This window comes from Prosthecobacter dejongeii, assembly GCF_014203045.1.
In the GTDB taxonomy this organism is placed as follows: Bacteria; Verrucomicrobiota; Verrucomicrobiia; order Verrucomicrobiales; family Verrucomicrobiaceae; genus Prosthecobacter; species Prosthecobacter dejongeii.
Genome location: NZ_JACHIF010000005.1, coordinates 346,029 through 403,699, shown reverse-complemented (window position 1 = coordinate 403,699; position 57,671 = coordinate 346,029). Strand labels below are relative to the sequence as shown.

The 57,671-nt window shown below is 62.3% G+C and carries 21 protein-coding genes (1 of these 21 only partly in view); 5 read left to right on the top strand and 16 right to left on the bottom strand.

Going from position 1 to position 57,671, the window contains the following annotated elements:
- Positions 1-2,743: the 3' portion of a beta strand repeat-containing protein gene (locus tag HNQ64_RS24170; protein ID WP_184209682.1), read on the top strand. The gene continues 2,480 nt to the left of window position 1, outside the view; 2,743 of the gene's 5,223 nt are visible here — the last part of the coding sequence; the start codon falls outside the window, past its left edge; it ends in the stop codon at positions 2,741-2,743.
- 2,001 nt (positions 2,744-4,744) lie between these two features.
- Here HNQ64_RS24170 and HNQ64_RS14190 read toward each other — a convergent pair.
- The gene (locus HNQ64_RS14190; RefSeq protein WP_184209680.1) at positions 4,745-6,010 is read right to left on the bottom strand and encodes a PHP domain-containing protein; all 1,266 of its coding nucleotides are present in this window, start codon (positions 6,008-6,010) and stop codon (positions 4,745-4,747) included.
- Between the two features lie 49 nt (positions 6,011-6,059).
- On the opposite strand from HNQ64_RS14190, the gene HNQ64_RS14185 reads away from it, so the two are divergent.
- Positions 6,060-7,844: a prenyltransferase/squalene oxidase repeat-containing protein gene (locus HNQ64_RS14185; RefSeq protein WP_184209678.1), complete on the top strand. Its 1,785-nt coding sequence runs from the start codon at positions 6,060-6,062 to the stop codon at positions 7,842-7,844.
- Complete coding sequence (locus HNQ64_RS14180; protein WP_184209676.1) at positions 7,841-8,929, top strand: SMP-30/gluconolactonase/LRE family protein; 1,089 nt, start codon at positions 7,841-7,843, stop codon at positions 8,927-8,929. The genes HNQ64_RS14185 and HNQ64_RS14180 overlap by 4 nt, the downstream gene beginning before the upstream one ends.
- 1,204 nt (positions 8,930-10,133) lie before the next feature.
- Here HNQ64_RS14180 and guaA read toward each other — a convergent pair.
- The 11 genes from guaA to HNQ64_RS14125 all read right to left on the bottom strand — a co-directional run bounded on the left by guaA (position 10,134) and on the right by HNQ64_RS14125 (position 44,194).
- Positions 10,134-11,654, bottom strand: a complete 1,521-nt coding sequence (gene guaA / locus HNQ64_RS14175; protein WP_184209674.1) for a glutamine-hydrolyzing GMP synthase — start codon at positions 11,652-11,654, stop codon at positions 10,134-10,136.
- Positions 11,655-11,738: 84 nt separating this feature from the next.
- Positions 11,739-13,199, bottom strand: a complete 1,461-nt coding sequence (guaB, locus tag HNQ64_RS14170; protein ID WP_184209672.1) for an IMP dehydrogenase — start codon at positions 13,197-13,199, stop codon at positions 11,739-11,741.
- Positions 13,200-13,259: 60 nt separating this feature from the next.
- Entirely contained in the window at positions 13,260-13,961 is a 702-nt protein-coding gene (gene vccD / locus HNQ64_RS14165; RefSeq protein ID WP_184209670.1) for a Verru_Chthon cassette protein D, read from the bottom strand.
- A 32-nt stretch (positions 13,962-13,993) separates the two neighbouring features.
- Complete coding sequence (gene vccC / locus HNQ64_RS14160) at positions 13,994-15,094, bottom strand: Verru_Chthon cassette protein C (RefSeq protein WP_184209668.1); 1,101 nt, start codon at positions 15,092-15,094, stop codon at positions 13,994-13,996.
- Positions 15,095-15,125: 31 nt separating this feature from the next.
- Positions 15,126-20,375, bottom strand: coding sequence for a Verru_Chthon cassette protein A (vccA, locus tag HNQ64_RS14155; RefSeq protein WP_184209666.1), 5,250 nt, complete (start codon positions 20,373-20,375; stop codon positions 15,126-15,128).
- 161 nt (positions 20,376-20,536) lie between these two features.
- Positions 20,537-38,542, bottom strand: coding sequence for an autotransporter-associated beta strand repeat-containing protein (locus HNQ64_RS14150; RefSeq protein ID WP_184209664.1), 18,006 nt, complete (start codon positions 38,540-38,542; stop codon positions 20,537-20,539).
- A 74-nt stretch (positions 38,543-38,616) separates the two neighbouring features.
- Positions 38,617-39,141: a Verru_Chthon cassette protein B gene (gene vccB / locus HNQ64_RS14145; RefSeq protein ID WP_184209662.1), complete on the bottom strand. Its 525-nt coding sequence runs from the start codon at positions 39,139-39,141 to the stop codon at positions 38,617-38,619.
- A gap of 1,786 nt (positions 39,142-40,927) precedes the next feature.
- Positions 40,928-41,155, bottom strand: a complete 228-nt coding sequence (gene rpsU, locus HNQ64_RS14140; RefSeq protein ID WP_184209660.1) for a 30S ribosomal protein S21 — start codon at positions 41,153-41,155, stop codon at positions 40,928-40,930.
- A 248-nt stretch (positions 41,156-41,403) separates the two neighbouring features.
- Positions 41,404-42,060, bottom strand: coding sequence for a DNA-3-methyladenine glycosylase (locus HNQ64_RS14135; RefSeq protein ID WP_184209659.1), 657 nt, complete (start codon positions 42,058-42,060; stop codon positions 41,404-41,406).
- A 2-nt stretch (positions 42,061-42,062) separates the two neighbouring features.
- Positions 42,063-42,821: a Nif3-like dinuclear metal center hexameric protein gene (locus HNQ64_RS14130; protein WP_184209657.1), complete on the bottom strand. Its 759-nt coding sequence runs from the start codon at positions 42,819-42,821 to the stop codon at positions 42,063-42,065.
- Positions 42,822-43,279: 458 nt separating this feature from the next.
- Positions 43,280-44,194 carry a hypothetical protein gene (locus tag HNQ64_RS14125; protein WP_184209655.1) on the bottom strand — a complete coding sequence of 305 codons (915 nt, stop codon included), beginning with the start codon at positions 44,192-44,194 and terminating at the stop codon, positions 43,280-43,282.
- 261 nt (positions 44,195-44,455) lie between these two features.
- Here HNQ64_RS14125 and HNQ64_RS14120 point away from each other — a divergent pair, with 261 nt between their 5' ends.
- Positions 44,456-47,869, top strand: a complete 3,414-nt coding sequence (locus tag HNQ64_RS14120; RefSeq protein WP_184209653.1) for a DUF7133 domain-containing protein — start codon at positions 44,456-44,458, stop codon at positions 47,867-47,869.
- Positions 47,870-48,687: 818 nt separating this feature from the next.
- Here the strand turns inward: HNQ64_RS14120 and HNQ64_RS14115 are convergent.
- The 4 genes from HNQ64_RS14115 to HNQ64_RS14100 are packed head-to-tail and all read right to left on the bottom strand — an operon-like array spanning position 48,688 to position 54,593.
- Positions 48,688-50,802, bottom strand: a complete 2,115-nt coding sequence (locus tag HNQ64_RS14115) for a BamA/OMP85 family outer membrane protein (RefSeq protein WP_184209651.1) — start codon at positions 50,800-50,802, stop codon at positions 48,688-48,690.
- Position 50,803: 1 nt separating this feature from the next.
- Positions 50,804-51,811 carry an ABC transporter ATP-binding protein gene (locus tag HNQ64_RS14110; protein ID WP_221305456.1) on the bottom strand — a complete coding sequence of 336 codons (1,008 nt, stop codon included), beginning with the start codon at positions 51,809-51,811 and terminating at the stop codon, positions 50,804-50,806.
- Between the two features lie 2 nt (positions 51,812-51,813).
- Positions 51,814-53,580: a hypothetical protein gene (locus HNQ64_RS14105; RefSeq protein ID WP_184209649.1), complete on the bottom strand. Its 1,767-nt coding sequence runs from the start codon at positions 53,578-53,580 to the stop codon at positions 51,814-51,816.
- Positions 53,577-54,593, bottom strand: coding sequence for an AAA family ATPase (locus HNQ64_RS14100; RefSeq protein ID WP_184209647.1), 1,017 nt, complete (start codon positions 54,591-54,593; stop codon positions 53,577-53,579). The genes HNQ64_RS14105 and HNQ64_RS14100 overlap by 4 nt, the downstream gene beginning before the upstream one ends.
- Positions 54,594-55,289: 696 nt before the next feature.
- Here HNQ64_RS14100 and HNQ64_RS14095 point away from each other — a divergent pair.
- Positions 55,290-57,092: a M3 family oligoendopeptidase gene (locus HNQ64_RS14095; protein ID WP_184209645.1), complete on the top strand. Its 1,803-nt coding sequence runs from the start codon at positions 55,290-55,292 to the stop codon at positions 57,090-57,092.
- The last annotated feature ends 579 nt before the right edge of the window (positions 57,093-57,671 follow it).

Sequence of the window (57,671 nt, the reverse complement as noted above, 5' to 3'; positions counted from 1 at the left end):
CGTGTTTGACCTCCGCGCAGGCAGCCTCACCAGCACCGGCGCAGGCGGTTCCCTGGGCCAGTCTGGCGGCGGAGTTCTAACCAAAAGCACGACCGCCACCGTCACCGTGAATAGCGGCGTCACTTTCAACAACAACCTCACCCTCCAGATCCGCGAAGGCACCCTGGCCATGCCCTTCAGCAGCGTGCCCACCACCGGCACCGTCACCAATGGCACCGGCACACCCCTGGCCGGGTTGGAATTTGGCAGCGCCAGCACCGAGGGCACCTGGCAGATCCAGGGCCCCGGCACCGCCACCTCCACCCGCGCCCTCACCGTGGCCGCAGGCGGCGGCCGGATCGAGGTGACCCAGGCCAGCGGCACCCTCACTCTCAGCGGCGCATTGACCGGCACCGGCCCCCTGGTGAAAACCGGCGCAGGCACGCTGAACCTCACCGGCAGCCTCAGCAGCACTGGCCTGCTCACCGCCAGTGAAGGCACCCTGCGGGTGAAGCCCGGCACCCTCCCCGGCGGCCTCACCGTCGGCAGTGCTGCCACCCTCGCCGTGCAGGGAGATGCCACCGCCGCCAGCCTCAGCACCCCCACCTTAAACCTGGGCGGCAATACCGCGCTGCTGCTGGAGCTGAATACCGCCACACTCCCCGCCGTGCCGCTGGTGAATGTCACCACCACCGGCGGCCTCAGCCACGCGGGCAGCACCACCCTGCGCCTCAGCAACAGCCTGCCCTTTGCCACCGGCCTCTACACCCTGCTGGACTACGCAGGCAGCGCCATCACCAGCGGCTTCACCCTCCAGATGGAAGGCCGCAGCACCGGCAGCCTCGTCTATAACACCGCCAGCACCAGCCTGCAGGCAAACATCGTCCAGGGTGAAGAAGTGCGCTGGACCGGCAGCACCAGCGCCGTGTGGGACGTGGGCAGCGCTGTCAATGTGGGCGGCAGCCAAAACTGGCAGACCCGCACCAGCCTGGCTGCGACCAATTTTGTCCAGGCGGATTTCATCCACTTCGAAGACGGGGCCAGCCAGTCTAACGTACAGCTCGACAGCGCCGTGCGGCCCAGTGCCATCACCATCAATGCCAGCACGAACTACACCTTCAGTGGCAGTGGCAAGATCACCGGCAACACCGGCCTAACCAAAAGCGGCACCGGCACCCTCACCCTCACCACGGATAACGACTACACCGGCCTCACCACCATCGCCGCCGGGCAGGTGCGCCTGGGCACAGGTGGCAGCACGGGCAGCCTCACTGGCCCCGTCACCCTCAGCGGTGGCAGCCTCGTCTTGGATCGCAGCACCGCCTTCACCCACAGCAGCGCCATCGCCATCAATGCCGACACCAGCGCCGTGGCCGAGCCCCCCGCCGCCCTCCGCATCACCGGCAGTGGCGATGTCACCCTCTCCGGCATCCTCAGCGGGGCCGCCCTCCGCCCTCTGGAAATGAGTGGCACCGGCACCCTCTACCTGCGCGCGGCCAATACCTACACCGGCACCACCCTCATCAGCAGCGGCACCGTCTCCATCAGCGGCACCACCGGCCTGGGCGCAGCCACCGCCGATGTCCTCATCAATGGCGGCACCCTCCAGCTCACGGCGAACACCCTCGGCAGCGTGTCCAACACCGCCCGCAGCATCACCGTCGGCGCAGCAGGAGCCACCTTTGATTTCCAGGTCGCGCAGAGCTTCAGCGGCAACGGTTTTTCCGGCACGGGCAACGTCATCAAAACCGGCGCTGGCCGCTGGGGCGTGGGCTCGAACGGCAGCACCTTCTCCGGCGAAATCTTGATCCAGGAAGGCTCCCTGCTCATGACCTCCGCGCAGCTCAACAGCGCCCGCCATCTCACCGTCGCCAGCGGGGCCCAGTTCATCATTGACGACGACGCCGCAGGCACCTGGTCCCTGGCCACCGGCGGCCTCTTCACCTTCAGCGGCGACGGCGGCGGCGAGGGTGCCCTGCGCCAAATCAACAGCAACGGCCCCACCAGCGGCAACGTCTTCACCACCACCTTCAGTCGCGACCTCGTGCTCGCCAGCCCCAGCGTCCTCATCAGCACCGAGACCGCCACCGGCACCCTTTTGACCACCGCCGCAGTGACTGGCCCCGGCACCTTGGTGAAGCAAGGCCCCGGCACGTTGCGCCTCGGCGCAGGTGGCACCTACACCGGCGGCACAGACATCCGCGCAGGCACCCTGCTCGTGACCAACACCAGCGGCAGCGCCACCGGCACCGGCCCCCTCACCCTGCGCAGCGGCAGCACCCTCCAGGGCACCGGCAGCATCGCCAGCGCCACCACCCTCCAGGCCGGGGCCGTGCTGCAAGCCGGCACCGCCACCGCCCGTGGCACCCTCACCTTCACCGGCGAAACCCTCCTGCAAACCGGCAGCCGCACTGACTTCCGCCTCACTGCCAACGGCAGCAACGACCTCCTCATCTTCAACAGCCTCACCCTCGAAACCGGCGCCAGCCTCCGCCTCCTCCTCAGCTACACCCCCGCCGCGGGCGATACCTTCAACCTCATCGACTGGACCAGCCTCGGCAGCGGCAGCGACACCGACTGGACCAACAACCTCGACCTCAGCGCCGCCCTCCTCGGCGGCCAGCTCGCCTGGGACCTCAGCCAGTTCAACAGCCAAGGCATCCTGAGCGTCATCACCCTCGTGCCCGAGCCCTCCCGCGCCCTCCTTCTCCTCCTCGGCCTCAGCCCCCTCCTCCTGCGCCGCCGCCGCTCGCAAAAAGCCTAACCTCTCACAGACCACCCCGCCCCCTGGCCCCTCCCCCCGCCCCGGAGGGCCGCAGACATTCGCCTCGCCGCTTCGCACCTGTCCGCACCGTCCGCCAGTAGAGTATTCATCACTCTCCGAGTGATGCCGTCCGCCCCAGCACGCATCGTCCGCCAGTACAGTATCCATCACTCTCCGAGTGATGCGTCCGCCCCAGCACGCATCGTCCGCCAGTACAGTATCCATCACTCTCCGAGTGATGCGTCCGCCCCAGCACGCATCGTCCGCCAGAACAGTATCCATCACTCTCCGAGTGATGCGTCCGCCCCAAAGCGCCCGCCGTCCATCATGGAGCGAACATGCGCCTGTCCCGCGATTGCGGGATCTCGCGTGCCGACTTCTGCGTCCTCGCGTCCGCGACTGCGGGATCACACCCCCGTCCGCCCCCCCTTGCACCCTCCCCCCGCCCCGGAGGGGCGAAAGAACAATAGCCGGGGGTGCAGCGAGGCACGAGCGAAACCCCCGGATGGACGGAATAACCAACGATGTGGCAAGAGGTGCGCCCTGGAGGGGCGCGAGAAGCGCACTCGCACCAAGACGTCCACCCCTCACCTCCACACGCCCCCGCACACCCCCGTGCCGGAGCGCGAATATCCTATTCGCCTAACTCCCCCCAGCGCGCGCGGACACCTCCCCACCCCCGTTCGCCCCACCTCCCCGCACGCATCCAAGGCTCGTTCGGAAGAAGGCGGCGGACCATCCTACCTGGGGCGAACGCATCACTCGGAGAGTGATGAATACGGTACTGCCGCAGACGACCTCACACCACTATCCGTCCCCCCCACCCCACTGCGCATGGGGACCCTGCGCCCTACCTTGCCCCCGTTCGCCCTCCCCCCGCCCCGGAGGGGCGAAAGCCAATAACCGGGGGTGAAGGTGCGCAGCACCGATAACCCCCGGACCCTCGCCTAACCAACAACGCGTCACCACCCGCCGCGCCCTGGAGGGGCGCGAGAAACCTCCGTTCGCTCCAACCACCCACACTTCCTGTTAGGCCCCTTCCCAGACTATCCCGCGTGCGGGACGGAATGACCATGAACGGAGCCCCCGACCAGCAAACGTCTTCTTGCCCCCATTCGCTCCATCCCCCGATGCCGGAGGCATCGCAGCCGATAGCCAGGGGTAAAGTGAGTCCCGCCTGCGGGACGAACGCACCCCTGGTGGTGCAAAGACGTCATCCCACCCAAGGTCGCATCCTGGAAGGATGCCAGCAGCGTGCGCACGGTCTAACATCCGCGGGGTAAATCGGAGGTGCAATCGCCCCTTCTCGCGCCCCTCCAGGGCGCACCTCTTGCCACATCGTTGGTTATCCCACCCATCCGGGGGTTCCCGCTCGCCAAGCCTCGCTCCACCCCCGGCTAATAGCTCGCGCCCCTCCGGGGCGGGGGAGAACACCCCCGTCCGCAAGTACAGTATCCATCACTCTCCGAATGATGCGTCTGCCCCAAAGCGCCCGCCGTCCGCCATGGAGCGCACATGCGCCTGTCCCGCGATTGCGGGATCTCGCGTGCCGACTTCTGCGTCCTCACGTCCCGCGCCTGCGGGATCACACCCCCGTCCGCCCCCCTTGCACCTCCCCCCGCCCTGGAAGGGCGAAAGCCAACAGCCGGGGGTGAAGGTGCGCAGCACCGAGAACCCCCGGACCCTCGCCTAACCAACAACGCGTCACCGCCCGCCGCGCCCTGGAGGGGCGCGAGAAGCGTCCCCCCACTCTCACGCCCAGCCCTCTACTCCTACGCCCCCGCACACCCCCGTGCCGGAGCGCGAATATCCTATTCGCCTGACTCCCCCAACGCGCACGGACACCTCCCCCACCCCCGTTAGCCCCACCTCCCCGCACGCATCCAAGGCTCGTTCGGAAGAAGGCGGCGGACCATCCTGTCTGGGGCGAACGCATCACTCGGAGAGTGATGAATACGGTACTGCCCCACCCTTTCCACTTTCCCCATTTCCCCATCCCCCCTACCACCCCACCGGCTGCGTCCAGGCCTTCTGAAGCTGCCCGGGCGTCGCCGGATTCTTCATCCCTTGATCTGAGATCACGATGGCGCGCACGTACAGCTCCTCGCCCGTCATCTGGTAGCTGCTTTCCAGGCCATCGCTGCTGGCCAGCAGCTTGCCCACATCCTCACTGTGCTTCAGGCGCACCGGGTAGTTATCATCCGCAGGCGCAGGCACCTCCACCACCGCGCGATCGTAATTCTTCAACGTGCCGCGAAATTCCGTCCGGTACTTCACCCCCGGCTCGCCCTGGATCTTCACCGTCAGCTTGCGCGTGGTTTTGTCAAAGGTCACGTCCTTCAGCGTCACCCCGCAGGAGGCATAGAAATCACCCCGGTGCAGGGCCTCCACCAGCGCATCGCCCTCCAGCTTCTCCGCCTTCACCATCACCCAGCCGCGGCCAGAGGTGGCCGTGCCGCCGTGGTAGTGGTGGCTGTCATCCGTGCCCAGCGCATACAGCGGCGCCGCCTTCAGCTCCACCAGGCGGATGGTATTGGCGATGTCCCAGATGCGCTCGGTCGAGGTATCTGCACGCGCCGGGTCCCCCTCCGGGTAGGTGGAAGGGTGGCCGTTATAGACCTCGAAAAATTTATCCTCGATCACGTGGGCGATGTCCTCCGCACTCACCGCCCAGCGGAAGTTCGGGTGGTTCAGGTGCGACATGATGGGCTTGCCCTTTTTCAGCCCCTGCGCCGCGATGGCCTGCAAATTCGTGCGCATCGTCTCGCGGATGGAAACCAGGTCCTTCACCGGTTGGATCGCCTCCGTCAGGTTGATCGCATTGATGTGGATGGGGGAATTGCCAAAGCCCGCGCTCACCTCCTCCGCCTGCACCAGCAGGAATTTTCCCGGCTCCTCCAGCTTCCCGCGATACTCCTCCAGCGTCTTCAGCTTCACCTCCACCCCGCCCTTCGGCGCAGGCCGCGTCACCAGCCAGTCCGCGCCGTAGCGCTCGCTGCATTTCTCCATCACCTTCCGCCCCAGCGTGATCTTTTTCTTCTCGATGGTGGACTCCGCCACCCACTTGTCCCCCTCCGCCAGCGTGTTGTGGTCAGACATGCAGAGAAAGTCATACCCCTGGTCCTTATACCAGGCCGAAATCATCTCCGGAAAGTCATTGCCATCGCTCCACAGAGAATGCGTGTGCGTGTTCCCCTTGAACCAGCGCGGTTCAGCAGCAGGGGCAGTGACGGCGAGAAAAAGAAACGGCAGCAGGGCAAATCTCATGGTGGTTCTCCCTTGAACGCAGCGTATCGGCACGAACAATCAGTCGCCTATGTTAAATTCCGTTCACCTCGCCCTCACCCAGACGGAGGCCCACCTGCTGGCGCTGCGTCAGCCCACGGGCCACTGGGAGGGGCAGCTTTCCAGCAGCGCACTCTCCACCGCCACCGCCGTGGTGGCCCTGCGCGGGGTGGATGCCGTGGCGCATGCAGACCTCATCGCCGCCGGGGTGCAGTGGCTCATCACCCATCAAAATGCCGATGGCGGCTGGGGAGATACCACCGTCAGCAAGAGCAATCTCTCCACCACCCTCCTGTGCTACAGCGCCCTGCACGCCGCCGCCGCCAGTGGCACCGCCGCCCAGGCCGCCCTGGCCCAGGCCGCAGCGTGGATCACCACCCAGGTCGGCTCGCTGAAACCGGAGGCCATCGCCCAGGCCGTCATCCGCCGGTATGGCAAAGACAAAACCTTCTCCGTCCCCATCCTCATGCTCTGCACCATCGGCGGCACCCTGGGGGACAAAGCCTGGCGCCGCGTCCTACCCCTGCCCTTTGAGCTGGCCGCCTTGCCACGCTCTTGGTTCGGCGCCGTGGGCCTGCCCGTCGTCAGCTACGCCCTCCCGGCCTTGATCGCCATCGGCCACGCCCGGTTTAAAAATGCCCCCCCCGCCTGGTGGAATCCCCTCCGCTGGCTGCGTGCCGCCCTGTGGCCCCGCATCCGGCCCATGCTCCAGACCCTGCAGCCCAGCAGCGGCGGCTACCTGGAGGCCACACCCCTCACCAGCTTTGTCACCATGGCCCTGGCTGCTGCCGGGGAGAAAGATCACCCCTGCATCCCTGGTGCCATCGCCTTTTTAAAACGCTCTATGCGGGCGGATGGCAGTTGGCCCATTGATACCAATCTCGCCACCTGGGGCACCACCCTCGCCAGCAAAGCCCTGGGCCACACGGACGAACGCGTGCGCCACTGGCTGCAAGGCCAGCAGTATCAAACGATGCACCCCTTTACCAACGCCGCCCCCGGTGGCTGGGCGTGGACGGACCTGCCCGGCGGCGTGCCCGATGCCGACGACACCGCCGGCGCCCTCATCGCCATGAAACTCACCCCTGGGGAAGGCACCGGCGGCCCCGCCCAGGCCGGCATCACCTGGCTGCTGGACCTGCAAAATCGCGATGGCGGCATGCCCACCTTCTGCCGGGGCTGGGGCACCCTGCCGTTCGACCGCAGCACGCCCGAGCTCACCGCCCACGCCCTGCTCGCCTGGTGGCTGTGGGAAAAAGACCTCCCCCCCGCCCAGCGCCAGCGCGTGGCCCACGCCACCCGCCAGGCCCTGAAATACCTGCGCCGCACCCAGCGCGCCGACGGCTCCTGGATCCCCCTGTGGTTCGGCAATGAGCACACCCCCGACGAAGAAAACCCCGTCTATGGCACCGCCCAGGTCGTCGCCTACCTCAGCAGTACCGAAGCCCTCGCCGCGCAAGCCAGCGACCTCATCGAAAGCGGCCGTCGCTACCTTTTGACCCGCCAGAAAACCGACGGCAGTTGGGGGGGAGATCTCCACGCCCCCTCCTCCATTGAGGAGACCTCCGTCGCCCTGCACGCCCTCCTCCTCCAGCCCGGTCCCCAGCCCCAGGACTACGCCACCCGCGCCACCCTCTGGCTCGTGGCCACCACCCAGCACGGCACCCACTTTCCCACCGCCCCCATCGGCCTCTACTTTGCCCGCCTCTGGTATCACGAGCAGCTCTACCCCATCATCTGGACCCTCCAGGCACTTCGCCGAGTGAAAGCCGTCTTGCCCACCGTTTCAGAACCCGGTACAACCACGCCCACATGACCACCAGCCGCCGCACGTTTCTCACCAGCCTCGCCTCCACCGCCGCCGCCGCCACCACCCTCGCCCGCGACTGGACCGGCCAGACCCCCGAGCGCTACCCCGACCCCGACGTCATCGCCCTCGAGCCCGCCTTTGCCAAATACATCCAGGGAAACTCCCCCCTCCGCCGCCTGCACACCGGCATGCTCTGGGCCGAAGGCCCCGCCTGGAACGGCAGCGGCAACTACCTCGTCTGGAGTGACATCCCCAACAACGCCCAGATGCGCTACCTGCCCGAAGACGGCCACGTCAGCACCATGCGCAACAACGCCGGCAACAGCAACGGCAACACCTTCGACCTCCAAGGCCGCCAGATCTCCTGCGAGCACGCCCACCGCCGCGTCACCCGCTACGAGCTCAACGGCCAAGTCACCGTCCTCGCCTCCGAATACGAAGGCAAACCCCTCAACGCCCCCAACGACGTCGTCGTCCACCCCGATGGCAGCATCTGGTTCACCGATCCCGGCTACGGCAGCATGGGCGACTACGAAGGCAACCAGGGCGAGCTCCACCACAAAGAAGCCGTTTACCGCATCGCGCCCGATGGCAAACTCACCCGCGTCACCGATGCCGAGTCCAAGCCTAACGGATTATGCTTCAGCCCCGACTACAAAAAACTCTACGTCGTGGATACCGGCCCCGCCAAAAACATCCGCGTGTATGACGTCGTGGACGGCATCAAACTCGACGGCGGCCAAGAATTCGCCTCCATGAAAATGGACCCACCCGCCACAGCCGAGCCCAGCCGACGAGCCCCCACGCCAAAGTCCATCCTCGAAAGCATCCTCCGCACCGGTCAAGGCGGCTCCGACGGCATCCGCTGCGACGTGGACGGCAACCTCTGGGCCACCGCCGGCTGGGCAGGCGACGGCTACGACGGCGTCCACATCTTCACCCCCGTCGGCCAACGCATCGGCCTCATCAAACTGCCCGAAACCGGCAGCAACCTCTGCTTTGGCGGCCCCAAGCGCAACCGCCTCTTCATCACCGCCAGCCAGTCCCTCTACAGCCTCCACGTCAACACCCGCGGCGCCCACCACTGCTAACCCCCCTCATCCGCAGTACAGCATCCATCCCTCTCCCAGTGATGCCGTCCGCCCCAAAACGCACTGTCCGCCATGGAGCGCACGCATCTTGCGTGCTGAGTTCTGCGTCCTCGCGGAACTCCCATCTCACACCCACGTTCGCCCCCCTTGCACACTCCCCCGCCCCAGAGGGGCGAAAGAACAATAGCCGGGGGTGAAGGTGCGCAGCACCGATAACCCCCGGACCCCCGCCTAACCAACAACGCGTCCACCAAGGATGCGCCCTGGAGGGGCGCGAGAAACCCCCGCTCACCCCCACCCCCCACACTTCCTGTTAGGCCCTTTCCCAAACCATCCCGCGTGCGGGACGGAACGACCATGCACGCAGCCCCCAACCCTCAAACGTCTTCTTGCCCCATTCGCTCCATCCCCCGATGCCGGAGGCATCGCAGCCGATAGCCAGGGGTAAAGTGAGTCCCGCGTGCGGGACGAACGCACCCCTGGTGAGGTCAAAAACACATCTTCACTCAAAGTCGCATCCTGGAAGGATGCCAGCGGCGTGACCAACTCCACCGACCTCGAAAGGGTGCAATCGGCCCTTTCTCGCGCCCCTCCAGGGCGCACCTATTGCCACATCGTTGGTTATTCCGTCCATCCGGGGCGGGGGAGAACACCCCCGTCCGCAAGTACAGTATCCATCACTCTCCGAGTGATGCCGTCCGCCCCAAAACGCACCGTCCGCCATGGAGCGCACGCATCTTGCGTGCTGAGTTCTGCGTCCTCGCGGAACTCCCATCTCACACCCACGTTCGCCCCCTTGCACCGCCCCCCGCCCCGGAGGGGCGAAAGCTCATAGCCGGGGGTGAAAGTGCGCAGCACCGAGAACCCCCGGACCCCCGCCTAACCAAATACGCGTCACCAAGGGCGCGCCCTGGAGGGGCGCGAGAAACGCACTCGGACCGAGCCGCACACCCCCGACCGGAGCGCGAATATCCTATTCGCCTCACTCCCCCAGCACGCACGGACACCTCCCCCACACCCGTTCGCCTCACCTCCCCCCACTTCCAGCGCACGTTCGGAAGAGGCAGCGAACCATCCTGTCTGGGGCGAACGCATCCCTCTCCGAGTGATTCATCCTGCACCGCCGCAGACGACCTCACACCCCCCTTCTCCGCTCCCCACCAAAGAAAAAGGGCACCCGCAGGTGCCCCATCCCACCCCCACATCACTCCCACTCGATGCTCGCCGGTGGCTTCGTGCTGATGTCATACAGCACGCGGTTCACACCCTTCACGCTGTTGAGGATCTTGTTAGACGTGTTGCGCAGCACCTCATACGGCAGCTCCACCCAGTCCGCCGTCATCGCGTCTTCGCTGATGACCGCGCGCAGAGAGATGGCCTGCTCATAGCTGCGTTCATCCCCCTTCACGCCCACCGTTTTCACCGGCAGCAGCGCCGCGTAGGCCTGCCACACGTGCTGGTACCAGCCACTGCGATGCAGCTCCGCGATGAAGATCGCATCGGCCTGCTGCGTGGAAAGGATGCGCTCCGGCGTGATCTCACCCGGGATACGCACCGCCAGGCCAGGGCCGGGGAAAGGATGCCGCCACAGGGCGCGATGTGGGATGCCCAGGCTGGCGCCCAGCGCACGCACTTCGTCCTTAAACAGCTCGGCCAGAGGCTCCAGCACCTTGCCCTGCGACTTCAGTTCCATGATGCGGTCCACCCGGTTGTGGTGGGTCTTGATCTTGCTGGCGATGGAGCCGCTCGTCGCGCTCTCGATCACGTCGGGGTACAGCGTCCCCTGGGCCAGCAGCTCCACATCATCCGCCAGCTTCCAGAACTCCTCCACAAACAGCGTGCCGATGATGCGGCGCTTCTGCTCAGGGTCCGTCACGCCCTTCAGCGCGCCCAGAAAGACTTCGCTCGCATCAATCTGCTCGATGGGCACACCCACCTCTTCAAACAGCACCTTCACCTCAGCAGCCTCATTCAGGCGCATCAGCCCGGTATCAATGAAGATGCAGCGCACCTTCACCCCGGCACGCGCCAGCAGCACCGCCAGCACCGTGCTATCCACCCCGCCAGACACCCCACAGATGACTTCGCGGTCACCCACGTCCGTCTTGATCTGGGCGATCATCTGGTCCTTGAACTCTTGGATGTCGAACTTCGCCAGCTTCGCGCCGCTTTCCGTGAGGAAGTTTTTCAAAATGGCCGTGCCCTCATGCGAGTGCGTCACCTCCGGGTGAAACTGGATGCCCCAGCAGCGGTCACTCCACTTCAGCGCCACCGGCACCGCATCTTCATTCGTGGCGATGACCTGCGTGGTCGCCGCCAGATTCGCGCAGGTATCGCTGTGGCTCATCCACACCTGAGATTCAGGCGAGATGCCTTTGAAAAGATCCGCATGCTCCGTCACCACCAGCTTCGCCGGGCCATACTCGCGCGTGACCCCCGGCTTCACCGTGCCGCCGTGTTTGATGTTCAGGAGCTGCATGCCGTAGCACACACCCAGCACCGGCACGCCAAAGGCCAGCAGCTTTTCAAAGTCCACGTCCGGCGCATCCACCTCCGAAGTACTGCGCGGCCCACCGGAAAGGATGATGGCCCCGGGGTTCTTCAGATTCACCAGTTCCGCAGGCGGGTACAGGTGGGAAACGAAGCCCAGCTCGCGAACGCGGCGGACGATGAGCTGAGAGTACTGAGAACCGTAATCGAGTACGGCAACTTCGTGGTCGGTCATGGAATGTAAGTCAGAAAAAGAGAGTCAAAAAACGCGGCCACCGGAGCAGCCGCCACAGGTCACAGAGCGGAGGGGGGAGAGGAATTAAGACGGCTCGTAATTCACCGGCTCTTCCGTGATCACCACGTCATGCGGGTGGCTTTCCTTCAGCCCGCCCGCCGTGATGCGGACAAAGCGCGCCTTCGCCCGCAGCTCATCCAGATTATCCGCCCCCACATAGCCCATGCCAGAGCGCAGCCCGCCCATGAGCTGGAACACCACATCGGCCAAAGGCCCCTTGAACGGCACGCGGGCCTCCACGCCCTCAGGCACCAGTTTGCCAGAGCTATTCTGCCCGTAGCGGTCCCCTGCGCCCTTGCGCATAGCCTTCAGGCTGCCCATGCCCCGGTATTCCTTAAAGGTGCGGCCCTGCCACTTCACCATATTGCCCGGGCTTTCCGCCGTGCCCGCCAGGAGGGAGCCCAGCATCACACAGTCCGCCCCGCCAGCCAGCGCCTTCACAATATCGCCCGAGTAACGGATGCCGCCATCGGCGATCACCGTCACGCCGCGCGGGCGGCACACCTCAGCCACCTCCTGCACCGCCGTGAACTGCGCCATGCCCACGCCCGAAATGATGCGCGTGGTGCAGATGGACCCTGGGCCCACGCCCACCTTGATGGCGGAGGCACCCGCCTCCACCAGGTGCAGCGCCCCGTCCTGGGTCACCACATTCCCCGCCACGATCGGGATGCCGCCGCCCACACGCTCCCGCAGCCGGCGGATCACGTCCGCCACCCGCGTCGTATGGCCCGTGGCCGCATCGATGAACAGCGCATCCGCGCCCGCCGCCACCAGGGCCGCGCCACGGTCTGCACAGTCCTCACCCACACCCACCGCCGCGCCCACGCGCAGTTGGCCATTCGCATCCTTCGCCGCACTGGTAAACATCTGGCGCTTCACCACGTCCTGCTTGGTGATCAGCCCGGCCAGTTTGCCCTTCGCATCCACCAGCGGCAGTTTTTCAATCCGGTGCGTGTACAGGATCTTCAGCGCCTCATCAAAGGTCGTCGTCGGCGTGCCCGTCGCCAGGCGGTCGCGCGGCGTCATGATCGTCGAAACCGGCGTGTTTTCGTCCTCGATGTACCAGAGGTCACGGCTCGTCACCATGCCCACCAGCGTGCCATCCGGCTCCACCACGGGGAATCCACTCACCCCTTTTTCATGCATCAGGCGCTGCAGCGCACCCAGCGTCGTCTCCGGGCGCACCGTGTGCGGCGTCTGGATGACGGTGTTTTCAGAGCGCTTCACCTTCGCCACCTGCTCCGCCTGGTAATCGATCGGGATATTGCGGTGGATGACCCCCAGGCCACCCTCACGCGCCAGGGCGATCGCCAACTCCGCCTCCGTCACCGTATCCATCGCCGAGGATAGAACCGGGATGTTCAGCTGGATGCTGCTGCCAAAAACCGTGCCCAGATTTACCTCTCCAGGCAGGACCTGGCTCAGTCCAGGCAGGACCAATACGTCATCAAAACTCAGTGCAAGGGAAGGAATATCGCCCATGTGCCATCTAAGCGGCACTCAGCCAAGAGTCACGCAGAAAGTGCTGCCAAACCGCACAAATCATGGACGATACACGCGCGTGCGCCCCGTGTAGGAGTCAATCTGCACACAGTAATAGTTATCCGGCGCCTGGGAATTGTCCGCATCCCGCGATTCCACGATGATCATGAAACTCTGGTCATAGTTCGGGATCGTGTAGGCACGTGCCATTTCATTCGCGTCCGAGTCCGCATTCGCCACCTGCGAAAGCACCCGCATGCTGCCATCCGGGTAAAAACGCAGCGCCGCATAGTACACATCCCCACCCTCGATGTTCCCCGGCGGGGTGAAGAGATACTGCCCCGTCTGGTTCTGGATCTGCGGCACCTGCGTATCCAGCAGGGGTGACAGCTCCTCCTTCGAGGAAATGATGATGCCTGAGTCCAGGAAATACGGGTCTGAAAGCGCCTTTTGCACCCCATTCGGCAGGCTCTGCACCACCTGGTAAGCATAAAAGGAATTGTCCGCTGGCCGGTCCGCCGTGCTATCCACATACCGATAAAACCGCAGCTCCACCTCAGAGCTCAGCGCCACCGCACTCTGCTGCGCCAGGCTGATGCGGTTCACCAGACCATCCCCCGCCGAATTCAGGCGCGTGGAACGGACCACATCAATCAAAGCCGGAGCCGCCAGGGCAATGAGCAAAGCGATAATACCGACGACCGTGAGCATCTCCACCAGGGTAAATGCGGCCGCAGGGCGACGACGAAGAGCGGTTCTCATAACAAAAGGAACTTCAAAAAAAGACAGACAAATTAGTTATTCGACTTCGCACCGCGCAAAGCCACCGTGGCCGAAAAAATGCGGAATTTCACGTTCTGGGCAGACAAAGCATTGGAGATGTTTTGCATCGTCAGATTCAGGTTTTCCGCGCCACCCGTATCCAATTGACCATTGATGATGTCACCCAGCGGTGGCGTGGCCGGATCTCCCACCTGGCTCAGGCGGTCTGCCGTGCGTTCGTCAATCGCCACCAAAATCACCCGCACCATCGGCGGCAGACGGTGCAGATTCCCCTGGTTTTGATTCGTCGCCCCAGGGACATTGGCCGAATCAAAGTCAAACGTGGACTGCAGTTCCACCTGCCCACCCTGCACGGGCGTCTCCAACTGCGGGGCCACGATCAAGGCCACAATGTTATCCGCGATCGGCCGTGTCAGCCCACGGTCCGTCGGCTGCTCCTCATTTTCCAGGGGCACCCCCGCTGCCGCAAACCAATCGTCCGTCGGCGGCCCCTGCACCGCTGCCGCAGCAGGATAGATCAGATTTTTCTCCGCAGGAGGAGAAAACTCCATCAACCGATAGCGATATTTCGGCGTGATGGCAGGCAGCACCGCCGGGGTAAAAAACGCGTCGGAGGTGTATTGCACAAAGTAACCCCGGCCACAGAGCAGACGATCCAGCCCCACATAGTTCGGATCATGCGCCACCCCCAGAGGAGCCTGGAAAAACACCGCATGCCCAGGCGTATTTCCCCCACCACCGCCCACCTGCAGCAGATCCTCCGCACGCTTGGAAACAAAACGCAGATCGGATTTACGAATGTAATTCTGCGGCGCCGTCGTCGTCACCGCCGCCACCCCATCCTGCAAATAGGACGTATCGTAATCAATGTACGAATTCAAAGTCGCCTGACTCAGGTTACGCGTGATGATGTCAAAGGCCGTACGGGCCTCACGGAACTGGCTCACCCGGGCATTGGATTGCGTCCAGGTACTCTGCACCGTCCCGATCACCTGCGCACTCACCAGCAGCAGGATGATCAAGACCGTCATCGAAACCAAGACCTCCACCAGGGTGAAGGCAGCCCCTCTCCGCAGAGAAGAGGCTGAAACGGAGGAATATCGAAAGCTCATGGCCAAAAGTGGGGGGCAACAAACGGTTGAATTAAGGAGCGAAGCGCTTGGACTCAAGCACACGGAAGCGATAGTAATTTTCCAGCGGCTTCAGGGCGAAAGGATTCACCGAGGATGCATAGTCCACACTGATCCCCGCTGCCGTCAGGTCAGCCTGGTCAATGTAACGCTCCAGCAAGAAGGAACCGCGGAACTCACCGCTCGGCAGGTCCAGCTTCGGATCAAACACATTCGCCGCCACGGAGCGCCGTGCCTTGCGGATGGCCTGGGCCCGCACATGCACCCGGAAGGTGTTCGAGCGGGTGGTGAACTTCGCATACAAATTCGCATACGGACGCTCACGGGTATTGTCCCCCGTCGCGCAATGTTCAGACCAGAAATTGGCCATCGCCGTCGCACGAGAGGTAGGGTTTGCCACGGCTGAAGCCAGCACATTCTTGGCGGCAGGGCCGGAGGCATCCCCAGGGATGAGGTGCACCTCACACAACTGCGAAGCCGTGCGGAAGAGACCTGCTTTGAACCCGCTGGAAAGCGTGTTGGAGAAGTTAAACCGCTCTTCAAACTGACGCAGCGTCCCCTGCACCGTCTGGTTCAGGTCGTTGTCCGCCCACCAACTGCGGGCTCCATTCTTGAAGGAATCAATCACGATGGAGCGGTGCCAGTACTTGTTCTGCGCCTCACTGCGGAAGGTCGGCGGGCTATCGCCGTTCGTCGTCCATTGAGTCAGCACGCCTTTAGACTCCTCATACTCAGGGTTCGGAATGGCCGCAATCATCTCTCCCTTCATCGCCGCATGCAGCGCCGTCGCACGGCGGATGTGCGTGAATGGCAGCATCTGGTAGTTCAGGTTGATCTTACCCGCCGTGGAGAGCGGCTCACTGATCGCATACGGCTCCACCACCGGCATCCAGAACAGGTCCAGAAGATAATGGTCAGGCGGTGAGCTAGCCCCAGGGTGGGTAGAATTCGCCGCTTGGTTAGCCCCCGTGCGCCCTGTGTCATACTGCACATACGGGCGGAACAGCAGGTTCGTCCAGGCACCTTCACCATTGGTTCCCCAGATTTTGCTCGGCAGGGAGCCCATCACCGCCGGAGATGGCAGCATGCGGTTAGGCGAGAAGAAACTCCCCGAGCCGCTGGCAAAGCGGGCCCCTGTTCCGTTGGAACGGAAGTAGGTCGCACGCCACTTCTTCGGCGCTGGCCAGCCAGTAAATGTAAAGTCACCCACAGCGTAGTTACCTTCATCCACTTTGCCGATGTAGGCACCCACACGGCCACCTGGATCACCGTCATCAAAGTCATAGTACTTCTGGAAGGCCCCCACAGCCACCGTTGAGTGCGGCACATCCGGCGTGCGGCCTGCACCGGCGCCATTCGTTCCATCCAGCCTCACATTCTTCGGCAGGATGCGTACATACTGATTCGTATCGTTCGTGTTGATCGGGTTGCCACGGTCAAATCCAGGCTCTGTCCCCGCCGTGTAGGAAGAGAAATTGTGCGCGGTGTAGGCATTGGTCTCGTTCCACAGCGGGTGCACCACCCACTCCGTCTCTTCCACCGTCTTTTTCGCCGCGATGAGACGTGGGTCTCCATAGGCAGGCACCATCGTGCGCACCACATCCGAGCCATAGTGCCATGGGCGGTTGTAGTTCTGCAACTCGGACGAATTCGGATCAGAGACTTTCAGTCGATTGATCGCATTGTTCGGGTCTGACACAGGGCCATAGGCAATGCGCGCCAGCGGATTGGAGCGGATCAAGTCATTGTCCTGCAGTTCCACACCGGCATAGTTAGCCGGGTCTTTGGTGTAGATCAGAGCTCGCGCACCGGGCACACTCTGGTTCTTCAGGTTGTCGCCGATGTTGGGGTTATAGGCACGGGTCTCTGTATCCACCTGAGAACCGCCCGCCCCATCCCAACGGTAGAAACGACCACGGATTGAGGCCAAAGCCTTCGTATCCATGTTTGTTGGCGCGCCACCGGCATCATAACGGCCGATGCAACCATCGCGGTTAAAGGACCACCAGCGTGGGGCCTGGATGGCCGGGTGGTTATAGGTCGAGCCGTCTGCGCGCTGGTAGTTCACCAGGTAAGAACCCTGGGTGATCAGGTCGGGCGTCGGGGCAGAGCCGCCGGCCAACTTGAATTTGATGACCTGCACGGGCTCTTCGGTGGTGGAGGCCAGCACATGGTGGTCATAAATCTTCAGCGTGATGGTAGCAGACTGGAAGCTCATCACATCGGTGTGTTGCACCGTGAAGAACGAGGACACCAAGTCCATGTTCACCAAGCCCGAGTGGACTTGAGAAGTAGCCGCCGCATCATAACCCAAATCTTCTGGCATCGGGCTACGTGGGCCCACACGGCGACCAATGGAGACGTTGCGGAAGCTGGCAAAACCACCCACTTCAGGGCTACCATCAATGTCATACAGCGGGCGCTCACTGCGGATCGCCACCGGAGAGGTGGTGGAAAACACGGCGTTCCCTGCCACTTCGATGCTGCTGATGTCCGAGGCGGAAATGACCACCGTGTAGTCAGGATTGATCTCTGTGTAAGCCAGAGAAGGGCAGAAGAACTCCAGGTGCAGCATGGCCTGCACACGCTTTTGGGTCGGTGTCAGCGGCGTATCAGGGTCCAGTGTCCAGTTCCAGTTGCGCCAGTCATAACCTGGATGGCGCTGGTAAAAGCGGCCATAGCCCGGGCTCTCATTGGTCCCAGGAATGGCCGTGGTACCATACAGACCAGCCTGGTTAGGATTGCTCACTGGCGGGTAGTTCGAGTAATAGCGGTCCTTGATCGCAGCCGGGTTGTCACTGTTGATGCCGCCGCCGCCATCTTTCCAGTGCACCTCTCCAATATTGATGAGGCGGGCATTGCCACCTTCAAAACCCACTGGCAGACGGTAGGCGATCCGGAAGCCATCATTGTCCGCCTCATCCACTTTCAGAGCCGTGCGACCACCGCTGATGACGGGCTGGGCACCCTGGGTTGCTGCCACATAGTTCGCTGGGGCGATGTTCGGGATGCGGAAGTTCCCTTTCGGAGCCTGTGGGTCAGCCGATGGCACCGGTACTGGGATGCGCCAACTGTACATGTCTGGCTGGCCATCCGCCGTGCAGATGAGTTGCAGCCCGACCTCGCTCAGGGAGATGAAACGGCCAAACCCACGCAGGGAGTCCCCGGTGGAACTGCTCTTCCAGGTCGGGTGCTCCGCCGGTGTCACCTGGCCGTGACCAGGCAGGAAGCGGTCCGCAAATGGATTCGAGCTGTTCCCCGCATCACGCACCACCCCTGGGGTGTAAGTATTGTAGCTGGAACCTGAAGAATCCCGCAGTTGATACAGCGTGGTCCAGTTGATGGAAGCCGAAGGCCAGCTATTGCGGCTCTGCGGCACAAGGAAGCTGTCGTAGAGATTCGTGCAGCGGATGTAGTCAAACATGGAAACCAGCAACTGCCGGGTATTGTCCACGCCAAATTTCGTGCTGTCCTTGAAGGAACGCCCCGTCGGAGCCGTGTCATTGCTGGCCGTCGGGAAAGGCTGGTCCAGGATACGATCCAGCATGTTCAGCAACTTGATGTTGCGCGGAAGTGAGATGTCGTGACGGGCACCGTTCACAGATCCCGGGATCGTGGCTGAATGCTCACGCTGGAACACATAAAGGTTGGCCGAGTCTGGATTGATATCCCCCGTGCCGCCCAGGCGTGAGCAGAATTCCACCAGCTTATCAAAGCCCGTGCGCTTGTTGTTATTCTGCGGCCGATTCGGCGCGATGGGCCACATGGCGATACGTGGCAGACCGTACAGGTTGATCTCACTGGCGCGGCTGTGGGCCGTCAAAAAGGCGCTGGAGCGCTCCAGGCTGGTCTTATCAAACAAGACCGTCTGCTGGCTCACCTGGGCCTGATTCAGCACCCGCTGGCCGTTTGCAGATCCTTGCGCAAACAGCAGCTCATCCACGCTCGCATAAAGGCGCTCGCCCATCGCCACCGCGATGGCACTGGAGTTCGTGTTGTCCCCCGAAGAGTTGCGGTAGTCATCATCTCCAAAGCTGCGCGTCCCCGCACGGCTGCCACCTGTGTGGATGCGTGGCATCAGGTCATAGATGCGCTCCTTGATTTCCAGCACCCGGCTCAGTTCCGACCCAGAGAGCGGTCCATTCGTGCGGTAAGTGTCCAGACTGCGGCCCAGGTCCTGCAGCGGATTGGAGTAAAACACACTGCTCAGCGCCACCGTGGCCGGGTGCCCAGGGAAACGCTGGTATTCACTGCGTGCTGGCGGGTAGTCAGCCCAGCGGTGGTCACGCTCATGGTAATAAATCGGCAGGCCAGCATACGTCGGCTCAGAGGCCGTATTGATGTTGATCTTTGAGGTTTCATCATCCGCCCAGAAAGCGATGCGGCCCACGATGGGGTTCTCTTCCGAAGGCACACCGTAGTCCGCCTGCTGGTTCACCGAAGGGCCATCTCCCAGACCTTCCGCATTGTCCAGCACGCGGAACTCCAGCGTGTCTGGCAGGAGGAAACCGATCGCCCCATCCTTCAGCACATACAGCCACTGCACGGGCATGGCCAGGCGCAGTTGGTCAGGGTCCATCCCCGCCCCTGTCGGGATCACGATCGGTGGCGAGTTCCCATCGGTATTGCCATCGCCGATGTTATTGTTAGGCCGCAGCGGCGTCGTGGTGCTGTAGGAAAAGCCCTCCACCCCCACTTCCGTCCCTGTGGGGTCAATGTCCAGACCGGCGCGCGGGTCAATGATCGGGAAGAAAACCTGGTTGTTGTCCTGGTTCGTGTTGGCATCCAAAGCCACCCCTTTGATCACAGGCTCATTCAAATCCACGTAGCGAGCTTGGTTAACCGGGTCATTCCAGTCGCTCGGCGGTTCAGACTGAAGCACGAAGTTCTGCTCCGCAGCCGCGCCTGCTCCGCGATAAATCATATCTTTATCCGAAAACAGTTTGTACCCCGCCAGGAAAGACCCTGCGGTGGAATACTTCCGCACTGCCCCAGGCTGTGTGGCGTGCATCACAGGCACCCCAGCAGATTCACGGGCAGAACCCGAACGAATCTGCGAAATGACCATGTTCACCGCCGTATCGGCAAATCGGCGTGAGGTCTGCGAGGCTGAATAGATGTTCGTCGCTTTGTTCTCCGTATCAGCCACGCTGAGGAAGGCCAAAATAACGATCGTAGCCAGCGCGAGCATCGAAAGAACGATGATCAAGGCTAACCCCTGGTGACGCCGCGCGTCAGCAAGTAAGAGGCGGATGTGTTTCATAGCAGTGGTGGGGGGAAATTTATTTGAATTTTTTCGATTAAATCGGAAACACGAAATCTTTTCAAGTCATTGCACAGTATGTACTTCGTTATTACACGCCTTTTTTCGCCATAAAGAAGCCCCGGAGGGGTTTCCCCCCACGGGGCCGCGGAATTTGATTCTTAAGGAGCAAGAATGACCTGATTCGAGATCAGCGGTGTCTTCGCCACCGTTTCACCCGCCTCATTCGGACGCTCAGGCATGAGGTAGTAACCCACGCCCACATACCCACTGCCCTCTTTCACCAGGATGCCCTGGTAGGTCGCCGTGCGCACGAGCACACCCGCCGCACCACCAAAGACTGCATCTGGCTGGCGGAGCGTCACCTTCCCAGTGAAGGTCCCCTTCGCAGCCGCCAGAGTCAGCGTCGTGCCAAACGGATTCGCGTCTGCCAGAGGCACCTTCACGGCGCTCTTCGCCAGCACGTCCACCCGGTCCGTGCCACCGTTGTAAGGCAGACTTGGGTCCAGAATCGCAGGGATCGGCGTGGCACCATCCAGCTCGTTCAGGTAGAACTTCAGGTCCAGCGCATCCACCGTCGGAGCCAGCAGACCAAAGATCAGCGGGTAGTCCGGTGAGGTCGGCGTGGGCTTCTTGCGGTTCGGGTCCAGGTAGGCTCCACCATTCACGGTGAGGGAGATCGGGCCGAAGCCGTTGCGATAGGTGCGGTTAGACGCCAGCAGGTTAGCTGGGCAGGTCCAGGTAGGTGCTGTCGCAGGGCTGGAGGTGATGGTGTTATCCGCAAAGATCGCATCATTCACCTTGTTGATCTTGATCTCACCCACCAGAGAGCCACGTGGTGTGGTCTTGTAGAGGGTCTGGAACATGATCACTTCACCCAGCGGGCCGACGAACTGGGCACCCGTGATGGCTTGACCATCTGCCGTCTTACCCACGTAGCTGAGCGTCCCCGTCACACCCACCGTGAAGGCGGCAAAACCATCCCCCTGCGGGATCACCGCAGCGGAGGCATCTGGAGGCGAAAGCGCCATCGTGTAGTAACCCGGTGTCTTCTTCACCGCCGGGGCCACCAGATCACTCAGGTAATCATTCGGTGGCACCGTGGCAGACCACTTGTTGCGCCAGCCGGTGAAGGGCAGATTCAGGTCCACCACCACCAGCTCGTTATCCACGATCCGCTGCTCGGAGGTGCTGATGGAGGCCGTGCCCAGGCGATCCGTGTTAGGCTTCAGGGTAAAGGCCAGCGTCAGCGGCGGTGGCACTGGAGCTGCACCCACCGCTTTGCGCAGGATGGTCACCGTGCCCTCAGGATCTGCCGTGAGCAGGCCCGTCTCCGGATCAATCACCAGCTTCAGGTTGCCTTTGATCGGGTACACCGTCGTAGCCAGCGTCACCTTGCCCGAGAAAGCTCCCTGAGCCGTCACGACGAGGTCGAAACGACCGCCCACTTCCCCGTTCAGCTCATGCCGTGGGATCCAGCCTGCAAAGGTACCCACCCCACCGGTCGGGATGGCATTCACCGTCAGCGTGGCCGTGGCTGTCTGGAGGTTGGGCTTCGAACTGAAGGCATTGGAAACCGTCACCTTCACCGCGTAACCACCCACCTTGCTCGCCGTTGGGCGACCGGTGATTTTACCTGTTTTGCTATCGGCCTTCAGCCCAGGAGGCAGGCCGCTGATGCTGTAAAGCGCCGGCGTCTTGTCACCATCCGTGCCCAGGTCCACAGGGATCTGGTATTCATAGTCGGCACCCACCATGCCCACAGGGAAGGTGATCGGCAGCAGTTCAGGCTCGGCTGTGTAAACCTTCAGGTGGTGTGTGCCTGCCATCACAAAGGAAGGCGTGCCTGCACCAGTGACTTTACAGGCGTAAGTGCCACGGTCTGCGATGTCCACATTGTTGATGGTCAGCGTCTTCGTCAGCACACCCACAAAGTCAATGTCGCTCGGCGGGATGGCCTCGTAGTTGCCATCCACCAGACGCATCCACTGGTAGCCGATGGTCACGCCCTTCGCCGGGCCAGCAGCGATGACGGTCATGGTCGCTTTGGTCTTCGGTTTGTTAGAGGCGGCCACATCCACATTCGGGTTGTTCGCCACCACCACCAAGCCTGTGCCAGCGACCGAGGTCACGGGTTTCGGGAACAGCGTGTTCTTCGCTTCCACCTTGAATTCACCAGCCAGCGCGGTCGTGATGTTTTCAATCCGCAGCGTGGTGATGAGGGTGTTGCCTTCGAAGGATTCCAGGATGGAGACCTTCGAGGTCACGCCTGCATTGACGCGCTCACCCGCCGTGATGACCGCATTGTTACGCTTCCACACCACCACTCGGCCCGCCGTGGCACCGCCTACGCGGCTGGTGAGCTCCAGAGTGGAGCCCTGAACCAGAGTCGTGGACCCTGGAGAGACGATGGATGGCGCGCCTGGCACCAGGTCAATGGACACCACAACGCTGTCCACCGTGCCAGCAGGGTTGGTCACCCGCACGCGGATTTCATCGTTGTCATCATCCGCCGTGATGCCGGGGATGCGCAGCGTGTTTTCGGTTTCACCCACGATGTCTTCAAAGACACCGCCCACTTCGCGGCGCTGCCACTGGTAGGAGATCGGCGCGGTGCCAGTGGCACTCACGGTGAAGAAGGCGATGTCACCCGTGCTCACCTGCGAGTTCAAGGGCTGGTTCACGATGGTCACCGGATCCGTCACCAGCAGGGACACAAAGTTACTTGGCGCAGCGCTACCGGCCAGGTTGCTGACGACGACGTTGATGTTGTTGGTCTCATCCGCCTTCACCACGCCTGTGATGGTCAGGGTGGAGAGGCCCGTCTGCGCATCCGAAACCACGCTGAAGCGGCCACCGAGAGTGATCGGCACTGTGCCGCGTCTCCAGACAAAGCTGTAAGGCGTTGGCCCATTCACCTGCACGGTGAAGGTCGCTGTCGCGTTCGGGTTCACCGTCTGCGGTGTCGGCTGCACGATGATCACCGGAGGGTTATTCACCGTCAGGTAAGCTGGGGCGCTGGTGGCCGTGAAGGCCCCATCACCATTGGTCACCATCACGCGGTAGTCCCCTTCATCGGCTTCAAAGATGCCGGTCTTCGTGAAGGTATTGGTAAACGCACTGGCGCGCACCGCTGTGCCGATGTTGACGTAGTCCGGGGCTCCAGCCTGGCGGAACTGCCACTGATAGACAAACTCAGGGCTGCCCGAAACGGTGACGCTGAAATTCACCGTCGTGCCCGCGCCTGGGTTCACCGTCACCGCAGCCGGCGGCACGTCCACCTGCACATCGTCGGTCAGACCCGTGATGGTGATGGACCCCGTGGTGAGGAAGGTGGAAGTATCCCACAGGTATTGACCCGGGAGTTTCAGGTAATCTGAAAGCGTGACCTGGCCACCCTGGCTGAAGGTGATGCCGCCGCTCAGGTCCAGAATGTCAAACGTGGTGTTGAGACCTGGATTGTAGCCTGGAGCCATGGACACCAGCAGGCGACCCGTTTCCGTGAGGTTGATGGAGGTGCCTGCCAGGCGGTTGAGATTGCCTGCACCCAGGGCGAACTCCACCACCGAGTTCGGTCCCACCGTCAGCGGGCCACCCAGAGTGAGGACTTCATTCCCCGTGGTCACCGTCGGGTCACCCACACGCAGAGTGGCGCGGGTGCTGATCTCAGTGCCTGTGCCCGTGAGCTGGACGGGCCCGCCGATGAAGCCCACCCCACCCAGGACAGCACCTGCATTCACCTGCACCGTGCCTGTGCCCGTGGCGGAACCTGCGGTATTCATCACCAGCAAGGTGCCTTGATTCACCGTGACGCCGCCGTGGAAGGTGCTGTCATTGCCATACAGACTGACCACGCCCGTGCCGGTCTTCACCAGGGACAGGGAATCGGCTGGCAGGGTACCACCGCTGTCAGACCCCGCCGTGCCGCGAGCTTCCGTGATGTTGCCACGGATCTTCACGCCGTAACCGGTAGCGAGGTTGGAATCCAGATTCAGGCTCTGGTTTTCTGCCGTGTAGCGCTGGTTATCCCGCAGGGTGATGTTCCCGGTGAACTCAGCCGTGCCGGAAGTCAGCGCGGTGGCGGAGCCGAGGCTCATGCTGCCAGCACCCACGCGGGCATTGACATCAATGGCCTGGGAAATCGTCAAACCGGAAACGGCCGTGCGCAGCGCGATGTTTGCATCCGCCACATCGCGGGTCCAGAGCACCGGCGTAGTATTCAGGCCGGAGACATTGCTGGCCAGGAAGAAGGCCTGCCCGGCATGGGTGCCGTTCGTCACACGCACCTGCGTGCCGTAGGTCATCTCAGCCACCGTGTCGAACTCAGGTGCACGCACCAGGTTCAGGGTGCCATTCAATTGCAGACCAGCGCTGTAAATGATGCGGTACACCCCATTCCAGGCCGGGTTGTTCTCTTCATCCTTCACCAGGATGAGTGTGCCTGTGTCAGCCTCAGTAAAGATGCGACCGTCAATGAGGGTATCCACTTCCACGAAGGCCCCTGGGCCACCGGCATTGCTGAAGAGACCGTTGTGAGTCGGGTCAAAGCGGCCTTCCACACGGGTGAGGCTGTAGCCCGTCGTCGCGCGGTCCACCGTCAGCACCTGCGCCCACACGACGGGGGAGGTGTTCACTTCCTGCACCAGGCTGGCCAGGAAGTAGGTTTCATTCTGCTCCGTGCCACCCTGCACCTGCACGCGCAGGCCGTAGGTGAACTCAGCCAATTCATCCAGCGTCACCGCACGCACCAGATTCATGGTGCCAGCCGTCTGCTGCGCGGTGATGACCACCCGATACACGCCGTTGCGGGCGGAGTTGGCCTGCTCATCCTTCACCAGCACCAGGGCACCCGTATCGGCCTGGGTAAAGGTGCGGCCATCCAGCACGTTGGACACATTCACAAACGTGCCCGCATTGCCGCTGCCTGTGGTGAAGCTGCTGCCTGCCAGCGCGGTGAGGCTGCCACCGGTGGTGGAGCGCACCACAGCGATCTGGAAGCTGTTGTTGATCGGGTTGCCATTGCGGTCGCCCAGATCCACCCGGCCATACCAAGGATTCTGCACCGTGCCGGTATTGATGCCCAGTGCGGTGCTGCTGCCCAGGAGCAGGCTGCCACTGCGGATGGTCACGCGGGAGTTGCCATTGGCTTCCTCAGACAAGCCGGTGCCGAAGTTGTTGTCCGTGCTGTTGATGATCATGGTGCCGTCCGTGTTCAGGCGGAAACCGCCCGCACCCGTGATGTTTCCATTCAGCGTCAGCGTGCTGCCAGACTCTGGAGCCACAAGCGCGGTGCCGTCCAGGTTCAGATTTCCTGAAAGGGTCGTATTGGCGGTGAAGCTCAGCTTCGAGTAGCCCGCAGCGTCGCTGATGTGGACGAACTGGATGCTTGGCAGTTCCTCAGGATTCGCAGGCACAGGGATGTGGCGATAGCTCACGCCGGGAACCTCCGCCATCATGACCAAGCCCGCGTTACGACCGATGTCGTTGACGGATTGCAGCAGCGTGATCGGCGTGTTCCATGGGAAGGGATCTCCAGGGAACTCACGCACGCCCGTTGCATTCGTCGCGCGGATGTATTTCAGCTTTTTGTTCGTGGCGTCATAGTAGGCCACAGCAGGGGTGCCAGCCGCGGTGACAGGCAGGCCATTCACCACCGCCAAGCTCGGGAACTGACCCACCGTGCCGGTGCTATCCAGCACATCTGGCGTGCCGAAAGTGGAGGTGTAAACGATGGCCGCAATGGCCTTCGTCTGGACCTCCGTAGGGCTGATGCGCAGGTCTGTGGTGATGCCGCCAAAGCTGCTGGCGCGCATGTATTCCAGGTCACCTGTCGTGTTGTTATAGTAAGCGATGGCAGGGGTGCCATTCACCGCAGTCAGCGAGATCTGGCCCACGCCCACACCGATGTTGCGCAGGACTTTCGGAGGCGTCCAGTCATCCCCACCCGAATTATTTGCCAGCATGTACCTCAGCTCTCCAGTGGCCTGGTCATAGTAAGCGATGCCGGGTGTGCCGTTGTTGGCAAAGCCCGAGATGCTGGCCGTGCTGTTGGTGAAGTTCTTCACGATCACGTCACCGCCGATGTTCACCGTCGCCATGGACGTCCCCTGGCCACCTGAGCTATCCAGCAGCAGGGATGGAATCCAGTTGGTGCCGTTCACATCGCTGGAGCGGACGAAGCGCAGGTCGCTTTCCACCACGTCGTAGTAAGCGATGCCGGGAACGCCGATGATCGGGTTATTGATCTCCACACTCGCAAGCGAGGTGTATTGACCGCGATCCGTCACCTTGCGCAAGAAGCTGGCATCGCGTGTGCCATTGGCATTCAGGCGGCCCACATAATGCTGGGTACCACCGCCGACGTTGCTGAACAGACCGCCGATGACCAGTTTGCCATCGCTCTGTTCCACCAGGGCACGCACTTCATAGTCAGGGTCAGGGGCAAAGGTCTGGTCCTCACTGCCATCGGCATTGAGTTGGGCCATGAAATTCGCATTCGCTTTGCCGAAGACACTGAAGATCCCCAGCACCGCCACCTTACCGGTGGAGAGCATCTGCACGGAGCGCACTTCAGCGTTCACTTCCACCCCGAAGGTGATGTCCACCGCGCCATCGGCCAGCAAACGGGCCAGGCGGTTACGGGTAAAGGTGGTCACGTTAGGCGTGCCCACCACGGTGCTGAAGAGGCCACCCACGTAGATCTTGCCATCCGCCGCCACGGCGATGCCGCGCACTTCATTGTTGAAGTTCGGGTTAAAGGCCTGCAATGCGCCAGCGGCATCCACACGGCCCATGCGGTTGCGGGTGGACCCACCCAGCGTGGTGAAGGCACCGCCGATGAGGACGTGGTTATCCGTCTGCACAGCCAGCGCACGCACTTCACCGTTCGCATTCGGGTTAAAGCTATCCGCCGTCCCAGCCGGGATGAGGCGGGCGACGTTGTTGCGGCCTGCACCACCGATGTTGCTGAAGGAACCGCCCACCAGCAGGTTGCCATCGGCCTGACGTAGCAGCACGCGGATGGCTCCGTTGGAGTTCGGATTGTAGCCCGTATCCAACGCCCCAGCGCTGGTGAGACGGGCGATGTTGTTACGCACCGTCTCCGTCTGGCCAGCACCGCTGCCCGTCACCCGTGTGAAGGCACCTGCGATGATGATGCTGTCATCGGCCTGGATGGCGATGGCGCGCACTTCACCGTTGACGATGACATTGAAATTCGTGTCCAGCACCCCGGTGGGGCTCAGGCGGGCCAGGCGGGTGCGGGCCACACCGTCAAATTCCACAAACGTACCGCCCACGATGACGGCCCCGGTGGACTGAACCGCCACGGAACTGACAGGGTTGGCGTCTGCGATCACGCTCGGAGCCCAGAAGGCACCGCTGGTGTCTGAGGCGCGCATGTAGCAGAGCGTGCCATTCGTCGCATCATAATAGCTCACCGCTGGGGTGCCATTCACCACGGCCAAGGAGACGTATTTGCCCACGTCTCCGCGGGAGGCCAGCGTGATAGGTGGCAGCCAGGTGGTGCCGCGCGCATCTGCCGCACGCACATACTTCAGGTCCTGATTCGTGGCGTCATAGTAGGCGATGGCAGGTGCGCCATTCACCATGGCGGTGGAGGAGAAGGACCCCGCATCCGCATTTTTAGTATCCACCCGGCCCTGGCCCAGCCAGTCAGGTCCACGGGCATTCACCTCGCCCACGGTGATGTCCTTGGCCACGGTGCCGCCTTCGACTGTCAATTCCAGCCCAGCGCTCTTCGAGGTATTCGTCTGGCTGGTGCCCAGCGCCACCGCGCCCGTGCCTGGACCGGTGCCCGTGCCCAGTGCATTCGGCACATTCGCCACCACCAGGCGGCCTTCGGCGATCTCGATGCCACCTGTGTGGGCATTGGAGCCGCTGAGACGCAGGGAGCCCTGGCCAAATTTGATCAGCTTGCCCGCACCGGAAAGGATGCCGGAAAGCTCCCCTTCAATGGCGGCTGGGCCATTGTTCACCCGCACGGCCTGGCTGTAGCTGCCCAGGTCGATCGGGTTCACCAACGTCACCTTATGCGTGGCATCCACCGCGCCCAGGATCAGGGAAGACCCGTCCGAAACGAAGCCGTCATTGCCGAAGCGCAGGCGCTTGCCCTCATTGCCAAAGTTCACCAGGCGGTCAGCGCCGTAAGCGGCAAAACCACCGCTGCCTTTGAATTCGATCTGGTTATCCGCCGTTCCCAGGAAACGGGTGAAGTCACCCGAGCTCAGGCCGATGACGCCGTCCTTCACCACGATGTGGCTGGAGGTGGCCAGCGGTGCCGTGGAGGTGAAGCCCCCAGGGATGGCATTGGCCGAGTCCAGACGCAGCACCCCGCCGTGCACGAAGGTCTTGCCGGAGTAAATGTTGTTCCCACTCAGGATCGTGGTGCCGATCCCGCTCTGCACCAAGCTGGTGGAGGAACGGAAGGTGTAGGCGACCCCGGTGAAAGTACCCGTCGCAGGCTTGCTCATGAAGATCTGGCTCAGCAGACCGTCCACACTCAGCACAAAGGTTCCCGGCTGGATGCCAGGGCCAGAGATTTCCATGCCGGGATGGATGCGATTCCGCTGCTTGAAGGCCAGCTCCAGCACGGTCATCACAGACTGCCCTTCCAGCACACTGCCTGCAGGTACCGCAGGTGCGTTGTCCTGCGGCACTTCCAGCACCACCACCCCATCAATGATGTTCGCGCCGATGTTGAACGTGGCATGCTGGCTGTAGTTGTGGATGATGAAGTCACTGCCTTCACCGGCCACCCCGGTGCTGCTGATGTTGCCTGGGCCCAGGATGCTCTTTTCACCCGTGCGCACATTCGAGGCCACCAGGATCGCTCCAGAGACCAGTTTCAGCGTGCTGCCGGCATCCACCGTCACCACACTGTCTTCGGGGCTGTAATAGCGCAGGGTATTCACCTCACGGTCACGACCGGCGATGTTGATGCTGGCACTTTCAGACTGCCCAGGGTCCACCAAACCCACGCGGCCAAACAGTGTGCGGGTCGTCAGGAAGCGATAGTTGCCCACCGTGGAGTCCAGCTCCGCCGCATTGTTCAGGGTCACCACACGTGTGGTCTTATTGAGCGAGACGATGCGTGTATCCGCAGGGATACCGGGGCCCGTCACCATCATATCCACCAGCAGGGTGTTCACCAGGCTCTGCTGCACGGCTGAGATCACCATATCTTTGCTACCCGCCGTGATCGTGACCCCGGAAGGAATGTCAATCTGCACGGCACCGCCTTCAGAGGGGTTGTGAATGGTGCTTGGACGGGAAATGCCCCACAGCGCTGCATTGCTGTGGTTGGAACCCAGTTGATAAAGGGTCTGGAAATCTGCCGAGACCACACCGCCGCTTTCCACGAGCACGGAGGCAAAGTCATCCACACCCACCGTGCCGCCAGCGGCAGACAGGTTCTGGTACACCGCCCAGGCCAGGAGATTCGTTCGCTCCAGACGGGGGATGTTCAGGAAGATGTTCGCCGAGCCGGAATTCAGCTCCGGATTTTCCGTAAACCGCACCGTGCCGCCCGAAAGGCGCTGCACGCTGGTGGTTTCCTCACCACCCATGAAGTTGACCGTGGTGGTGCGGGTGCTGATGGGGCCCGCACGCAGGTTCACCGGATCAAAACCAGCCACGTTGGTCACGCGCACTTCAGAGGCCCCTTCATCCACGATGAAGGCCCCACCCATGGTCAGGCTGGAGTTTGCCTCAGGCAGGCCGCGTACTTCCAGCATACCGCCAGAGAGGCGCACGTTGGCCAGGTTATTGTTGACCGGGTTCGAGATGGCGAATCCACCCGCGCTCGCATTGGTATCCACCAACTGCATGCGCAGCACACCTTCTTCCACCTTCACTTCATTCAGGCCGCCACTGCCGCGCAGTTCCAGCGTGCCACTGCCCACTTTTTCCAGGCGATCCGAGGCCCCGATGGTGCCGCTCAAGTTGAAGTTGCCTGAGAAAATGGCCGTTGTCTTTTCATGCCCCACGTTAAAGCGGGCAAAGTCCGTGATGGTGTAGGCGCGGTTGGTGGAGCTGTTTTCACCGATGTATTGCAGCGTACCGCCGTTAAACACCAGGTTCCCTGCGGGGTTCCCCGTGGCGGACAAGCCCAGGCTGCCAGCCACCCCGGCATCCGTCAGCTTCTGCGCACGCAGCACGCCATCGGCCAGGAAAGTGACCCCCGTGTAGGTATTGTCCGCATCCAGGATCAGCGTGCCGCCACCCAGCTTCTGAAGACCGACGGAAGGCGTCAGCGTGAAGGTGGAGCTCACACCATAAAGCTCGGCATTGAAGAAGTGGTTCGCATTGATGCGGATGTCTGAATCATTGAAGATCGCATCCACGATGGCTCCGGCAGGGATGCCAGGGCCAGAAATCGGCATGCCGATGTAGATATCTGAGGTGGAGATCAACCCCGTCTCAGGATTCACCACCCCGTTGATGCGGTTCTGGGTCGTCGTGTTCTGCGTTGTGACAAAACGACGGATCGGATTGCCAGCGACCGTGAAAATTAACTCGACACGCGCATCTGCGCTGTTGGTCGTATTCCCACTGAGAACCACGGTATTCGCATCCAAGACCTGAACCACTGTAGCATTGGCTGGCAAAATGTTCGTCTGCCCAGGCACCACAGACACCGTGGCCCCGAGCAGGCCCGTGGTATCGGAGATGCCGCTGAGCACCGCAGGGTTCCCCGCTGTCAGGCGGCCCCGGCGGGTCTGCACCCCACGGTTCAGCAAGGGCACGCCGATGATGAAGTCACCGTCCTCGTTGTATTGATGGATCAGGAAGTCACGCAGGTTCCCCTCATTCCGGGTGGCCAGGCTGCCCGTTCCCACGATGCTGGAATCATTCGCCCCGACGGTGGGGGAAACCAGGATGGAGCCCGTCTGCAGGGTGCTGATGCCGCCAAATTCATCTCCCCCGCTCAGAGTGGTGATGCTAGGCGCATTCGTCGCGTAACGCAGCGTGTAGGTGATGCTGCCCTCGCCCACAGGCAGGTTGCCCGTGACGTTGGTATTGCCATTTTCACCCCAGGAGTTCGGCAAGTAGCTGGTATTTCCCAGCACCTGCACCAGGCCGTCCAGGCTGTTGGAGCTGTTGCGCGCCCAGCCCAGGCTCTGGCTGCCATTGTCATTGCTACCACCTTGCAGGAGCTGTGGCCCGTAGGTAGCCGCATCCAGAAGGGAGTCGCTACCGCTGGCGGTCACGCTGAGGTAGTTGCGGATGGTGGTGTCCGTGCCATTCACAAAGGCCACGATGTCATTCGCACTGCTGCGCGTGGTCGTGGTGCGGATGACGTAGGTCAGCGGTGTCGCCGGAGTGATCTGGGGCGGCACATTGATCGTGGAAGTGATGTTACCGGCCACTCCCGTGTTTTCGATCTTCACACTGAAGACATCCGTCCCCAGGGCTCCAGGGAAGACGTCTGGGTTCGCGGTAAAGACCAGCGTGGCTGCGCCGGGGCGCTGAGGCTGGTAGGCGCTCACCGTGTGCTGGTTGCTGCCTGCCGTGCCCGTGCTCGTGATGTCAATCGGCGTGCCATCAGGTGTCAGCGCCAGTTTGAAGCTGCGGGTGCTAGCGCTCACGACGTAGTAAGTGACGCCCGTCTCCAGCGGTGCTGGCAGGGTGCCCACGGTGGTGAGGCGCACAGGAGAACCATTGATCAAATAATGCACCCCCTGGGCCAGCGGCACGGAGAGCACATCCGTCGTGGTGCTGGCCGCAAAGTTACGGCTCACGGTGCCGCGGATGGTCCAGCTCGCCTGCACCACAGCGTCACGAATGATGGCCCAGCCACCCAGAATGCCGTTGATGTTCAGGTTATCCACCGTCGCGATGCGAGCGAGGTCAAAGTAAAGCGAAGCGCCTTCCGCACGGGAGATGGCGTTTAAGCGCAGCGTGTTCGTGCCGCTGTCACGGTAGATCTCATTTGCCCCTGCCTGCAGGCTGAGGTTGTTGATGATTTCTTCATGGTAGGTTGTGCCGCCTTGCAGGCGAATGATGCCACCACGGCGGCCACCGCCCAGCGTAAGAGTCGCCAAATCCACCAGCTTCGAGTTGTTATTCTGGCTGTAGTCCAGGATCAATGTACCCGCCTGGACCGTGTAAGTGCGGCGGAAGTTTTCCATTTCAGACTGACCGGTGCCACCACCTACGTTAGGAATATAGTGCTGGATCGTTTCCCCGCGCAGACGCACGGTTCCTTCCCCAAGCTGGGTGATGGCGCGCGCGCCCAGGATGTTCCCATCCAGAATGAATTCCGAATTGGCACCGATGGTGAAGGTCGTATTCGCCTGCACGTCCACATTCCCAGACCAGGTGGCCAGGTTATTGGCCGGCATGGAGAGAGCCCCCCCCTGGAAGGTGATCTCTTCATTCAGCATGTAGTCCACATTGCGCAGATCCAGGCGACCCCCGATGACGTTCACGCCCGAGGTGGAGATGCCAGGGCCTGAGGCCGTGTAGATGATGTTGCCCGAGGAATTGGACGTCAGCAGCACCGGCGTGGTGCTGTTCGGGTCCAGCGCCACCTGGAAGGTGGTTCCTGTGGCATTGATGACGTAGTAGGTCCGGTCAGCGAAAATATTACCGGGCAAAGAACTGGCGACCTGCTGGTTCGTCACTGGATTGCGATACAGCAAACCAAAGCTGAAGTTCACCACGCTGCCGTCCAGGAGATTCCCCGTGAAGGTATCCGTCGCATCATCCCCATAGGTGGAGGCCACGGCCTGCACATTCGGCACGTAGGTCACATCGAAGGGTAAAATCGGCACCTCTTCAAAATCTTCGTTGATTCTCGTCAGGGCGACTAGATTCACCGCCGTCCCACCCGGAGTGGTGGCGATTTTGAAGGTGCCGTTTGGCTTGTCAGATTCCACCACATAGTACCGGGTGTTCGCCTTCATCCCCTGCGGGAAGATGGTGGTGGACATTCTGGGGAAGGTCACTTCCGTGCCGTTGGGCAGCCGCCCGGTCAGTTTATTGACCGGAGAGACCAAGACCGTGGTGGGGATGCCCGGTGTGCCCAGAGCGCCATTGGCCAGCACGGCCAAGACCCCTTCCTGTACCGTCACCTGCCCGCTAAAGTCGCCCGCAGTGCCCACGCCCCAGGTCCCGGGGCCGATCTTCAGCAGTGAAGTCGCTGCCGTGGCGGATTTATCCGAAAGCTGGAGCTGGAACTCATTGTCCCCCGTGTTCACTCCGCTCAGGGTCAGTGTGCGTGGGCCATTGCCCAGCATGCCCACTCTTTCACTGACCAGGCTTTCCTCATTTGGCTGGCCAGGGAACAAGATCAAGGAGGAGCCCAGGATGACACGTGCCGCCTGGTTCACCCCGTTCGCCACCAAAGTCGCCGCATCCGGCCCCTCACCGATGGTGATGGAGCGGTTGGTAAACTGCTGGCCACGTGGGCTGAAGGACAGCCCGCCGCCATCAATGACGATCTCAGACGCCGCCCCATTGCTACCCGTGCCCAAGGAAGAGCGCCCACCCGCAAAGCTGATGGTGGCGATGTCCAGCACGCCTTCTTCGATGGTCACATTCCCAGAAAACTCACTCTCCGTGCCCGTCAAGGACAGGCGTCCTGGGCCTTTTTTCAGCAGGCGCAGCTCGCTGCTGCCGCCATTGTTCAGAAGACCGGCATAGGTCTCATTGATCGGCAGATCAACCGTCAAAACCGAAGGCAACTGGGGATCTGACGTGCCTTCCGCAGGACTGTACCCGTTGCTGATGCTGGCATTGGCCGCACCGGTCAGGCTTAGCAGCGTCTGGTTCGTGCCATTGAAGCGCAGGCGGGAATTGTCCCCCAAAATCACCTTAAAGCCTGCCGTGCCCAGCGCGTTGGCGCTGCTCAAGGTCAAGGTCGCCGTGCCCAGCGTGATGGTGTCTGAGAAGTTGTTGGTGCCGTTGTAGGTGTTGTTTCCGCTCAGGGTCAGGTTACCACTCAGCACACGGATGTCCCCGCTGAAATTGTTGTTCCCATAAAACTGCACCCGGGCACCTTCCATGAACAGGCCGTTCACGTTGTTGTTCCCGTAGATGTTGATGTTACCGTCAAAGCCACCCTCGGTCTTGATGCCGCCGCCGTAGTTGTTGGTGGAGGCATTGTTCCCCAAATTCAGCGTGTTAAAGCTGCCCACGCCATCAAAGGTCGGCGTCGCACGCACAGCCAATTCCACCACCCCCGTAGCCTGGATGGGGCTGGTGACGGTGAGATTCACTTCCTGGATGACGTTGTTATTGGCTGCTCCAGGCAAGATGTAAGGCGTGGGGTTTTGATGCCCCACTTCCAAACGGCCACCGGAATTGCCAAACGTGATGCCGCGGTTCGCATCCGTCAGCGTGTACTCAAAGTCCGGCAGTGTCACCCCAGGGGTGCCTGTCACCGTATCACGGCCAAACTGTAAGGTACCGCCATTGAGCAAGAGGTGATCTGCACTGAAGGTGGAGGGTGCTGGCCCCAGGTTCGTATTCGCGCGCAGGCGCAAAATGCCGTTGTTGATCACCGTCCGGCCCGTGTAGGTGTTTTGGAAAGTGGGGTGCATCACCACGGTGCCAGGCCCAGCTTTCACAAAACTCACGCTGCCGCCATTAAACCGCACGGGCGTCGCCGTCGCCGCAGCCAGAGCTCCAGAGATCGGTGCATTGTTGAGCGTGATCGTCGTCACCCCAGTTTGGCTGCGGTCCACCGCCGTGATGACGGTGCCTGCTGGCAGGTTGGCATGCGTCACTTCCATGCCCACCATCAGCACCGGGGCCGTCCCCGCAGGGATGGTCATCTGGTTGCTGCCCGCAGGCATCGTCACCACATTCACTGCGCCCTGGCCGTTGAATTCCAGGTTAAAGTCACGCACGGGCGCGCTGATCGTCAGAGAGGCCAGAGAGGCCGGTGTGTTGTTAAACGTGCCCGTGATGGCAAACAGCTCTGCAGGAGTATTTTTGGGCGTGCCCACGGTGAGGTAAGCCGTGTCAGACCCGTTGATCGTGTGCCCACCATGGCTGGCCAGAATACCACCGGACTCGACCGACAATAAAAAACCTGTTCCCAGGTTAACCGCACGCCCTGCCGCTGCGGCCGAAAGATCTGGCTGAAGGCTCAGCGAGTTCACCGCTCTTCTCGCATTCGTCGTAATCGTGGTGAAACTAGCCGTGCCTTGGAACTTCGCGTTCGCATTGAACAACCAAGTGTTCTGACCGTTGGCATCCGTCGTGTTCGTGTAATCTGTGGACAGCAGACGCGTCACCCCGTTTGCCCCATATTTGACGAACTCATTGTTCGCGAAGGCCCAGCCGCCGATGATGTTGTCATCCAGCGTCACGCCACTATTAAAGAAGATGCGGTTACGCGTCGTCGTGCCCAGGGCATCCGTCACCGTATTCACCGTCGAGGATCCCAGCGTAGCTTCGCGGCCAGCGAACTCCACCACCCCGCCTGGCTGACGGGTGAGGGAGGCGAAACGCAGTGTGGAAGTGCTGCCCACAGGGGCCTGGAAGGACGTGATCTGCCCCTGCCCTGACCCCAAAGTCAAAGGCCCGAGCTGCTCAGAGAACGTGTTTGCCGAGGCATCATTCACAAACTCCACCACCCCGCCGTTCAGCTTGATCGTGGTGCCGTCTGGGATGCGGTTCGCATTGTTCGAAAAACGCGTGTTGTTCAGGTAAAGACCCCCCGAGTTCGCTGCCACGCCGATGGCGTTTGGCCGCCCGGAAATATTGATGCTGTTCAGCCCATTCACCGCCACTGGTGTACCGGCGCTGGCCGTGATCGCCGCTGAGGCGGGATTGCTCAATGTCACCTGACCCAAAGCCTCATTGATGGCCAAAATCGTCGTGCCTGCAGGCAGGTTCGGGTGGCTGATGCGCATGCCCACCTTCAGCCCCGCCGCCGCTGGGGAGGAGCCCACATTCAGCGTGCTGCTGTTCTGCGCCATCGTCGTCGCCGCCGTGGCCAGGGAGGTGGTGAACTCATTGATCACCCCATCCGTGTTGGTTGAGTAAGCGAAGTTCAGGGTCGTATTTCCAGGGACGGACGCCGACTTGCTCAGCGTCACCACCCGTGTCACGGGGTCAATCGCCGTCACCACCGTATCCGCCGGCACACCATTGCCCGTCACCCGCATGCCCACCACGAGGGAGGCACTCTGAGTCACCGTCACCGTATTGCCAGAGCTCGTCGCCGCGCTGCTGGTTTTATTGATGTTAAAGCTGCTCTCCACACGCATGTTCATGTACTGGAGATTGATGTCCCCCGTGATCGTGGACAGACCATCCTGCCAAGTGGAAGAAAGCTGGTCTCCCTGCGTGAGCACCGTGCCACCGACGGACAAGGTACTGCCTGCGGCATTGTACCGCCCCGTCGCCCGGATGCCGCCATCAATGGAAGTACGACCCTGCAAGCCCACATTGCGGTTCAGGCCCGAGTCCCCATTCACCAACAAAGCCCCACCAATCACGCTGCCAAGCCCTGCCCCGCCGCCGGCCAGGTTCAGCGTGCCATTGTTCACCGTCAGTGAACCGCCGATGCTGTGATTTTCCGTCGCCGAAGCACCCAAATTCAGGATGCCCGTGCCGTCCTTCACCACATTGCCGCTGCCAGAAATCAGAAGGTTCTTCTGCGCTGGAGCCAACTGAGCATTCGAACCCGCACCATCCGGGTCCGTGAAGGTCTTCGTAAAGTTCCATGTCCCCGTGTTGTCAAAAACCAGGGTGCCATTGTTCACCACATCACTGCGGAAGTTCGTCGCCTGGCGCAGGATCGTCGTGCCACCACTCACCGTCAGGCCACCCGTGAAGATGATGTTCCCACCCTGGAGAGTCATCTCCCCCGTCCCCTGTTTCACGATGGCCAAAGCGTTCGCCCCAGGAGATCCCAATTGATCCGCCTGCTGAAGGTTATTCCCGCTGTTATCACGGATGAAACCCGTCACATAAGAGTCCGCATTGCTAGACAAAGTCAGTGTCGCCGCGGTGCCGATGGTCTCCGACTCACGGTTCTCAATCACCGCCAGGCTGCCCAGGTCCAGGATGCGGCCCACCGTCTCACTGCCACCCAGCAGCTTGAAGTAATTGTTACGACCACTGCCCGAGAAGCTGTCAAACGTCAGCGTCGCATCATTGCTGATCTGGTCCAGGTGCGAACGCCCCGCCAGCAGTTGCAGCACCGCATGGCCCGAAGTCCCCAGTGTGGCATTGCCGATGTAAATATTCCCACCCACCGCATTGCCCGCCGTGGCTCCCAGTTCCACCTGCGCCCCCGTATTCGTCGTGCCACGGTTCCACAGTCTCAGGTCAAACTTCGATCCCGTATTCGCCTGCGAGTTATTGCCCGTCAGAGACAGGATGCCGTTGCCATAACTCGTGATCGCATTGCCATTCCCAGAGATCGCCCCGCTGATCGTCAGGCGGCCTGTTGTCGCGCGGAAATTCAGCCAATCATCGAGGCGTACAGGCGCACTGATAACATCCGTCGTCACGCCGTTGAAGCGATTCAAAAACGCCCCACCGCCATTGCCATCGTTGTCAAAGATCAGGCTGCCCTCAGTACCCTGAGCGATCGTGTAGGAACTACCGTTGCTGAGATCTCCCAGAAACATCGTCCCCACCGTGCGGTTCCCATCCAACGTCAAAATACGGTTTGCCGTGATGTCCGCATTGAAATGCACCGTCGAGCCGGAGCCACCAAAAGTCGGGCTGATGGTCACTGTGGGCGTCGCCGTGTAGTTAGACCCCATGTTGGTGAGCGTCACTGTGTCCACATGTCCTTCAGGAGTGATGGTAGCCACCGCTGTCGCGCCAGTACCGGTGGTGTCCCCCGTCCCACGGCCGATGATCACCGTCGGCACGGAAGTGTAGCCTGCACCGCGGCTGGTGAGGGCGATCGCAGTGATCCGGTTGGCATTCACCCCAGTCGTCGCGCGCGTCGCTGTCGCCGTCGCATTGATCGCAAAGGTCTGGTGAAAGTTGCTCGCGGGACTGACCCAACTGCCGTTGGCATTCAGCGTCGAAAACCCATCCAAACTCTTCAGAGTGAAGGGCGGCACCGTCTGTCCCAGGACGAGTCCCGGAGTCGCGACCAGCAGGCTCAGTGCCGAGCTCAGCCTCAAGGCCTTGCGGAAAACGCCAGGGGATGCAGAGTTGGTTTTCATAGGTTGGGGGGGGAAATCTAAAAGGTTGGAAAAACAGTCATTCCGCGCGCGGCGGCCCAGCGAAGGGGAAAACATCAAGGCAGATTGTGGGCTATCCCCATGTTGGCGATGGACTGCGTGAAGATTTTGATCGGCACGGCAGAAGTCGGGTTATCAAAATTAAAATCTCTCAGCGGTGCAGCGATCATCTTGATGATCACCCGGCGCAGATTCTGATTGGCCACCATGTTGCCGTCATTGTTCGGCAGCCGCACGTCGTACTCGGGAACGTTCACCTGCACCACGTAGGTGAGCAAAATGCCAAAATCCGGATTGGTCTGGTCCAGTTCCAGGCCCTGATCATCAAAGTAACGCGTCTGCGTCGGCGTCGCATCAACGGTCGTCCAGTTCGTGGACTGAAGCTCTCCGACCAGGAAATCCACAATGCGCGTCTCCGCCTGCTCATTCGCCGTCTGGCTCGTCATCTTCAGCCCGTGCGGCAGCAGGCCCAGGATCGTCACCACTCCCAAAGCCATGATGCCCACCGCCATCACCACTTCCACCAAAGAGAAACCACTTCGGGAAGACTTGTGCAGAGGGAGGGAGAGGGAGGTGTTCATGGCAGGGAGAGACTCCAGGTATTATTTAGGACCGATTTTCCGGGATTTTATTCAGAATAGCGGAAGGGGGCCTGTAGCGTCAATTCAAATACATGGTAAATACCGAAGGTTGGAAGCTCGCCACTGTTGAGATTTCATTGCAAAATGCGTAAAAACACACGCTACCTGGGGATTTCAGGGCCAAAACAGCCCTTTTTACGCCTTTCCTGTAACGTGGCAGCTAATTCGGAGATGCCCCCTCCCCCGGCCGTTAAATTCGCCAAACATCCCCCTCCCCACCCCCGAAACAGCCTTTTTCTCCCCGCCTGCCCCTCCCCCACCCGCCCCCATTCCGCACTACGCACCGCCCGCAGCCCTAAATACATAACGCCCCCACCCACCCCAAGCATTTCCCCCAGCCCCGCAAGCCCGCCGCCCGGTTTTCATCCCTCTCCGAGTGATGCCATCCGCCCCAAAGAGGATGATCCGCCCCCTCTTCCGAACGAGCCCTGGATGCGGGAGCAGGTGTGGCGAACGACGGTGAGAGAGAGGTCCCCGCGCACTAGGAAAGTCAGGCGAATAGCATATTCGCGCTCCGTCTGCGGGCCTGCGATGTCGTAGGAGTGGAGGGGCGGGCGTCTCGGTCCGAGCCCCCTTCTCGCGCCCCTCCAGGGCGCAGGTACAGTATCCATCACTCTCCGAGTGATGCGTCCGCCCCGGAGCGCACATGCGCCTTGTCCCGCGACTGCGGGATCTCGCGCGCCGAGCTTCACGTCCTCGCGGAACTCACATATCGAAGCCCGTCCGCTGAGGCCAGGATGGCCTCACTCCTTGAGCCCGCCCGTCCCCTGGCAGTACAGTATCCATCACTCTCCGAGTGATGCGTCTGCCCCAAAACACGCCCATCCGCCCCCTTGCACCGCCCCCGCCCCGGAGGGGCGAAAGAAGAGCAGCCGGGGGTGGAGCGAGGCACAAGCGAAACCCCCGGACCCCCGCCTAACCAACAACGCGTCACCCAATGCTGCGCCCTGGAGGGGCGCGAGAAAGGCCGCTTGCACCCCCAATTCACCCCAGAGATGTTAGACCGTGGGCACGCCGCTGGCATCCCTCCAGGATGCGACCTTGGGTGGGGCAACGTCTTTGCCCAACCAGGGGTGCGCTCGTCCCGCAAGCGGGACTCACTTACCGCTGGCTACCCGCTGCGATGCCTCCGGCATCGGGGGAGGAGAGGGGCGAATGCATCCTTTGAAAAGGGGTTCATCCCGTGACTTCCCCCGCCCCGAAAGCGCGCGAGAAGAGAGCAGACGAGGCCTGTCTGGGGCGGACGCATCACTCGGAGAGTGATGGATACGGTACTTGCGGACGAGGCCGTTGCCCCGCTGCGCATGGGGACCCTGCGCCCTACCTACCTCCTTGCACCTCCCCCGCCGTGGAGTCGCTGTGGATCAGCCCCAGCGTCTGCCCACTGGTGAACTACCCCCCCGCCCCGGAGGGGCGAAAGAAGAGCAGCCGGGGGTGCAGCGAGGCTTGGCGAGCGGGAACCCCCGGACCCACACCTCACGACAAAACGCCTCACCACCCTCTGCGCCCTGGAGGGGCGCGAGAAACCTTCGTTCCTTCACACCACCCGCGTCCACCCTCAGGCCCCACATCCCATGGACCTCCCACGCCAGCCCCGCGAAAGTCGCGACACCCCCACACCACCCTCTGTTCTACACCCCGGCTCCACCCAAAAAAACAAAAAGGCTGCCTGCAGACAGACAGCCTTTCCGAGGTTGGAAATCCAGACAACGAGCCAGGAAATAAATCAGGCCGTCGGGGCAGCGCCCTCAGGAGCCTTCGGCAGGGTGAAGCGGAAACGGATCTTGCCACGCTTCGCAGCCGCACGGGCCTTGCGCTTGGTGCGCTCTTTCGGGTTTTCGTGAGCGCGCAGGCGGCGCATTTCTTCGAGAATGCCTTCCATCTCGAGCTTGGTTTTCAGACGCTTGAGAGCGCGGTCAACAGGCTCACCTTTGCGGATTTGGACTTCGGGCATACGGGTTCAGAGAAATGGTTTAGAAAAGGGGTCGCGATTCTAGCGGCACCCGCGCATTCGTCAAATAGAAAGATACTTTGCAGCAAAGGTTCTTTCCTCGTGCAGCGTCCCCATCCCTTGATGGCTCAGCACAAGCACCTTCGACCAGTCCCCTGTCACAGCTTCGCTATTGGTTCGGATGCCGAGATGAACTAGAAGGGAGAAAAGACGGACGACGGCTCCCCAATGGACGCGGAGGCCGCGCCTTATCACCGAGGAGGACTGCTACGTGCCGAAGATGCCATGAGAGGATCTGAGGCGAAATGACGGGTGACCGGAGGTTTGACGCGGCCGTGTTTGACGCTGACGTGGGGGTTGTCTCGGGCGAGGTAGCGCCAGGGGAAGTCGGCGGCTTGGCTGATGCCGACGCGGACGTCGCTGAGGACTTCGAGGTTTTCTGGTCCGGGGCGGAGGCCGCAGCCTTTCAGCCGGTGGCGGCCCGCCAGGGGGGCACCGTGATGGATGCCGCCGATGCCGAGCGCGAGGGCCAGTTTGCCAGGGCCTGAGCAGAGATCGGTCACCTTCGGGCGTTGCCGCCGCTGCTGCATTTCGGCCAGACCGAGGCGGGGATCCAGCGCACGGATGAGGATGAGGCCGTCGCGTTCGCCGCCCTTCACCAGGAGGTTAAACAGCCAGTACATGCCGTAGTTAAAATAGACGTAGGCGGTGCCGGGGGGCTGGCTTTTCACAAACACGCGCGCGCTGGGCCGGGTGGCGGTGTGGCAGGCGGGATCGCCCTCCACGGCGTAGGCCTCGGTCTCGACGATGATGCCTGAGCAGCCCTGCCAGACGAGCTCGATCCCGATGAGGTCGCGGGCGACGGTGAGGACGTCGCGCTCGAAATAATCGTTGGTTAGGAAAGCCATGGTTACAGCCCGGTGGGGTGGTCCACAAACGTCCACGGCAGGCCGAACTGGTCCTGGAGATGCTGGGCCAGGGCTTTGACGCCGAAGGTCTCGGTGGCGTAATGGCCGCCGTAGAGGACATTGATGCCCAGTTCTTCCGCCAGGGTGTAGCTCCAGTGCGGGCCTTCCCCGGTGATGAAGGTATCCACCCCGGCACGCGCGGCGGCGGCGACTTCGGACCCGGAACCTCCGGAGGAAATGCCGATCTTTCGGGTGGTCTGGGGGCCACCGGCGCAGACGTGCACGCGGCCGCCATCCAGGGCGGTGGTGAAGCGGGAGATGACTTCGTCCAAGGGAAGCTCCACCTCGCACGTGACGCCGACGGCCAGGCCTTTGTAATCCAGAAATCCACCGCTGGGCTGCAACTGCATGGCCTGGGCGATCTGGGCGTTGTTGCCTAACTGCGGATGCACATCCAAAGGCAGGTGGACGCTGTAAATGGCGAGGTTGTTTTCCAAGGCGAGGCTGAGGCGCTCAAACGTGGCGCCGGTCCACGGCTGGAGGCCGCTCCAAAACATGCCGTGATGGACGATGAGCAGGTCTGCCCCGGCGGCGATGGCCTTTTTCACCACGGGCAAGGTGGCATCCACAGCGGCGACGATGTGGCTGACCTCGCCGGGGCGATTCGCCAGTTGCAGGCCGTTCACGGCGGGGGCGTAGTCTGGCAGTTCGCGGATGCGCAGGAGGGTATCGAGATGGGCCGTGAGGTCAGTCAGCTTCATGGGGTGAACAGATCATGGTTGAGGCGGGTGCTCCACCAGATTTCCTGGGGGAAAGCGGAAAGCAGAAATGGGAGGGCAAGGTGGTCTTGGAGGGAAGAGGGTAGGTTTTGCGAACGGGGGGTTCTCGCGCCCCTCCAGGGCGCACCTGTGATACCGCGTTTTTGGTTAGGCGAGGTCCGGGGGTTCTCGGTGCTACGCACCTTCACCCCCGGCTACTTTTCTCTCGCCCCTCCGGGGGGGGGCGGTGCAGTACAGAGGTGTTGTTTGGGGAAAGAGGGTACCCTTTTGCGAACGGGGGTTTTTCGTGCTGCGACCACCCCCTCACCGGGGCCTTTCGCTTCGCGGCTTCGCACCCCCCGCAAGCGGGGGGAGAGGGAAGCTTCTTTGGAAGCTCGGGATGATAGAGCGAATGACGGTTGGTTTGGTCCACCGCGTGCGGAGGCAAACGACCTCCGTTTTCACCTCCGATACGCGGAGGCTTCTTTGAAGGGGTTGTAGGGGCGGCTGTGGGGCTGGGCGGAGTAGATGAAGCCGTAGCGATCTTTTTTCTCATCCACGGGCTCGAGGAGTTGGCCGCGAAAGCTGGCGGTGTTTTCGTATTCCAAGAGCACGCGGGCGGTGCCGTTGATGCCCCACATTTTAAAGCCGGTGCCAAAGATGCCGCCATTGGGGTAGAGATCGTAGAGGCCGGCCATGGCGTGGAAACAGTTGATGGCGACGCGGTCTTTGCGATACAGGCGGTCATCGGCCCGGTAGAGGATGCGGCCGCTTTCCAGCAGGCGCAGGCGCTGCACGCCGAGGTCAAAGCCGCCCTGGGTGATCTCATACGGGCCCCACATGCAGACGGCGTTTTTCACATTCACGGCCAGGCGGAGGGTTTGCTCTAGATTGAAGCTTTTGCCGGGAGACAGGGGGCAGGCATTCATGCGGGGAAAGAGGCGGCTGCCGAAGCCTTTGAAGACGCAGAGATTCGGATTCGTATCAAAGTCATGCGGCAGCCAACTGATGGTGAAGGCCTCAAACTCGCGATTTTTATAAACGCCGCGCGTCAGCCCCTCGGTCAGGTGGCGTTGCTGGCGGTCTGCCAGGACGCGGATGACGGACATGAAGGAGTGGGAGTATTCGGGCGCATTGCCTTGGTTTTGATAAGCAAAGGGGATGATGAAGTAGCGGTCGCGGGGATTGTTCCCATTGCCCAGACGGGCCAGGATCTTGGCCTTGATGCGATTCGTGACCTGCTCATAGAGCGGCACGTCATGCTGGGAATAGTCGGGCTTTCGGTCCAGCACTCCGGCCTGGCTGGAGACTGCATGGAGCAGGCCAAAAAGAACCAGAAGGGAGAGTCTAACCCAAAGTGGGATCATTTTCTGCATGGGGATGCGGGCGAGATGAGGTGAGGTAAAACAGGGGTCCATAAAAAAAGGCTGTATGGCATGGCCCAAGGTTACCCTCAGGGGCGGCTCCGTGTGATGCCGAGATAGCCCGCTCACTCACGGAATCAAGTCGAGATGCGCATCTTGAAAACTCCCTGTGGAGGGCTGGCCAGGCGGCCCCACTTTTGTTGGTGAGGAGAGGGCAGTCTTGGCGTATCTCCTGGGCGCCGCATCCTGCGGCCCGCCCCTTCCCCCTTTCTCATGCAGCGCTCGTTTCTCTTTCTTTCGGCCTTTGGCCTCCTCAGTTCCTCTCTGTCTGCCCTAACGCTGGAGGAGATGAACCAGCGGCAACAGCCGATGCCAACGGTGGCAGAAAAGGACCTGCCGCCGCTGAAAAATAAGCCGGAGCCCTTCCCTGGCCTGGTGAAGCATCCAGGCTATGAAGCGCATACGTGGGTGCGGTTTCCATTCGTCGAAAATCCCGGCAGCTTTGGTTTTGACCCGAAAGGCCGCCTGTATGTGGCGGAGGCAAATCGCTTTTGGCGTGGGGTGCCAGATCTGCGCGGCGCGAATGAACTGATCCGTGGGGACTTCCAGGCGACGACGCTGGAGGACCGGGCGAATCTCTACAAGACCTGGGCGGCACGTTTTCCCACCACTTTTTTCACCAACACGGCGGATCGCCTGATCCGGCTGGAAGACCGCGATGGCAACGGCGCGGCAGATCATCGCACGCTGTTTTCAGATCGTTTTCACGAGCCCCTGGATGGCATCGGCTTTTCCGTTTTGGCGGAAGAGGATGCGGTGTATTTCACCTGCATCCCGAATCTGTGGAAGCTGACGGATGCGAACGATGACGGCGTGGCCGATGCGGAAAAGGCGCTGGTGGGCGGCTTTGGCGTGCGGGTATCCTTCATCGGGCATGATCTGCATGGCATCACTCGCGGGCCGGATGGGCGGCTGTATTTTTCCGTGGGGGATCGGGGGTACCACGTCACCACGCAGGATGGCCGGGTGCTGTCTGGTGCGGGGCGCGGGGCCATCTTTCGCTGTGAATCTGACGGCAGCGGTTTTGAGGTCTTTTGCAAAGGGCTGCGCAATCCGCAGGAGCTGGCCTTCGATGAAGCGGGAAATCTTTTCACCTTCGATAACACGGGCGACATCGGCGACCTAGCGCGCATGGTGTATGCCTTGGAAGGCAGCGACTCGGGCTGGGACATGAGCCACCAGTCCGCCCATCAGTACGTGACCATGCTGGACTGGGAGGACTTTCACCCGAAGACCTCCATGTGGGTGGCGGAAAAGATGTTTGAGACCTTCAATGAGGAGCAGCCGCAGTGGGTGTACCCACCGGCCTCGCATGTGGCGCGTGGCCCCTCTGGCGTGACCTTTCTCACGGGGGTTTCTTTGCCAGAAGATCTGCGCGGTAAATTCCTGCTGGCGAACTATCGCGGGGCCTCCCAGGGCTGCACGGTGCTGACGGTGGGCATCGAGCCGAAAGGCGCGGGGTATGTGGCGAATTCCGAAGACGTCTTGGTGGAAGGCGTGGGCGTGACCGATGTGGAACTGGGCTATGACGGCAGCCTTTACCTGTGCGACTTCGGCGGCGGGTGGAGCATCAATACGAATGGCGCCATCGAGAAACTGACCCCGAAGGATGCGGCCCTGAAAAAAGCCGGGGCGGAGACGCAGGTCATCTTTGCCAAAGGTCTCAAAGACGAGCCCGTGGCAAAGCTGATGGCCTACCTGGAATCACCCGACAAACGCCTGCGGCAAGCGGCGCAGTTTGAGCTGGTGAAACGAAAAGAAACGACCGTGCTGACGGCACTAACCAATGATGCGACCAAGCCACTGAAGACCCGCCTGCATGGCATCTGGGCGCTGGACCAACTGGGCCGCCAGGGAGTGCCCGTGGGCGACACCCTCACCAGCCTAACCGAAGATAAGGAATCCGAAATCCGCGCGCAAGCCGCCCGTGCCCTGGGCAGTGTGCGGGTGCTGGAAAGCCAGGAGGCGCTGCTGGCGCTGCTGAAGGATGAATCACCCCGGGTGCGCTCACTGGCGGCCATCGCCCTGCAGCGGGTGACAAAGCCTGGGGATGCGAAGGTGACGGAGGCGCTCTATGAAGTGGCCGCCCGCCAGGGTGCTGGCGCGGTGGACCCCGTGCTGCGTCACGCGGTACTGTCTGCGCTGGATGTCATCGGCACCGTCCCAGCCGCCACCGCCCGTGCCCAGGCCGCAGAGCGGGAGGTGCGCCTCACGGCCCTGCTTTTCCTGCGCCGTCATCAGAGCCCGGAGTGCGCTCTGTTCCTGAAGGATAACGATGCGCAGATCCGCCGGGAAGCCGTGCGCGCGATTTATGACACCGCCGCTGTGGATGGCCCTGCAGGCGATGCCGTGGCGGCGCTGGCCCCTGAAGCGGCTGCTTTTCCCCCCACGCTCCAGCAGCGCATCGTGGCGGCAAATTACCGCCGGGGCGGGGCTGAAAATGCCCGCCACCTGCTGCACCTGGTGAAGGAGGCCAAGCTGGATGCCGCCACCCGCAGCGCCGCCCTGCATGCGCTCCGTCTGTGGGAAAAACAGATCGTCACCGATCCCGTGCTGGGCCTGTACCGCCCACTGCCCAAGGCTGAGCGCACACTGACTCGCCTGGGCCAGGCCATTGAGGCGGATCTGCGCGCTTTGCTGGCCAGTGAATTGCCACCGCAGCTCGCCTCACTGGCGCTCAAACTGGCGGCGGAAACAGGTGTGCGGCTGGAGCCCAAAACGCTGCAAAACTTTACGGCCAACCCGGCTCTGGCGGCGGAGGTGCGCACGGCGGCACTGGACAGTCTGGTGACTTCTGCCCCTGCGGAAGCTGGCGAACAGGTGCGCCGTTTGATGGCCGATGCCAACCCTGCTGTCTCCGCGGCAGCCCTGACGCACGGTTACACCTTGAAGCTGGATGGACTGGCGGAGATCTCCCGCGCGGCCATCGCCTCCGGCCCGCTGGTGAAAGCCCGCGCAGGCATCGCCGGCCTCACCACCACCCACCCGGAAGAGATCGCCACGCTGTGGCAAAAACGCGAGAGCAACGGCCTGCGCCGGGGTCTGTGGCTGGATGTTTTCCTGGCCCTGCAAGCACAGACCACCCCCGCCACCCAGGCCCTGGTGAGCGCGCATGTGGCCAGTGCGCCAGATGCCGTCTATCGCCTCAGCGAAACCGGCGGTGACGCCCTGCGTGGAGAGTCCGTGTTTCGCAATCAAGGTGGCTGCCTGCAATGCCACAAGGTGGGCAGTGACGGCGGCATCCAGGGGCCTGACCTAACCAAAATTGGTGAACGACTGAAGGCGGATAAACTGGTGGAATCCCTGGTCAATCCGAATGCCGTCATCGCCCCCGGTTACGGCCTGGCCGCCATCACGATGAAAGACGGCACGCTGCTCATGGGCCGCTTGGCGAAGGAAAACAAAGACGCGGTGGAAATCGTGGGCATGGATGGCAAGCCCGCCAAGCTGGAGCGCAGCACCATCGCCAGCATCGCCCCGCCGGTTTCAGCCATGCCACCGCTGGGTACGGCCCTGCCACCACGGGATCTGCGTGACCTTGTGGCCTACCTGGCCAGCCGCACCGCCGCTAACAAAAAGGCTGGCAAGGATGAAGCGAGCCACGGCGACGAGAAAATCGCAAAGTGAGCGGGTGCGTGATGAAGCGAGCGAGGGTGTGAAAGGCCCTCGCACGCGTCGGGGAGGTTAGGCGAGCAGGATGCTCGCGCTCCGTCTGCGGGCCTTCGGGGTCGTGAGGAGTGGAGGGGTGGGCGTGGGGTCAGGGTGCGTTTCTCGCGCCCTTTCAGGGTGCAAGTACAGTATCCATCACTCTCCGAGTGATGCCGTCCGCCCCAGCACACCCCTGTCCGCTGAGGCCAGGATGGCCTCACTCCTTGAGCCCGCCCCTTGCACCCACCCCGCTGCGCATGGCGATCATGGGCCCTAACTTCGCCTCTGGCACCTCCCTCGCCCCGGAGGGGCGAAAGAAGAGTAGCCGGGGGTGCAGCGAGGCACGAGCGAAACCCCCGGACTCCCACCTAACCAAAACCGTGTCACCACCCGCCCCGCCCTGGAGGGGCGCGAGAAGCGCACTCGGACCGAGACGCCCCCCTCAACTCCTCACGACACCGCACACCCACAGACGGAGCGCGAATATCCTATTCGCCTAACTCCCCCAGCGTGCGCGGACCACTCCCCCGCCGTCGTTCGCCCCACCTTTCCCCGCTTCCAGCGCTCGTTCGGAAGGGGGCGGACCATCCTGTTTGGGGCGGACGCATCACTCGGAGAGTGATGAATACTGTACTGCCACAGATGGCCTCACACCCTCCCTCCGCTGAGGCCAGGATGGCCTCACTCCTTGAGTCCACACCCTCGCCCACCCCGCTGCGCATGGGGACCCTGTGCCCTACCTTCGCCCCTGGCTCCTCCCTCGCCCCGGAGGGGCGCGGGTAGCGTGCAGGGCGAACTCAAAAGGCAAAGCCGACGGTGACGTGCAGCATGCCGCCGCTTTCACCTTCCCGTTTGCCGACGTTGTGACCGTAGTCCAAGCGGATGGGGCCGAAGGGCAGCTTGTAGCGCAATCCGGCACCGATGGCGGGGCGGAAGTCGGAGGAGTAATCGAAGGCGCTGCTGTTGCTGCCACGGCCGAGGCTACCGACGTCGCCAAAGAGGGCGAGTTCGAGGTTGGGGTAGATTTCGTAACTGAACTCAGCGCTGGCAAACAGGGCGGAGGTACCGCCGAGCGGGGTGCCGCCATTGGTCACGGGCCCCAGTTCACGCTCAGCAAAGGCACGCACGCTGTTAGGCCCGCCATTGAAGACACGGGAATCAATGGGCAACTCCTCAGCGGCAGCGCCCTGGATGCTGAGCAAGGCCGCGCCGGCGGCGAAGCGAAATTTCTTGGTGATGGGCCGATACCAGGCCCCGCGCAGGTCTGTGCGCATGTAGCTGACGTTGGAGCCCATGACATCCAGGGTGGACTCCAGGCGGGCGCTGACAAACCAGCCTTTGCGCGGCAGGACGGGGCTGTCCCGGTAGTCCAGCATCATGCTGCCGCCCAGGCTGCCGAGGGTATAAGTGTCTGGGCCGATCTCGGCATCGGTGAGGACATCGGTGGAGACGGTGTTGGCAGAGACACCCGCGAAGACGGTGTAGGTGAAGTGTTTGCTGGCCCGCCGGGAGAGCTCCAGGTTCAGGCTGGTGCCGTAACGGGAGTATTCAAAGAGATTGAAATTTTCCACCGCGAGCTGGACGGAGCTGGCATAACCGGAATTAAAAATGGCGGGGTTGGTGAGCTTGAGAGAGCCCAGGGGGCCTGCGGTGCTCCAGTTCAGTTCCGCAGCCAGGGTATTGCCCTGATCCCGAAAATTCGTGTTCCGGTAGTTCACCCCCGCCTGTGGGCCCAGGAAGGTATCAAAGCCGAGCTCAAAGCCCAGCGTCTTCGGCTTTGTCTCCTCACCGGTGATGCGGAGATCCGCCTGGGCGGGGCTGATGCCGGGCTGCAACTGAGGCTCCACATCCAGCCGGGCAAACATGCCGGTATCCAGCGCGCGCTTGAACATCACGTCCAGGTCTTCGGCGATGTAATATTTACCCTCCGCCTCGCGAAAGCCAGCCGTCAGCACACGCTTGGAGCCCCGGCTAAAGTCGGGGTGCGGGACGATCTGCGCCACGCGCACGCGCTCGCCCGGAGTCATGCGGATGACGACATCCACGGTGCCGCCTTGCAGGCCTAACTTGTAGTCCGAAACGGTGGCCGAATTGAGCCAGCCGGCCTCTTTGGCGATGCTGTTGAGCTGACCTTCGATCTGCTGCACGCGTGCTTCATTGAAGGGCAGGCCGGGAGTCTGGGCAATGAGGCCACGCATCTTCTTTTCCAGCTCCATCGGGCCGCCGGCAAAGTCCACGGTGCCGAAGGTGAAACGCGGCCCTGCTTTCACCTCCATGGCGATGTCGCGCAGGCCATCGCTGCCGGTGATGGGGTCTGGGAGAAAGGTGACCTGGGCCTGGAGGTAGCCCTCGGCCCGCAGGCGGCGCTGCACCAGGCCGGTGCCGCTTTGCAGCTCGCTGTCCACCCATACGGGGTGGGTTTTATCCGCGCCTTCTTTTTCAATGCTGGGGCGCAGGAGAAAGGTGCGCAGCTCCTCCTCCGGCACGATGAGGTCCCCACGCCAGGTGATCTCCCCCACGCGCTTTTGCACCCCGGTATTGATGGCCAGGGTGATGGTGCCGCCCTTCAGCTCCCAGCGCACTTCAGCCTCGGGCCAGCCTTCGCGGATGTAGTGCTGGCGGGTGAAAAAGGCGAGGTCATCGGCCAAAGGTTCACTGGGCGTGCTGCTGCCGGAAAGGGTGAGCTGGTCCTTCAGCATGCTGTCCAGGTCATTCCACATGGCGGCATCGGCCCCGGTCACGGTGACGGTGACGCCGCCCTCGCGGAGGCTGTAGCCTGCGGTGGGCACCTCCTGCGCCGGGGCGAGGAGCGGGCATGTCAGGCTGCATATCCACAGCGCAGAGAGGCCCAGGAGCCTCGCTGGGAGTGACTGCGGGTGCCGGGCCCGCGCTGCTGCATCCTCACTGCACATGCTATGGCGTGTCGCCTTTGAAGGTGCCTTTGTCAATCTGCCCCAGCATGTCAATGAAGGCATCTTCGAGCTTGCGCTCTTCGCGGTGGAAGTCGGTAACCTGGAGACCATCGGTTATCATTCGGCGCAGGACCCCGGCTAGCGTCCCTTCTTCCACCGATTGTACGCGCAGGCGGGCACCGCGTTTGGTTTCCTCCACCACCTCGATCAGGGGCGCGGTGAGGGCCCACTGCACCAGTTTGGCGGGATCTCCCACCACCTGCACCGTCACCAGCGTCTCCGCGGTGGCGGCGCTGCCACGGGTCATGGACTCGGCATCGCCATGGTGAACGATGCGGCCTTTGTCAATGAACAGGAGGCTATCGCACATCTCCCCCAGCTCGCTGAGGATGTGGGAGCTGATGAGGATGGTCTTGCCCTCTTCCGCCAGGATGCGGATGAGCTGCTTCAGCTCCACACGCGCCTTGGGGTCCAGCCCGGCGGCGGGCTCGTCCATGATGAGGATCTGCGGATCGTGCAAAAGAGAGCGCCCCAGGCACAGGCGCTGGGTCTGTCCCTTGGACATCTTATTGCTCATGCGATCTGCCAGCGGTGTGAGGTCCGTGAAGTCCATCACCTCCTGGATGCGCTTCAGCCGCTCCTGGCCTTTGTAGCCCAGGGCACGGGCGTAAAAGTCCAGGTACTCCAGCACGGTCATGTGCTCATACGTACCGAAGCTATCCGGCATCCAGCCTAACAAACGACGCACCTTATCCGGGTAATGGACGACATTGTGCCCGCCGATTTTTACCGTGCCCTCATTGGGGTAATCCAGCGTGGCCAGGATGCGCATGGTGGTGGTCTTGCCTGCGCCATTGGCCCCGACAAAGCCCACCACCTGGCCATGACCGATGCTGAAGGAGACGCCCTGCACGGCCTGCAAAGTGCCGAAAGAGCGCTGCAAATTTTCCACCACGATGGCGGGCTGACTGCGGTCCATTTCCGCGGGGGGATGGGAAGTCTGGTGCATGATCAGGGGGGCGTGACGCTGCCGTAAACGAGGACTTGATCCTCCTGCCAGCGGATGGAAGAAAGCGTCTCTTGGGTGAAGCCGGGGGCAGCTTTGGCCGTAGCAAAAAAGTGGTTAGGCAGGATGGAGGTCAGCTTGTGCAATTCCCAGATTTTGATCAGGGGGTAGTGTTTCTTCCACCATTCCACGAGTTGGCTAGGCTGCACCTTCACCAGCTCCGCCTTTTGTCCGGTGGCAAGAGGCGCTTTCAGCGACCAAACCGTGCCGTCAGGACCTGCATAAAACATTTCCTCCAGGGTGAACCCCAGGGCTGAGACGAGGGTGGGCGCGGCATCCGGCGTGGCCCCAGGCTGCACTTCCAGGCGGGCGCGGGTGGAGACGGCAGCGCGGATCATCTGCGCCTGCTCTGCCCGGCTTTGGAAAAAGTTCCCACCCCGCGCAGCGCCCTCTTGGGTGAGATTCACCGGCTGGGAGTGGGAGGTGTTTTGCAGCTTCACCCACTCAGAGGCTGGCAGCGCCAGGGGCTCCACCAAGGCGGGTTGTTTCAGCTCAAAACCTGCACCCAGCAGCACGCCCGTGCGGCTGATCTGCTTTTGGGTGACGTAGGCGGTGGTCTCTATAGGTTCCACATTGATGAAGACCACACGGGCTCCCACACCCCCGATCCCATCCTGGATGAGAATGAGGCCCACCATCACCGCACTGGCCCCCAGAGATAACAGGGGCGTGGTGAAAAACAGGCGATGCCTGCGGCCGGACGGTGCCAGCACGTAAAGATTCACCGGGCCCACCAGGACGCCGAAGATGACCAGGAAAAGCAGCACCTGCCAGGAGTTGAATTGGCGCGCGCTCAACTTCTCCAGCAGCGACCACGCTTCCGTGCCGCGAGCGTGCTCATTACGCAGATGCTCATAACGTTCCGGTTCATTCCAGTATCGCTCCACGGTGTAAACCGCAGGCAGGAGACTGCCATTCCAGGTGAAGGACTTGATCTGCCCTAGCGAGTGCGTTTCATCATCCTTGGGCAGCCCCGGCGCAGGCAGGCTGGTGGCGTAAAAATGCAACTTGCCGCCTAACCGAACCCATTGCAAAAGCGCATTGCGGGTGCCGGACTTCAGGCTCTGCCATTCCGTATCCGTGAGCAGCACATAATCAAAACCGCTGAAGGCCAGCCAATCCTCCGGCAAGTCCGCAGGCGTGAACCGACTGCCAAAGATGTGATCCCTGCGCCCGTAAGAACTGGCACCTTTTTGCCGGCGCTCCAGGTCGTCATTCAGGCGCGGCAGGCTGCTATCCGCCAGGGTTTTGCTGATGGCGATGGCGGGGAAACCGGCGGTGCGATTGTTGTGACCGGAAAAGGTGTTAGGGTATGGGCCCGTGAGCGTGCCATTGAAGCTGTGGTTATTGCTGCCGTAGCCGCTGTCCCCATAGTCCACGGCCAGCGGGGCCAGGAAAACGGCGGTCTGGGTGGCCCCTGCCGGGATGGGCAGAGACAGCGTGCTGGCATGCACATTGTTCCTCCGGTAGTCCGTGGTGCTTGAGCTGAAATCCAGCCTCCACACCGCATCCCGGGCCGTGCCATTCGTGGCCACGATGCGCAGCGGGGCATAGCCACTGGGTGGCATGGGATCAAAAAGGCTGCGTACCTCCAGCCGCGTGCCGTTGTTGCTATCCAGCAATACATCCACCAGGTTTTCCTGGGCCTGGACCATGGGCGCGAGCAGCAGGCTGGCGAGCACGCAAGTAAAACCAAAAATGCGATGTTTCATGCGGCCTCCTTCAGGGTGCGCGGGGTGGCGAGATTTTGCACAGGCACCTCGGCAAGGATGGCCCGCACCACGCTGGCACTGCTGCGGCCATCCATGCGCGCCGTGTAGTCCAGCAGCACACGATGATTCAGCACCGCAGGGGCCAGGGCCTGCACATCTTCGAAGCTCGCATTGGGCCGGCCATGCATGAGCGCGCGGGCTTTTGCAGCGGAGGCCAGACTCAGCGCGGCACGAGGGCTAGCACCATAGCGCACGCCTTCCGCCGCCTTGGACTGTCCGGGGTGCGTGGCATCCACCAGACGGGCGATGTAGTCCGCCACGACCTCCGGCAGGTAAATGCGCCGGGCGGCCTGCTGGATGTGGGCAAACTCCTCCCGCGTGGTGACGGTGGGCACGCTGGGCTCCACGCCTAACTCACGATGCAACACGATCTTCGCCAAAGTCTCCGCACTGTTGCGCAGCACCTCCAGCTTGAAAAGAAAGCGGTCCACCTGCGCCTCCGGCAGCGGGTAGGTACCCTCCAGCTCGATGGGGTTTTGCGTGGCCAGCACGAAGAAAGGATCTGGCAACGTGTGGGTGTGGCCCAGCACCGTCACACGCCGCTCCTGCATGGCCTCCAGCAGGGCGGACTGGGTCTTCGGCGACGCACGGTTGATCTCATCCGCCAGCAGCAGGTTGGTAAAAAGCGGCCCTGGCTGGAAGACGAACTCGCGCCGCCCATCCACCTCCTGCAGCACCGGATTTCCCGTGATGTCACCCGGCAGCAGATCTGGGGTAAACTGCACGCGCCGGGTGGTGAGGTTCAGCGCTTTGGAAAGGCCCTTCACCAGCTCCGTTTTGCCCAGGCCCGGCAGGCCTTCCAAGAGCACGTGACCGCGTGCGATGACGCCACAGAGCACCAGCTCGATCAACTCACTCTGGCCAAATAAAACCTCATTCAGCGCCTGGCGCAGAGCCGCGATGGGCTTCGTCGCAGACTGCAGTTCGGCATCCATCACGTAGGGGTCAGACATCGCCCAGAGTAAAGCAGCGAGAGGGCCGCGACGTCGAGCGGAAATCTGCGGTTATTTTCTCACCCAGGTGGCCTCGCGCGCCCTAGGCGAGTTTAAAAAAGAAGGTCGCTCGCCTGGGCCGTGTGCATTTCACCGCCCCGTTGCAGTACCGTATCCATCACTCTCCGAGTGATGCGTCCGCCCCAGCACGCACCGTCCGCCCCCTTCTCGCTCCCCTCCTGGGCGGGGGAACGTCCTCGTCCGCAAGTACAGTATCCATCACTCTCCGAGTGATGCGTCCGCCCCAGACATGCCTCGTCCGCCCCCCTTCTCACACCCCTCCGGAGTGTGGGAAGACACAGGATAAATCCCTCTTAAATGACGAGTTCACCCCTCTCCTCCCCCGATGCCGGAGGCATCGCAGCGGGTAGCGAGGGGTAAGTGAGTCCCGCTTGCGGGACGAACGCACCCCTGGTTAGGCCAAAAACACACCCGCACTCAAGGTCGCATCCTGGAAGGATGCCAGCGGCGTGGCCTAGGTCTAACATCCCTGGGGTGAATCGGCGGTGCAAGCGGTCCTTCTCAGCCCCTCCTGGGCGGGGAAATCCCTCTCCCACGAAGACCGTCCGCCCCCTTCCCCCCAAAGATTTCAGGCGCCGCCTCTCCCGCTGAGTGGACAAGGTTTGGGAAACCTTCTTTAATAGCCCCACACACCGCATGTCTTCACCCATCCCCCTCACGCCGGATCGTTGGTCTCTGGAATCCTGGTTCACCGCGTTTGGCGGTGCCGATTACATCGCTTTCAAAGCCGATTTGGTGCGGGATCTGGAGGCCCTGAAACAGCAGGCCACCGCGCTCGGGCAGGACCTACCGGCCATCGTGCAGGTCCTCACCAGTTATGAAAAGGTGGGGGATCGCCTGGGGCATCTGTCCGCTTACCTGGGCTGCCTTTCCGCCGATGACGCGAGCGATGAAGCGGTGAAGGCCGACGAGGCCTGGATCTCCACCCTGGATGCGGAAAATACCAAGCTGCGGGCCTCCCTCCAGTCTGCCCTGGCCGCCCTGCCAGAAGCCGATTTTGAACGCCTGCTGAAGGACGCCGCTCTAGCCGGTGCCGAACATGCCGTGAGGCGCATGCGCACGGAAGGGCGGCAGCAGATGCCGGGGGAACTGGAGGCGCTGGCGGCCGATCTGAATGTGAATGGCCTCCATGCCTGGGGCCGCCTGTATGATACCCTCAGCGGCAAGATGGTCTTCGACATGACCTTCCCCGATGGCCACCGCGAGACGGTGCCCATGGCCCGCCGCCGTGCGCTCATGTCGGACCCAGATCGTCGTCTGCGCGAGGCCTCTTTTCACGCGGGGCAGCAGCCCTGGCTGGACCATGCAGATACCCTGGCCGCCGGGCTCAATGGCATCGCCGGCACGCGCCTCAGCCTCTACGGTCACCGGGGCATCCCGCACTTTTTAGAAACCCCGCTCTTTGATGGGGCCATGAGCCGCGCCTCGCTGGATGCCATGCTGGAGGCCATCCACACGCACATCGAGTTGCCACGCCGCGCCATCCGCGCCGCCGCTCGTTTGCAGGGCACGCCCGCCCTGCATTACTTCGACCTCGAAGCCCCGCAGGTGAAGGCTCCGGATGAAAAACCCCTCACCTGGGATGAAGCCTGCGCCACGGTGGACCGCGCCTTCACCACCGCCTACCCCGCGCTAGGGAAATACTTTCGCGACATGCTCCAGCAGCGCTGGATCGAGGCCCAACCCCGCCCTGGCAAGCGCCCCGGCGCCTTCTGCACCGGCTCCCTGCTCCGCCATGAAGAGCGCGTGTACATGACCTGGCACGGCACCGTGCATGACATGGTCACCCTGGCGCATGAGGCCGGCCACGCCTGGCACTCCTGCGTGCTGCGCCCGGCCCGCTCCTACGCTGCCAGTTACCCCATGACCCTGGCGGAGACGGCTTCCAACTTCGGCGAAATGATCCTGCTGGATGGCCTCATGAGCGACCCCGCGCTCACCCCGGCCACCAAGGCCTACCTGCTGGATCAAGAGATGCTGCGGGCCCATGCCTACCTGGTGAACATCCCCATGCGGTATGAGTTTGAAAAAGCCTTTTATGCCGAACGCGCCGCCGGTGAGGTCTCCGTCTCCCGCCTGCGCGAGCTCATGACAGCGGCGCAAAATCAGCTCTATGGAGACACCCTGCTGCCTGACGGGACCGACCCCATGTTCTGGGCCTCGAAGATGCATTTCTTCATCACCGGCGTGTCGTTTTATAACTTCCCCTACGTCTTCGGTTACCTGCTCAGTCAGGCGTTGTTCGCCCGGTTTAAAGCTGAAGGCGCCAGCTTCCTGCCGCGTTATGAGGCCTTCCTGGCCGCCACCGGCAGCGCCACCTGTGAAGAAGTGGCCCGGCAGACCCTGGGGGCCGACCTCACCGATCCCGCCTTTTGGGCCACCGCCCTCCAGGCCATCACCCCCACCTTGGAGGCTTATGAAAAACTGCCCTCTGCGTGAGGGCCGCCCAGGATGTAGCTGCCTGCGCCAGCAGGTGGCCTGGGAGGGTACATCGGTCTAGCGCAGCCCAAGTTGTAGCCGCCTGCGCCAGCAGGTGGTCTGGGAAGGCACGTCGGTCTAGCGCAGCCCAAGTTGTAGCCGCCTGCGCCAGCAGGTGGTCTGGGAAGGTGCATCGGTCTAACGCGAACGGGGGCTGGTTTGGGCTCGCGGCACGGTCGCCCCGTCCCGCATGCGGGACGGTGTGAGACGTGCACCTAACGGGAAGTGCGGATGCCTGGAGTGAGCGCGCGTTTCTCGCGCCCCTCCAGGGCGCCCCCTTAAGACGCGTTGTTGGTTAGGCTCGGGACCGGGGGTTCTCGGCGCTGCGCACCTTCACCCCCGGCTACCGGCTTTCGCCCCTCCGGGGCGCGGGAGAGCAAAGGGGCGGACGACGCTCGTCTGGGGCGGACGGCATCACTCGGAGAGTGATGGATACTGTACCTACGGACGGGGCCAGTTCCCCCGCCCCGCTGCGCATGGGGACCCTGCGCTCTACCTTCCCCCCTTGCACACTCCACCGCCCCAGAGGGGCGAAAGAAA

What these genes read in the sequence shown, in the direction of transcription:
- HNQ64_RS14190 (WP_184209680.1), bottom strand. Translation starts at nt 6,010, where the DNA reads ATGAGATTTGCCCTGCTGCCGTTTCTTTTTCTCGCCGTCACTGCCCCT.
- HNQ64_RS14185 (WP_184209678.1), top strand. Translation starts at nt 6,060, where the DNA reads ATGTTAAATTCCGTTCACCTCGCCCTCACCCAGACGGAGGCCCACCTG.
- HNQ64_RS14180 (WP_184209676.1), top strand. Translation starts at nt 7,841, where the DNA reads ATGACCACCAGCCGCCGCACGTTTCTCACCAGCCTCGCCTCCACCGCC.
- guaA (WP_184209674.1), bottom strand. Translation starts at nt 11,654, where the DNA reads ATGACCGACCACGAAGTTGCCGTACTCGATTACGGTTCTCAGTACTCT.
- guaB (WP_184209672.1), bottom strand. Translation starts at nt 13,199, where the DNA reads ATGGGCGATATTCCTTCCCTTGCACTGAGTTTTGATGACGTATTGGTC.
- vccD (WP_184209670.1), bottom strand. Translation starts at nt 13,961, where the DNA reads ATGAGAACCGCTCTTCGTCGTCGCCCTGCGGCCGCATTTACCCTGGTG.
- vccC (WP_184209668.1), bottom strand. Translation starts at nt 15,094, where the DNA reads ATGAGCTTTCGATATTCCTCCGTTTCAGCCTCTTCTCTGCGGAGAGGG.
- vccA (WP_184209666.1), bottom strand. Translation starts at nt 20,375, where the DNA reads ATGAAACACATCCGCCTCTTACTTGCTGACGCGCGGCGTCACCAGGGG.
- HNQ64_RS14150 (WP_184209664.1), bottom strand. Translation starts at nt 38,542, where the DNA reads ATGAAAACCAACTCTGCATCCCCTGGCGTTTTCCGCAAGGCCTTGAGG.
- vccB (WP_184209662.1), bottom strand. Translation starts at nt 39,141, where the DNA reads ATGAACACCTCCCTCTCCCTCCCTCTGCACAAGTCTTCCCGAAGTGGT.
- rpsU (WP_184209660.1), bottom strand. Translation starts at nt 41,155, where the DNA reads ATGCCCGAAGTCCAAATCCGCAAAGGTGAGCCTGTTGACCGCGCTCTC.
- HNQ64_RS14135 (WP_184209659.1), bottom strand. Translation starts at nt 42,060, where the DNA reads ATGGCTTTCCTAACCAACGATTATTTCGAGCGCGACGTCCTCACCGTC.
- HNQ64_RS14130 (WP_184209657.1), bottom strand. Translation starts at nt 42,821, where the DNA reads ATGAAGCTGACTGACCTCACGGCCCATCTCGATACCCTCCTGCGCATC.
- HNQ64_RS14125 (WP_184209655.1), bottom strand. Translation starts at nt 44,194, where the DNA reads ATGCAGAAAATGATCCCACTTTGGGTTAGACTCTCCCTTCTGGTTCTT.
- HNQ64_RS14120 (WP_184209653.1), top strand. Translation starts at nt 44,456, where the DNA reads ATGCAGCGCTCGTTTCTCTTTCTTTCGGCCTTTGGCCTCCTCAGTTCC.
- HNQ64_RS14115 (WP_184209651.1), bottom strand. Translation starts at nt 50,802, where the DNA reads ATGTGCAGTGAGGATGCAGCAGCGCGGGCCCGGCACCCGCAGTCACTC.
- HNQ64_RS14110 (WP_221305456.1), bottom strand. Translation starts at nt 51,811, where the DNA reads ATGCACCAGACTTCCCATCCCCCCGCGGAAATGGACCGCAGTCAGCCC.
- HNQ64_RS14105 (WP_184209649.1), bottom strand. Translation starts at nt 53,580, where the DNA reads ATGAAACATCGCATTTTTGGTTTTACTTGCGTGCTCGCCAGCCTGCTG.
- HNQ64_RS14100 (WP_184209647.1), bottom strand. Translation starts at nt 54,593, where the DNA reads ATGTCTGACCCCTACGTGATGGATGCCGAACTGCAGTCTGCGACGAAG.
- HNQ64_RS14095 (WP_184209645.1), top strand. Translation starts at nt 55,290, where the DNA reads ATGTCTTCACCCATCCCCCTCACGCCGGATCGTTGGTCTCTGGAATCC.